General features: G+C 73.3%; 67 protein-coding genes, 1 pseudogene and 1 riboswitch (1 of these 69 running past the window's edge). Of the genes and pseudogenes, 28 read left to right on the forward strand and 40 right to left on the reverse strand.

Annotated elements, in window-relative coordinates; all coding sequences use genetic code 11:
- Positions 1 to 263 precede the first annotated feature (263 nt).
- The 3 genes from GCL84_RS30730 (at position 264) to GCL84_RS23395 (ending at position 1,556) form a co-directional block, all read left to right on the forward strand.
- Positions 264 to 638 carry an antibiotic biosynthesis monooxygenase family protein gene (locus GCL84_RS30730; RefSeq protein WP_156757696.1) on the forward strand — a complete coding sequence of 125 codons (375 nt, stop codon included), beginning with the start codon at positions 264 to 266 and terminating at the stop codon, positions 636 to 638.
- Positions 639 to 738: 100 nt separating this feature from the next.
- Entirely contained in the window at positions 739 to 1,149 is a 411-nt protein-coding gene (locus GCL84_RS23390) for an ArsR/SmtB family transcription factor (protein WP_156757697.1), read from the forward strand.
- Positions 1,146 to 1,556, forward strand: coding sequence for a Fur family transcriptional regulator (locus GCL84_RS23395; RefSeq protein ID WP_156757698.1), 411 nt, complete (start codon positions 1,146 to 1,148; stop codon positions 1,554 to 1,556). Before GCL84_RS23390 ends, GCL84_RS23395 begins: the two co-directional genes overlap by 4 nt.
- Positions 1,557 to 1,569: 13 nt before the next feature.
- On the opposite strand, the gene GCL84_RS23400 is transcribed toward GCL84_RS23395, so the two are convergent.
- The 18 genes from GCL84_RS23400 to hrcA all read right to left on the reverse strand — a co-directional run bounded on the left by GCL84_RS23400 (position 1,570) and on the right by hrcA (position 15,563).
- Complete coding sequence (locus tag GCL84_RS23400) at positions 1,570 to 2,298, reverse strand: TIGR03943 family putative permease subunit (RefSeq protein ID WP_156757699.1); 729 nt, start codon at positions 2,296 to 2,298, stop codon at positions 1,570 to 1,572.
- Positions 2,295 to 3,284: a permease gene (locus GCL84_RS23405; protein WP_156757700.1), complete on the reverse strand. Its 990-nt coding sequence runs from the start codon at positions 3,282 to 3,284 to the stop codon at positions 2,295 to 2,297. The genes GCL84_RS23400 and GCL84_RS23405 overlap by 4 nt, the downstream gene beginning before the upstream one ends.
- 78 nt (positions 3,285 to 3,362) lie before the next feature.
- The gene (locus tag GCL84_RS23410) at positions 3,363 to 3,773 is read right to left on the reverse strand and encodes a hypothetical protein (protein WP_156757701.1); all 411 of its coding nucleotides are present in this window, start codon (positions 3,771 to 3,773) and stop codon (positions 3,363 to 3,365) included.
- A 7-nt stretch (positions 3,774 to 3,780) separates the two neighbouring features.
- The gene (locus tag GCL84_RS23415; protein ID WP_407924425.1) at positions 3,781 to 4,650 is read right to left on the reverse strand and encodes an isoprenyl transferase; all 870 of its coding nucleotides are present in this window, start codon (positions 4,648 to 4,650) and stop codon (positions 3,781 to 3,783) included.
- 78 nt (positions 4,651 to 4,728) lie between these two features.
- A complete protein-coding gene (gene recO / locus GCL84_RS23420; RefSeq protein WP_156757702.1) occupies positions 4,729 to 5,466 on the reverse strand; it encodes a DNA repair protein RecO in 738 nt (245 codons plus the stop codon).
- Between the two features lie 64 nt (positions 5,467 to 5,530).
- Entirely contained in the window at positions 5,531 to 6,016 is a 486-nt protein-coding gene (locus GCL84_RS23425) for a CD225/dispanin family protein (protein ID WP_156757703.1), read from the reverse strand.
- A 72-nt stretch (positions 6,017 to 6,088) separates the two neighbouring features.
- Positions 6,089 to 6,490, reverse strand: a complete 402-nt coding sequence (locus GCL84_RS23430) for a DUF2752 domain-containing protein (protein WP_156757704.1) — start codon at positions 6,488 to 6,490, stop codon at positions 6,089 to 6,091.
- Between the two features lie 2 nt (positions 6,491 to 6,492).
- Positions 6,493 to 7,398 (reverse strand): GTPase Era, encoded by a 906-nt coding sequence (era, locus tag GCL84_RS23435; protein WP_156757705.1) that lies wholly within the window; start codon positions 7,396 to 7,398, stop codon positions 6,493 to 6,495.
- Between the two features lie 4 nt (positions 7,399 to 7,402).
- Positions 7,403 to 7,756 (reverse strand): (2Fe-2S) ferredoxin domain-containing protein, encoded by a 354-nt coding sequence (locus tag GCL84_RS23440; protein ID WP_156757706.1) that lies wholly within the window; start codon positions 7,754 to 7,756, stop codon positions 7,403 to 7,405.
- Positions 7,753 to 8,085 (reverse strand): cytidine deaminase, encoded by a 333-nt coding sequence (locus tag GCL84_RS23445; RefSeq protein WP_156757707.1) that lies wholly within the window; start codon positions 8,083 to 8,085, stop codon positions 7,753 to 7,755. Before GCL84_RS23445 ends, GCL84_RS23440 begins: the two co-directional genes overlap by 4 nt.
- On the reverse strand, positions 8,078 to 9,436 hold the full coding sequence (locus tag GCL84_RS23450) for a hemolysin family protein (RefSeq protein WP_156757708.1): 1,359 nt from the start codon (positions 9,434 to 9,436) through the stop codon (positions 8,078 to 8,080). Before GCL84_RS23450 ends, GCL84_RS23445 begins: the two co-directional genes overlap by 8 nt.
- A 14-nt stretch (positions 9,437 to 9,450) precedes the next feature.
- Entirely contained in the window at positions 9,451 to 10,005 is a 555-nt protein-coding gene (ybeY, locus tag GCL84_RS23455; protein WP_156757709.1) for an rRNA maturation RNase YbeY, read from the reverse strand.
- A 14-nt stretch (positions 10,006 to 10,019) separates the two neighbouring features.
- Positions 10,020 to 11,090, reverse strand: a complete 1,071-nt coding sequence (locus tag GCL84_RS23460) for a PhoH family protein (RefSeq protein WP_235926639.1) — start codon at positions 11,088 to 11,090, stop codon at positions 10,020 to 10,022.
- A gap of 94 nt (positions 11,091 to 11,184) precedes the next feature.
- Positions 11,185 to 11,529 carry a histidine triad nucleotide-binding protein gene (locus tag GCL84_RS23465; protein WP_156757710.1) on the reverse strand — a complete coding sequence of 115 codons (345 nt, stop codon included), beginning with the start codon at positions 11,527 to 11,529 and terminating at the stop codon, positions 11,185 to 11,187.
- Between the two features lie 66 nt (positions 11,530 to 11,595).
- Entirely contained in the window at positions 11,596 to 12,504 is a 909-nt protein-coding gene (locus GCL84_RS23470) for a hypothetical protein (RefSeq protein ID WP_156757711.1), read from the reverse strand.
- Positions 12,505 to 12,570: 66 nt separating this feature from the next.
- Positions 12,571 to 13,305 carry a 16S rRNA (uracil(1498)-N(3))-methyltransferase gene (locus GCL84_RS23475; RefSeq protein WP_156757712.1) on the reverse strand — a complete coding sequence of 245 codons (735 nt, stop codon included), beginning with the start codon at positions 13,303 to 13,305 and terminating at the stop codon, positions 12,571 to 12,573.
- Positions 13,302 to 14,462: a molecular chaperone DnaJ gene (gene dnaJ / locus GCL84_RS23480; protein WP_156757713.1), complete on the reverse strand. Its 1,161-nt coding sequence runs from the start codon at positions 14,460 to 14,462 to the stop codon at positions 13,302 to 13,304. The genes GCL84_RS23475 and dnaJ overlap by 4 nt, the downstream gene beginning before the upstream one ends.
- Before the next feature lie 78 nt (positions 14,463 to 14,540).
- A complete protein-coding gene (gene hrcA / locus GCL84_RS23485) occupies positions 14,541 to 15,563 on the reverse strand; it encodes a heat-inducible transcriptional repressor HrcA (protein WP_156757821.1) in 1,023 nt (340 codons plus the stop codon).
- A 131-nt stretch (positions 15,564 to 15,694) separates the two neighbouring features.
- Between hrcA and GCL84_RS23490 the strand changes: the two genes are divergently transcribed.
- Positions 15,695 to 16,588 (forward strand): bile acid:sodium symporter family protein, encoded by an 894-nt coding sequence (locus tag GCL84_RS23490; RefSeq protein ID WP_156757714.1) that lies wholly within the window; start codon positions 15,695 to 15,697, stop codon positions 16,586 to 16,588.
- Here the strand turns inward: GCL84_RS23490 and GCL84_RS23495 are convergent.
- On the reverse strand, positions 16,559 to 16,825 hold the full coding sequence (locus tag GCL84_RS23495) for a hypothetical protein (RefSeq protein WP_156757715.1): 267 nt from the start codon (positions 16,823 to 16,825) through the stop codon (positions 16,559 to 16,561). The genes GCL84_RS23490 and GCL84_RS23495 overlap by 30 nt on opposite strands.
- 65 nt (positions 16,826 to 16,890) lie before the next feature.
- Positions 16,891 to 18,096, reverse strand: a complete 1,206-nt coding sequence (locus tag GCL84_RS23500; protein ID WP_235926641.1) for a cytochrome P450 — start codon at positions 18,094 to 18,096, stop codon at positions 16,891 to 16,893.
- A 59-nt stretch (positions 18,097 to 18,155) separates the two neighbouring features.
- On the opposite strand from GCL84_RS23500, the gene GCL84_RS23505 reads away from it, so the two are divergent.
- Together GCL84_RS23505 and GCL84_RS23510 are read left to right on the forward strand one after the other, a co-directional pair.
- Positions 18,156 to 18,767, forward strand: a complete 612-nt coding sequence (locus GCL84_RS23505; protein ID WP_156757716.1) for a TetR/AcrR family transcriptional regulator — start codon at positions 18,156 to 18,158, stop codon at positions 18,765 to 18,767.
- A gap of 25 nt (positions 18,768 to 18,792) precedes the next feature.
- Positions 18,793 to 19,194 carry a DUF3052 domain-containing protein gene (locus tag GCL84_RS23510; protein WP_156757717.1) on the forward strand — a complete coding sequence of 134 codons (402 nt, stop codon included), beginning with the start codon at positions 18,793 to 18,795 and terminating at the stop codon, positions 19,192 to 19,194.
- 19 nt (positions 19,195 to 19,213) lie between these two features.
- On the opposite strand, the gene hemW is transcribed toward GCL84_RS23510, so the two are convergent.
- Positions 19,214 to 20,428, reverse strand: a complete 1,215-nt coding sequence (gene hemW / locus GCL84_RS23515) for a radical SAM family heme chaperone HemW (RefSeq protein ID WP_235926643.1) — start codon at positions 20,426 to 20,428, stop codon at positions 19,214 to 19,216.
- A gap of 75 nt (positions 20,429 to 20,503) precedes the next feature.
- On the opposite strand from hemW, the gene GCL84_RS30735 reads away from it, so the two are divergent.
- From GCL84_RS30735 to GCL84_RS23565, 11 genes are all read left to right on the forward strand, one after another.
- Entirely contained in the window at positions 20,504 to 20,635 is a 132-nt protein-coding gene (locus GCL84_RS30735) for a putative leader peptide (protein WP_268891405.1), read from the forward strand.
- Between the two features lie 114 nt (positions 20,636 to 20,749).
- The gene (locus tag GCL84_RS23520) at positions 20,750 to 22,444 is read left to right on the forward strand and encodes a nitrite/sulfite reductase (RefSeq protein WP_156757719.1); all 1,695 of its coding nucleotides are present in this window, start codon (positions 20,750 to 20,752) and stop codon (positions 22,442 to 22,444) included.
- Positions 22,441 to 22,614, forward strand: coding sequence for an Insertion element protein (locus GCL84_RS23525; RefSeq protein WP_156757720.1), 174 nt, complete (start codon positions 22,441 to 22,443; stop codon positions 22,612 to 22,614). The genes GCL84_RS23520 and GCL84_RS23525 overlap by 4 nt, the downstream gene beginning before the upstream one ends.
- Positions 22,611 to 23,309, forward strand: a complete 699-nt coding sequence (locus tag GCL84_RS23530; protein WP_156757721.1) for a phosphoadenylyl-sulfate reductase — start codon at positions 22,611 to 22,613, stop codon at positions 23,307 to 23,309. The genes GCL84_RS23525 and GCL84_RS23530 overlap by 4 nt, the downstream gene beginning before the upstream one ends.
- A gap of 49 nt (positions 23,310 to 23,358) precedes the next feature.
- Complete coding sequence (gene cysD / locus GCL84_RS23535; protein ID WP_407924428.1) at positions 23,359 to 24,279, forward strand: sulfate adenylyltransferase subunit CysD; 921 nt, start codon at positions 23,359 to 23,361, stop codon at positions 24,277 to 24,279.
- Positions 24,279 to 25,628 carry a sulfate adenylyltransferase subunit 1 gene (locus GCL84_RS23540; RefSeq protein ID WP_156757722.1) on the forward strand — a complete coding sequence of 450 codons (1,350 nt, stop codon included), beginning with the start codon at positions 24,279 to 24,281 and terminating at the stop codon, positions 25,626 to 25,628. The genes cysD and GCL84_RS23540 overlap by 1 nt, the downstream gene beginning before the upstream one ends.
- 31 nt (positions 25,629 to 25,659) lie before the next feature.
- A complete protein-coding gene (locus GCL84_RS23545) occupies positions 25,660 to 26,724 on the forward strand; it encodes an ABC transporter substrate-binding protein (RefSeq protein ID WP_156757723.1) in 1,065 nt (354 codons plus the stop codon).
- Between the two features lie 35 nt (positions 26,725 to 26,759).
- Positions 26,760 to 27,539 carry an ABC transporter ATP-binding protein gene (locus tag GCL84_RS23550; protein ID WP_156757724.1) on the forward strand — a complete coding sequence of 260 codons (780 nt, stop codon included), beginning with the start codon at positions 26,760 to 26,762 and terminating at the stop codon, positions 27,537 to 27,539.
- Positions 27,529 to 28,404 carry an ABC transporter permease gene (locus GCL84_RS23555; RefSeq protein ID WP_156757725.1) on the forward strand — a complete coding sequence of 292 codons (876 nt, stop codon included), beginning with the start codon at positions 27,529 to 27,531 and terminating at the stop codon, positions 28,402 to 28,404. Before GCL84_RS23550 ends, GCL84_RS23555 begins: the two co-directional genes overlap by 11 nt.
- Positions 28,401 to 29,126, forward strand: a complete 726-nt coding sequence (locus GCL84_RS23560; protein ID WP_156757726.1) for a sirohydrochlorin chelatase — start codon at positions 28,401 to 28,403, stop codon at positions 29,124 to 29,126. Before GCL84_RS23555 ends, GCL84_RS23560 begins: the two co-directional genes overlap by 4 nt.
- A 37-nt stretch (positions 29,127 to 29,163) precedes the next feature.
- Entirely contained in the window at positions 29,164 to 29,931 is a 768-nt protein-coding gene (locus tag GCL84_RS23565; RefSeq protein WP_156757727.1) for an enoyl-CoA hydratase-related protein, read from the forward strand.
- A gap of 6 nt (positions 29,932 to 29,937) precedes the next feature.
- Here GCL84_RS23565 and GCL84_RS23570 read toward each other — a convergent pair whose 3' ends face one another.
- The 6 genes and pseudogenes from GCL84_RS23570 to GCL84_RS23590 form a co-directional block, all read right to left on the reverse strand.
- Entirely contained in the window at positions 29,938 to 30,093 is a 156-nt protein-coding gene (locus GCL84_RS23570) for a DUF397 domain-containing protein (RefSeq protein WP_156757728.1), read from the reverse strand.
- Positions 30,094 to 30,095: 2 nt separating this feature from the next.
- On the reverse strand, positions 30,096 to 30,752 hold the full coding sequence (locus GCL84_RS23575) for a DUF5753 domain-containing protein (RefSeq protein ID WP_235926645.1): 657 nt from the start codon (positions 30,750 to 30,752) through the stop codon (positions 30,096 to 30,098).
- A gap of 6 nt (positions 30,753 to 30,758) precedes the next feature.
- A pseudogene (locus tag GCL84_RS31065) lies at positions 30,759 to 31,163 on the reverse strand (helix-turn-helix domain-containing protein); the annotation flags it as partial.
- Positions 31,126 to 31,899 (reverse strand): type III secretion system chaperone family protein, encoded by a 774-nt coding sequence (locus GCL84_RS23580; RefSeq protein ID WP_156757730.1) that lies wholly within the window; start codon positions 31,897 to 31,899, stop codon positions 31,126 to 31,128. The pseudogene GCL84_RS31065 and the gene GCL84_RS23580, both read right to left, overlap by 38 nt.
- Before the next feature lie 89 nt (positions 31,900 to 31,988).
- Complete coding sequence (locus tag GCL84_RS23585) at positions 31,989 to 33,044, reverse strand: nitronate monooxygenase (protein WP_156757731.1); 1,056 nt, start codon at positions 33,042 to 33,044, stop codon at positions 31,989 to 31,991.
- 49 nt (positions 33,045 to 33,093) lie between these two features.
- Positions 33,094 to 34,059 (reverse strand): zinc-binding dehydrogenase, encoded by a 966-nt coding sequence (locus GCL84_RS23590; protein ID WP_156757732.1) that lies wholly within the window; start codon positions 34,057 to 34,059, stop codon positions 33,094 to 33,096.
- 83 nt (positions 34,060 to 34,142) lie between these two features.
- On the opposite strand from GCL84_RS23590, the gene GCL84_RS23595 reads away from it, so the two are divergent.
- From GCL84_RS23595 to GCL84_RS23605, 3 genes are read left to right on the forward strand one after another with little or no spacing between them, the layout of a single operon-like run.
- Positions 34,143 to 34,355 (forward strand): hypothetical protein, encoded by a 213-nt coding sequence (locus GCL84_RS23595; protein WP_156757733.1) that lies wholly within the window; start codon positions 34,143 to 34,145, stop codon positions 34,353 to 34,355.
- 31 nt (positions 34,356 to 34,386) lie between these two features.
- On the forward strand, positions 34,387 to 34,869 hold the full coding sequence (locus GCL84_RS23600) for a ribonuclease domain-containing protein (RefSeq protein WP_156757734.1): 483 nt from the start codon (positions 34,387 to 34,389) through the stop codon (positions 34,867 to 34,869).
- On the forward strand, positions 34,866 to 35,162 hold the full coding sequence (locus tag GCL84_RS23605) for a barstar family protein (protein WP_156757735.1): 297 nt from the start codon (positions 34,866 to 34,868) through the stop codon (positions 35,160 to 35,162). The genes GCL84_RS23600 and GCL84_RS23605 overlap by 4 nt, the downstream gene beginning before the upstream one ends.
- A 341-nt stretch (positions 35,163 to 35,503) precedes the next feature.
- On the opposite strand, the gene GCL84_RS23610 is transcribed toward GCL84_RS23605, so the two are convergent.
- Both GCL84_RS23610 and GCL84_RS23615 read right to left on the reverse strand, forming a co-directional pair.
- A complete protein-coding gene (locus GCL84_RS23610) occupies positions 35,504 to 36,430 on the reverse strand; it encodes a TIGR04222 domain-containing membrane protein (RefSeq protein WP_156757736.1) in 927 nt (308 codons plus the stop codon).
- A gap of 57 nt (positions 36,431 to 36,487) precedes the next feature.
- Entirely contained in the window at positions 36,488 to 37,282 is a 795-nt protein-coding gene (locus GCL84_RS23615; RefSeq protein WP_197523472.1) for a TIGR04222 domain-containing membrane protein, read from the reverse strand.
- A gap of 66 nt (positions 37,283 to 37,348) precedes the next feature.
- On the opposite strand from GCL84_RS23615, the gene GCL84_RS23620 reads away from it, so the two are divergent.
- Positions 37,349 to 37,795 (forward strand): HD domain-containing protein, encoded by a 447-nt coding sequence (locus GCL84_RS23620; RefSeq protein ID WP_156757738.1) that lies wholly within the window; start codon positions 37,349 to 37,351, stop codon positions 37,793 to 37,795.
- Here GCL84_RS23620 and GCL84_RS23625 read toward each other — a convergent pair.
- On the reverse strand, positions 37,770 to 38,135 hold the full coding sequence (locus tag GCL84_RS23625; RefSeq protein ID WP_156757739.1) for an MmcQ/YjbR family DNA-binding protein: 366 nt from the start codon (positions 38,133 to 38,135) through the stop codon (positions 37,770 to 37,772). The genes GCL84_RS23620 and GCL84_RS23625 overlap by 26 nt on opposite strands.
- Positions 38,136 to 38,271: 136 nt before the next feature.
- Between GCL84_RS23625 and GCL84_RS23630 the strand changes: the two genes are divergently transcribed.
- Positions 38,272 to 38,841: a hypothetical protein gene (locus tag GCL84_RS23630; RefSeq protein WP_156757740.1), complete on the forward strand. Its 570-nt coding sequence runs from the start codon at positions 38,272 to 38,274 to the stop codon at positions 38,839 to 38,841.
- Positions 38,842 to 38,859: 18 nt separating this feature from the next.
- Here GCL84_RS23630 and lepA read toward each other — a convergent pair whose 3' ends face one another.
- Positions 38,860 to 40,704, reverse strand: coding sequence for a translation elongation factor 4 (gene lepA / locus GCL84_RS23635; RefSeq protein ID WP_156757741.1), 1,845 nt, complete (start codon positions 40,702 to 40,704; stop codon positions 38,860 to 38,862).
- A gap of 151 nt (positions 40,705 to 40,855) precedes the next feature.
- Between lepA and GCL84_RS23640 the strand changes: the two genes are divergently transcribed.
- Positions 40,856 to 41,293, forward strand: coding sequence for a type II toxin-antitoxin system PemK/MazF family toxin (locus GCL84_RS23640; protein WP_156757742.1), 438 nt, complete (start codon positions 40,856 to 40,858; stop codon positions 41,291 to 41,293).
- Positions 41,294 to 41,326: 33 nt separating this feature from the next.
- Here GCL84_RS23640 and GCL84_RS23645 read toward each other — a convergent pair whose 3' ends face one another.
- Positions 41,327 to 42,409, reverse strand: coding sequence for a hypothetical protein (locus GCL84_RS23645; RefSeq protein WP_156757743.1), 1,083 nt, complete (start codon positions 42,407 to 42,409; stop codon positions 41,327 to 41,329).
- Positions 42,410 to 42,564: 155 nt separating this feature from the next.
- Entirely contained in the window at positions 42,565 to 43,725 is a 1,161-nt protein-coding gene (locus GCL84_RS23650) for a hypothetical protein (protein WP_156757744.1), read from the reverse strand.
- Positions 43,726 to 43,867: 142 nt separating this feature from the next.
- Between GCL84_RS23650 and GCL84_RS23655 the strand changes: the two genes are divergently transcribed.
- From GCL84_RS23655 to GCL84_RS23670, 4 genes are all read left to right on the forward strand, one after another.
- Positions 43,868 to 44,794, forward strand: a complete 927-nt coding sequence (locus GCL84_RS23655; RefSeq protein ID WP_156757745.1) for an SPFH domain-containing protein — start codon at positions 43,868 to 43,870, stop codon at positions 44,792 to 44,794.
- 7 nt (positions 44,795 to 44,801) lie between these two features.
- The gene (locus GCL84_RS23660) at positions 44,802 to 45,014 is read left to right on the forward strand and encodes a hypothetical protein (protein WP_156757746.1); all 213 of its coding nucleotides are present in this window, start codon (positions 44,802 to 44,804) and stop codon (positions 45,012 to 45,014) included.
- A gap of 129 nt (positions 45,015 to 45,143) precedes the next feature.
- Positions 45,144 to 45,410 (forward strand): 30S ribosomal protein S20, encoded by a 267-nt coding sequence (gene rpsT, locus GCL84_RS23665; RefSeq protein WP_156757747.1) that lies wholly within the window; start codon positions 45,144 to 45,146, stop codon positions 45,408 to 45,410.
- 113 nt (positions 45,411 to 45,523) lie between these two features.
- Positions 45,524 to 46,033, forward strand: coding sequence for an acyl-CoA thioesterase (locus GCL84_RS23670; RefSeq protein ID WP_156757748.1), 510 nt, complete (start codon positions 45,524 to 45,526; stop codon positions 46,031 to 46,033).
- Positions 46,034 to 46,040: 7 nt separating this feature from the next.
- Here GCL84_RS23670 and holA read toward each other — a convergent pair whose 3' ends face one another.
- Positions 46,041 to 47,018: a DNA polymerase III subunit delta gene (gene holA, locus GCL84_RS23675; protein ID WP_156757749.1), complete on the reverse strand. Its 978-nt coding sequence runs from the start codon at positions 47,016 to 47,018 to the stop codon at positions 46,041 to 46,043.
- A gap of 153 nt (positions 47,019 to 47,171) precedes the next feature.
- Positions 47,172 to 47,298, forward strand: a riboswitch (SAM riboswitch).
- On the opposite strand from holA, the gene thrC reads away from it, so the two are divergent.
- The gene (gene thrC, locus GCL84_RS23680; RefSeq protein ID WP_197523475.1) at positions 47,292 to 48,569 is read left to right on the forward strand and encodes a threonine synthase; all 1,278 of its coding nucleotides are present in this window, start codon (positions 47,292 to 47,294) and stop codon (positions 48,567 to 48,569) included. It overlaps the preceding riboswitch by 7 nt.
- 79 nt (positions 48,570 to 48,648) lie before the next feature.
- On the opposite strand, the gene GCL84_RS23685 is transcribed toward thrC, so the two are convergent.
- From GCL84_RS23685 to rsfS, 6 genes are all read right to left on the reverse strand, one after another.
- Positions 48,649 to 50,988: a ComEC/Rec2 family competence protein gene (locus GCL84_RS23685; RefSeq protein WP_235926649.1), complete on the reverse strand. Its 2,340-nt coding sequence runs from the start codon at positions 50,986 to 50,988 to the stop codon at positions 48,649 to 48,651.
- 7 nt (positions 50,989 to 50,995) lie between these two features.
- Positions 50,996 to 51,772 carry a ComEA family DNA-binding protein gene (locus GCL84_RS23690; RefSeq protein WP_156757751.1) on the reverse strand — a complete coding sequence of 259 codons (777 nt, stop codon included), beginning with the start codon at positions 51,770 to 51,772 and terminating at the stop codon, positions 50,996 to 50,998.
- A 143-nt stretch (positions 51,773 to 51,915) separates the two neighbouring features.
- Positions 51,916 to 52,764 (reverse strand): DegV family protein, encoded by an 849-nt coding sequence (locus GCL84_RS23695; RefSeq protein WP_156757752.1) that lies wholly within the window; start codon positions 52,762 to 52,764, stop codon positions 51,916 to 51,918.
- An 11-nt stretch (positions 52,765 to 52,775) separates the two neighbouring features.
- Positions 52,776 to 53,534: a diglucosylglycerate octanoyltransferase gene (gene octT / locus GCL84_RS23700; RefSeq protein WP_156757753.1), complete on the reverse strand. Its 759-nt coding sequence runs from the start codon at positions 53,532 to 53,534 to the stop codon at positions 52,776 to 52,778.
- Positions 53,535 to 53,541: 7 nt separating this feature from the next.
- Positions 53,542 to 54,156: a histidine phosphatase family protein gene (locus GCL84_RS23705; protein ID WP_156757754.1), complete on the reverse strand. Its 615-nt coding sequence runs from the start codon at positions 54,154 to 54,156 to the stop codon at positions 53,542 to 53,544.
- Positions 54,156 to 54,521 carry the 3' portion of a ribosome silencing factor gene (gene rsfS / locus GCL84_RS23710; RefSeq protein ID WP_156757755.1) on the reverse strand. 12 nt of this gene lie beyond the right edge of the window, so only the last 366 of its 378 coding nucleotides appear in the window; its start codon lies beyond the right edge, outside the window — the gene reads right to left on this strand; the stop codon is at positions 54,156 to 54,158. Before rsfS ends, GCL84_RS23705 begins: the two co-directional genes overlap by 1 nt.

Here is a 54,521-nt window from a genome sequence, read left to right on the forward strand (position 1 = left end):
CGGGCCGGGCCGAGCCGGGCCGGGCCGGGCCGGGCCGAGCCGGGCCGGGCCGGACCTAGCCGGGCCGGGCCTAGCCGGGGCCAGGCCGGGGGTGAGCCGAACCGGGCTGGGAGCTGGGCTGGGGCGGGGTGGGTGGGGCTTGGAGGGGGGTGGGGACTGCTGAGCCGGGCTGGTGGGGTGTGGCGGGGGCGGGTTGTGGTGGGGGGAGGGGGTGGGGGATGGGTTAGCGTCGGGGGGTCTTGTTGGGGAGTGAGGGGGCTTGGATGTTGTTGATCGCGCGGTTCACCGTGGGGGACGCGGAGGGGTTCGCGGAGCGGGCGGAGCGGGCGGTGGGGTTGTTGGCGGCGCAGCCTGGGTGTCGGCGGGGGTTGGTGGTGCGGTCGACGGAGGATTCGGGGGCTTGGGTGGTGACTGTGGAGTTCGACTCGGTGGCGGCTTATCGGCGGGCTATGTCGCCGTTTGATGTTCGGACTGAGGTGATCCCGTTTCTGGCTGAGGCGGACAGCACGGAGTCCGGGGCGTTTGAGGTGGTGGTGGAGGCGTCGGGGGGTGAGGTGCGTCGGCACGTGAGTTTGGTGGCCGCGGATGCGGGGACGGTGCGGTTGGGGGAGGCTTCGGGGCCTGCTACCGCCCGGTAGGGCGGGGGTGCGCTGGAGCTGGGGGCCCGGGGAACAGGAATTCGGCCTAGGATGTTGACAACGGTAACCAGTTACCCGTGTCGGAACGCAGGAGAGGACGATGTCGATCGTGACCTCGGAAGCCGCGTCGCGGGAGTTGTCCGTTGTGGGTGAGGTGGCTGTGGTCGAGGGGCATGAGCACTCGGCTGGACGGCCTTCGCCTCGGCATCTGCCTCGGCGGTCGGTGCGGACGTTGACGGCGGCGGGGGACTTGTTGCGGGCGTTGGCGGCTCCGGTGCGGATCGCGATCGTGTTGGAGCTGCGGGAGGCCGACCGGTGCGTGCACGAGCTGGTCGAGGCGTTGGGGGTGGCGCAGCCGTTGATCAGCCAACACCTGCGGGTGTTGAAGGCGGCGGGGGTGGTGCACGGGGAGCGGCACGGGCGCGAGGTGGTGTACCGGCTGGTGGACGAACACCTGTCGCATATCGTGGTGGACGCTGTGGAGCACTCGGAGGAGGACAGGGCGCGGTGACGACAGACCGGAACTCGGCGACGGTGCCGGGCAAGCGCTCGACCCGACAGCGCACCGCCGTCGCCGGGCTGCTCGATCAGCTCGCGGACTTCCGGTCGGCGCAGGACCTGCACGAGGAGTTGCGCAAGCGGGGCGAGGGCATTGGGCTGACCACGGTCTACCGGACGTTGCAGTCGCTGGCGGACGCGGGCGAGATCGACGTGCTGCGGACCGACAGCGGTGAGGCGATCTACCGGCGGTGCTCGAGCCACCACCATCACCACCTGGTGTGCCGGGAGTGCGGGCACACCGTGGAGGTCGAGGGTCCGGCTGTGGAGCGGTGGGCGGACAAGGTGGCGGCGGAGAACAAGTTCTCCCAGGTCAGCCACACGGTGGAGATCTTCGGGACGTGCTCGGACTGCGGCTGACCCAGGACGCGCCCTAGCCCTCGTATGGGTTCTCCGGCTCGGTGATCCGGGTGAGGGCGGCCGGGTCGAGGGCGGGGACGTACTCGTTCTCCTTGGTCGCCGAGCCCGCGACGAGGGTGCCGGTGACCCGGACCCAGGTGTCGTTGGACAGGCCCGCGGCGGCGTTGCCGGTGAGCAGGACCCGGACCGGGAAGGCGTCGGCGGCGCAGCAGGCGATGGACAGGCGGGCCAGGTAGACGCGGTCGGCGTCCTGGACGATGAAGCCGGTGAGCAGGACCCGGCGGCCGTTGAGGGAGTTGGCGCGGTCGAAGGCCGCCCGGCTGGAGAAGTCGGCCATGGTGATGGCCAGCAGGTCGTCGGGGGGCAGGGCCGGGTAGAGGGCCGACTCGGCGGTGGTGGTCGAGGCGGTGGGGGCGCGGCGCACGGAGTCCGCGCCCAGGGCCGGGGGCAGGACGAGGAAGATCGACAGGACCGGGAGCAGCAGGAGCCAGGAGCTGCGGGCGGAGTGGTTGTGCTCGTGGTCGGGGTCGTGCAGGTCGTGGGGTGGTTCGGCGCCGGGGCGGGCGGCGCGGACGTCGTGGACGATGGCGATGGCCGCGAGGACGACCATCACGACCGCGGCGCCGATGAGCCAGGGCTGGTGGGCCGGTTTGACGTAGCGCAGGTAGGTGCCGGTCAGGGCGATCTTGAGCAGGGCGCCGCCGATGAGCAGCAGCAGGATGTTCTGCGTCTCGCGCCTCACGCTGACACCCCCAGGAACACCAGGCCAGACACGACGGCGCAGGCGGTCGCCACGACGAACGTCGCCGGGGCGAAGCGCAGCGCGAAGGCGCGGCCGAAGGTGCCCGCCTGCAGGGCGAACAGCTTGACGTCGACGGCCGGGCCCACGACCAGGAAGACCAGCTTGGGCAGCAGCGGCAGGCCGGCGATGGACGCGGCCACGAACGCGTCGGCCTCGCTGCACAGGGCCAGCAGGACCGCGAGCACGGCCATCACGATGACGCCCACGACGATCTGCCCGCCGAGCGCCTCGATCCAGTCGCGGGGGATGACCACGGCCAGCACCGCCGAGGTGAGGCCGCCGATGACCAGGAAGCCTGCCGCGTCGACCAGGTCGGCGCGCGCGGTCTCGGCGAAGGTGCGCCAGCGGGGCCGGTCGGTGGCCGGGGCGCGGCTCAGCGCCCGGTCGAGGATCCAGGAGGCCTTGCCGAAGCGGGCCCACAGCCAGCCCATGCCCACCGCCGTGGCCAGCGAGCCCGCCAGGCGGGCGGCGACCATCTCCGGGTTGTCCGGGAACGCCACGCTGGTGGCGACCAGGACCACCGGGTTGACCGCGGGCGCGGCCAGCAGGAAGGCCAGGGCGACCGACGTGGGCACGCCGTGGCGCATCAGCCTGCGGGCGACGGGGACGGCCGCGCACTCGCAGGTCGGCAGGGCGACCCCGGCCAGGCCCGCGACCGGCACGGCGAGCGCCTGCTTCCTGGGCAGCAGCCGCTCCAGCGCCGAGGCGGGCACGAACGCGGCGATGCCGCCGCTGACCAGCACCCCCAGCACCAGGAACGGCAGCGCCTGGGCGCACACGGCGACGAAGACCGTCGCGCCCGTGCGCACGGCGGGGGCGTCGAGCCAGGAGGCGATCCAGTCCTGACCGAGCACGGCGAGGACGAGGATCGCGCACAGGACCTCGAGCGAGGTCACCTTGCGGCGGCTCGGGGCGGTGGTGGCCATTGTCTGCGCTCCCCCGGTCTGGCGGCTGTCGGTCCTCTGAGGGGTGAACGCGCCCCGTGGGGGACGCGGTTCACCCGATCAGAGCTTGAGCAGGTCCGTCCGCAACTGGCCCGCCGTGGAGACGACGAGCATGAGCAGCGTGCCCAGGGCCTGGGCCTCCAGGCCGTCGGCGGGGAAGGCGTAGCGGAGGGTGACGTCCATGCCGCGCTCGGTGTGGACGACCCCCAGGGTGCCGAACAGGCCCTGGCCCGCGCGCTCGGCGGCGGAGCCCGCCAGGGCGGGGTCCTCGGGCAGGTCCCAGGCGACCACGCAGGTGAGGCTGAGGACGGTGAGGCCCTCGGAGAGCTGCATGGCCTGCACGGCGCACGGGATGTCGCCGTGGCGGAAGGTCAGCGCGCCGTCGTCGTCGACGTTGACCTCGTGGAAGGCCTCCAGCGACTGGCGGGCCTTGGTGAGGGCGGCGGAGGTGTTGGCGGCTTCGGTGGTCACGGGTTCCTCATGGGTTCGGGGGACGGCTCTCGCGGAGCAGCTTCTCGGCGACCTCCGCCGAGTCGGCGGCGGCGCCGAACCGGCGGTCGCGGCGGGCGTAGTTCTCCACGGCCGACCACAGGTGCAGGCGGTCGAAGTCGGGCCACAGGATGTCCTGGAACACCAGCTCGGCGTAGGCGGACTGCCAGAGCATGAAGTTCGAGGTGCGCTGCTCGCCGGACGGGCGGATGAACAGGTCCACGTCGGGCATGTCGGGCTGGTAGAGGTGCTTGGCGATGGTGCGCTCGTCGACCTTGTCCGGGTTGATCTCCCCGGCGGCGGCGAGGCGGGCGATCTCGCGGGCGGCGTCGCCGAGCTCGGCCCGGCCGCCGTAGTTGATGCACATCGCCAGGTTGAGCACGGTGTTGTGCTTGGTGCGCTCCTCGGCGACCTCCAGCTCGGAGATGACGCTGCGCCACAGCTTGGGCCTGCGGCCCGCCCAGCGCACGTGCACGCCCATCTCGTCGAGCTCGTCGGTGCGGTGGCGGATGACGTCGCGGGAGAAGCCCATGATGAAGCGAACCTCCTCCGGGCTGCGCCGCCAGTTCTCCGTGGAGAACGCGTAGAGCGACAGCCACTGCACACCCAGGTCGATGCAGCCGCGCGCGGCCTCGACGACCTGGGCCTCACCGCGCTTGTGCCCCTCGACGCGGGTCAGGCCGCGCTGGTTGGCCCAGCGGCCGTTGCCGTCCATGACGATGGCGACGTGCTTGGGCACGAACTCCAGCGGGATGCTCGGCGGGGTCGCGCCGGAGGGGTGCGGTTCGGGCGGGCGCACCGGTCGTCCCTCGTCGTGCCTGCTCACCCGGCGCTTGCGCAGAACCACCGTGCTCCTCACCCAGATCACGTCCCAGGGAACGGCTCCTGGGAAGACTGCGCCAACCCTACGAGCCGGGCGCGGCGGGCGAGCAGGGGGTCAGGTGCGGCGGCGCTCGACGAGGGGCAGGGAGCGCAACTGCCGTTCGAGGTGCCACTGCAGCAGCGCGGCGACCAGGCCGCTGGCCTCGCGGCGGGTGCCGTCGGGGGCGCGCTCGGCGACGTCCCAGGTGCCCTCGGCCAGGGCGGCCATGAACCGGAGGACCTCCGGTGGCGGGCTGGCCGACCCCGGGGGCTTGCAGGTGGGGCAGACCGAGCCGCCCGCGTGGACGCTGAACGCCCGGTGCGGGCCGGGGTCGCCGCAGCGCGCGCACTCGGACAGGGCGGGCGACCAGCCCGCGAAGGCCAGCGCGCGCAGCAGGAAGGCGTCGAGGACCAGCGACGGGTCGCGGACGCCGTCGGCCAGCGCCCGCAGGGCGCCGGTGACCAGCAGGTACAGGCGCAGGACCGGCTCGCCCTCCTCGGCGGACATCCGGTCGGCGGTCTCCAGGACGGCGCAGGCGGAGGTGTAGCGGCCGTAGTCGCCGACGATGCCCGCGCCGAAGGCGTCGATGGTCTGCACCTGGGTGATCACGTCGAGGGTGCGGCCGGTGTAGAACTGCACGTCGACGTGGGCGAAGGGCTCCACGCGCGCGCCGAGGCGCGAGGTGGTGCGGCGCACGCCCTTGGCCACGGCGCGGACCTTGCCGTGCTGGCGGGTGACGAGGGTGATGATGCGGTCGGCCTCGCCGAGCTTCTGCACGCGCAGGACCACGCCGGTGTCGCGGTACAGGCTCACCCGCCCATCCTCCCATCTCCGGCGGGGAGGCCCGTACGAGCCGTGCGGACCTCCTTGCCGGGGGTCAGAGGGCGGCGAACGAGATGATCGTGAACAGGTAGGCGAACACGCTCAGGACGTTGCCGATGACGCACAGCGTGCGCGTGGTGTTGGACGCGGCCTGGGCACCCTGGAAGTCGCCGTGCATCTTGCACTTGCCCACGTCGGAGGACTTGAACAGCGCGATGATGCCGAAGACGCCGCCGAAGAAGATGGAGACGATCGCCCAGCCCTTGTGGTCGGGGATGGCGTTGATGTCGCCGTAGCCGTGGGGCTGGCCGTAACCGGGCTGGGCGTAGGGCTGCTGCCCGTACGGCTGCTGGGCGTAGGCCTGCGGCGGGTAGGGCTGCTGGGCGTACGGGGCGGGCTGGGGGGCGGGCTGCGCGTATCCCGGCTGTGCGACACCCGGCTGGGGGTAGGGCACGGCCTGCGGGTAGGGCTGCTGCGCGTACTGCTGCGGCTGACCGTAACCCTGCTGACCGGGCCCCTGCTGGCCGTACGGATTGCTCACCGGGTTTCTCCCCCTGAAGATCGTTAGATGCGCGGTGAGGTTATCCCGCACCGCCGACAGTTCCGGTGGCGGTCAGACGTAGAGGCCCCACGCGGGGACATTGCGCACCGCGAACCAGGCAAGAAGCACGAAACCGGCCACCCACGGCGTCCACCGCCAATCCAGCCACGTCCGCACCGCCCGACCCCGCACGCGGCTCACCGCCCACGCGACGAGGCTCCACGCGAACAGCCCCGAGAAGACCAGCAGCACCGCGTTGTAGTGCACCGCGTCGCCGATCCGCCCGTGCAGCACGCTGTAGACCATCCGCAGCGCCCCGCACCCCGGGCAGCACACCCCCGTCAACGCCTTCACCGGGCACTCCGGCAGCCACCCGCCGGGGGTAGTGGGGTCGCCGAGGGCGATGAGCGCGCACCCCGCCGCCGCGGCTCCCACCACAAGCAGCGGCGGAGCGAGGGCGCGGGCGGTGGACACCGCTAGAAGCCGAGCTTGCGCAACTGCTTGGGGTCGCGCTGCCAGTCCTTGGCGATCTTGACGTGCAGGTCCAGGTAGACCCGGCTGCCGAGCAGGCTCTCGATCTGCTTGCGGGCGGTGGTGCCGACCTGCTTGAGCCGCTCGCCGCGGTGGCCGAGCACGATGCCCTTCTGGCTGGAGCGCTCGACGTAGAGCAGGGCGTACACGTCGATCATGTCGTCGCGGCCCTCGCGCGGCGCCATCTCCTCGATGGTCACCGCGATCGAGTGCGGCAGCTCGTCGCGCACCCCCTCCAGGGCCGCCTCGCGGATCAGCTCGGCGACCAGGGTGGCCTCGGGCTCGTCGGTCAGCTCGCCGCCCGGGTAGAGCTGCGGTCCCTCGGGCAGCCGCCGCACGAGCAGGTCGGTGAGGGTCGCCACCTGGAAGCCGTCGACGGCCGAGACCGGGACCAGCTCGGCGAACTCCATGACCTCCTGCAGGGCGAGCAACTGCTCGCCCACCTGGTCCGGGGAGACCAGGTCGGTCTTGGTGACCACGCCGATGACCGGGGTGCGCTTGGCGACCTTGGCCAGCTCGGCGGCGATGAACCGGTCGCCGGGGCCGACCTTCTGGTCGGCGGGCACGCACAGGCCGACGACGTCGACCTCCGACCAGGTCTCGCGGACGATGTCGTTGAGGCGCTGGCCGAGCAGGGTGCGCGGTCGGTGCAGGCCGGGGGTGTCGACGATGACGAGTTGGGCGTCGTCGCGGTGCACGATGCCGCGGATGGCGTGGCGGGTCGTCTGCGGTTTGTTCGACGTGATGGCGACCTTGGTGCCCACGAGCGCGTTGGTGAGGGTCGACTTGCCCGCGTTGGGCCGTCCGACGAAACAGGCGAATCCGGAACGGTGCTCGGTGCTGCTGGTCACCGGCTCATTCTGCCCTCTCCACCTCGGACCGCAGTCCGGGTGGGGTGATGCGGTGCAACTCGAGGGTGTCCGGCACCGGCGCGGCGCCGGGCCCGCCCGCGGCCAGCCAGGCCTCCAGGTCGGCGATCGCCGCGTCCCGCAGGACCCAGCCGAACCAGACCGGCTTGTGCCCCTTGGCCTGCACCACGACGACGTTCGAGGTCTCGCAGGTGTCCAGGCACTGCGACACGCGGACGCTGCCGCCCGCCCGCGCGGCGGCGGCGCGCAGCCGGCGCAGGTGGTCGAAGTGGTTGGTGGTGGGGTGCTTCTTGACCGTGCCGCAGCAGCAGTCCTGGCACACCGTGACGCGCAGGCTCACACGGTTTCCACGACCGCGCCGGAGGCGTCGGCGCGCAGCACGGGGACACCGGCGGTGAGGTCGCGGGCGGCGGCGAGCGAGTCGGCGTCGACCGAGCCGGACTCGGTGACCACCGCCGCGGCCTCCAGTCCGGGGGCCCCGCTGGACACCGCGGCGGCCACGGCGGCCTGCAACGCGGTCAGCCGCAACGAGGGCAGGGCGACGGTGGAGGCGGCGTAGGTGCGGCCGTCGGTGTCGCGCACGGCGGCGCCCTCGGCCGCGCCGGTCCTGGCGCGGCTGGACCGGGCCAGCGTGACGATCTTGGCGTCCTCCGGGTCGAGCTCAGCCACGCTCGCCGCTCCTCTCCCACTGCTGGTCGTCGGCGCCCGCGCGGTCGTCGGCGCGGGGCTCGGCGGTCTCGGTGGGGCGGACCACGACGGAGGTGATGCGCACCCGGCCGCGGCTGTCCTTGCCGCCCTCGGCCCGGAACCGTAGCCCGGCGATCTCCGCCTCCGCCCCGGGAAGTGGCACACGTCCCAGCCGCTGGGCGAGCAGGCCGCCGACGGTCTCCACGTCCTGGTCCTCCAGGTCCAGGCCGAACAGCTCGCCGAGGTCCTCGACCGGCAGCCGGGAGGACACCCGCACCGCGCCGTCGTCGAGGTGCTCGACCGGGGGGCGCTCGTCGGTGTCGGACTCGTCGGTGATCTCGCCGACGATCTCCTCGAGGATGTCCTCGATGGTCAGCAGGCCCGCGGTGCCGCCGTACTCGTCGACGGCGATGGCCATGTGGTACTTCGAGACCTGCATCTCGCGCAGCAGGTCGTCCAGGCGCTTGGAGTCGGGCACGAACACCGCCTCGGTCATCACCTCGCCGACCTCGCGGGACTGCGCGGAGGACTCCGACGACGACGGGCTCCCCAGCGCCGCGCGCACCAGGTCCTTGAGGTTGACCAGGCCGACGATGTCGTCGACCGACTCGCCGATGACCGGCACCCGGGTGTAGCCGGTGCGCAGCGACAGCGCCAGCGCCTGGCGCACCGACTTGCCGCGCTCGATCCACACCATCTCGGTGCGCGGGACCATGACCTCGCGGGCGATGGTGCCGCGCAGCTCGAACACCGAGTGGATCATCTCGCGCTCGCCCGCGTCGACCACACCGCGCTCCTGGGCCATGTCGACCAGCTCGCGCAGCTCGACCTCGGAGGAGAACGGCCCCTCGCGGAAGCCCTTGCCCGGGGTGATGGCGTTGCCGACCAGGATCAGCAGCCGCGACAGCGGGCCGAGCACCGTGCCCAGCACCCGCACCGGGCCCGCGGCGACGAGGCCGACGCCGTAGGGGTGCTGGCGGCCGATGGTGCGCGGGCCGACGCCGACGAGCACGTAGGACACCACGACCATCGACACCGCGGCGACCAGCCCGGCCAGCCAGCCCGTCTCGATCGTGCGCTGGCAGACCACGGCGACGAGCACCGTGGCCACCAGCTCGCAGCCCAGCCGCAGCAGCAGGAGCAGGTTGATGTGCCGGGGCCGCTCTGAGACGACCGCCAGCAACTGCCGGGCCCCGGCGCGGTCCGCGCGCAGCAGGCCCTCGACCCGTGCCTTGGACACCGCCGAGAGCGAGGCGTCCGCGGCGGCGAAGCTCCCGGCGGCGAGCACCAGCACCACCGCGATGACGAGCAGGCCGACCGAGTCCGATGTCAACGCGTCCCCCGTGGTCAGGCGTTCGGTGTGGGCGGCTCGGCCTCGCCGAGGCCCACCGCCCCGAGCAGTTTGTCGTCCTCGAGCCGCTGCGCGGCCCGGCGCTCGGCCTCGGCCGCGGCGGAGCGGAAGTCGGCGAGGATGCGCTTCTGCAGCGTGAACATCTCCCGCTCCTCGGCGGGCTCGGCGTGGTCGTAGCCGAGCAGGTGCAGCACCCCGTGCACGGTGAGCAGGTGCAGCTCGTCGAGCAGCGAGTGCCCGGCCGTGCGCGCCTGGTCCTTGGCGAAGGCCGGGCACAGCACGATGTCGCCGAGCAGCGCCGGGCCCATGTCGGAGGCGTCCGGGCGGCGGGCGTGGTCGAGCTCGTCCATCGGGAACGCCATGACGTCGGTGGGACCGGGCAGGTCCATCCACCGCTCGTGCAGGTCGGACATGACGTCGAGCTCGACCAGCAGCACCGACAGCTCGGCGAGCTTGCTGACGTTCATGCGGTCCAGGGCGAATCGGGCGGCGGCCACGATCGACGCCTCGTCGACCGCCACCCCCGACTCGTTGGCGATCTCAATGCTCACCGCGCCATTGTCCCCTAGTGGCCCGCGTCCCGGACCCGGGACCCACCGCCCGCGCGCACGGCGGCCCTGGGGCCGCCCGGCGCGTCGTCGACGTTCTGCCAGCGCTCGTAGGCGTCGACGATGTCGCCGACGAGGCTGTGCCGGACCACGTCGCTGCTGGTCAGCTCGGCGAAGTGGATGTCGTCGACGCCCTTGAGGATGTCGCGCACCACGCGCAGGCCGGAGCGCTGCCCACCGGGCAGGTCGACCTGGGTGATGTCGCCGGTGACGACCATCTGGGAGCCGAACCCGAGCCGGGTCAGGAACATCTTCATCTGCTCCGGCGTGGTGTTCTGCGCCTCGTCGAGCACCACGAACGCGTCGTTGAGGGTGCGCCCGCGCATGTAGGCCAGCGGGGCGACCTCGATCGTGCCCGCCTGCATCAGCCGCGGGATCGACTCCGGCTCGACCATGTCGTGCAGCGCGTCGTAGAGCGGGCGCAGGTACGGGTCGATCTTGTCGAACAGGGTGCCGGGCAGGAAGCCCAGCCGCTCCCCCGCCTCGACCGCGGGCCGGGTGAGGATGATCCGGCTGACCTGCTTGGCCTGCAGCGCCTGCACGGCCTTGGCCATGGCCAGGTAGGTCTTGCCGGTGCCCGCCGGGCCGAGGCCGAAGACGATGGTGTGCTCGTCGATGGCGTCGACGTAGTGCTTCTGGTTGAGCGTCTTGGGGCGGATGGTGCGACCGCGCCGGGACAGGATGTCGAAGCTGAGCACCTCGGCCGGGCTCTCCGCCGTGCCCGCCGAGAGCATCGCCACGGTGCGCTTGACCGTCGCGACCTCGACCTGCTGCCCGCGGGCGGCCAGCGTGGTCAGCTCGGTGAAGACCCGTTCGGCGAACGTCACGTCGGCGGGCTCCCCGGTGAGGGTGACCTCGTTGCCGCGCACGTGCACGTCGGCGTCGAGCAGGTCCTCCAGCAGGCGGAGGTTCTCGTCGCGGCGACCGAGCAGGGGCAGCATGGCGCCCTCGGGGATGGGGAAGCGAGACTGCGCGTCGTCCTCGGCGGTGTGCGTGCCGGTGGGGCGCTGCTCGGGAGTTCCCGTCACGTGGTCTCTTTCCTGGTCACGGCCGGTTGGGTCACCGGCCCCGCTGGGGCGATGTTAGACCTCGGGGATGACACCCCGCACCGGAGTAAACCGGCTACCGGCCGAACCCGGCGAGTTGTTCACCGCCGAGGACGTGCAGGTGGGCGTGGAAGACCGTGCGGCACGCGTCGTCGCCGGTGTTGAACACGAACCGGAAGCCCGATTCGCGCACGCCCTCGACCCGCGCGACCTCCGCGCCCGCCTTGAGGACGGACGAGAGCAGCCCCGGGTCGCCCGCGAGCGCCTCGGCGTCCTCGTGGTGCTCGCGCGGCACCACCAGCACGTGCACCCTGGCCTGCGGGTTGATGTCGCGGAAAGCGTAGACGGCGTCGTCCGAGTAGACCTCCGTCGACGGGACCTCCCCGGCGATGATCTTGCAGAACAGGCAGTCGGCGCTCATGCGCGAAACCCTATCGGTCGGCCGCGTCCACCGAAGCACCTCCCGGACCGCGCCCGCGGACCGCTGTCAGCCCGCCAGCCTCGCCGCGGCGGCGCGGGCGATGCTGCCCGAGAGGGGGCACTTGTCGGCCCCGTTGGGGGCCAGGGCCGTGACCGAGACGACCTCCTGGCCGTCCTGGGCCGGGCGCACGGGCACGACGGCGACGCAGCCGACGGGCGACTGGTCGACCGCCAGCGGCTTGCCGTCGAGGGTGATCTCCTGGCGACCCTCCCCCGCCGCGGCCGTCTCGTGGGTCAGGGTCACCGTGACCGTCAGACCGCCCCGCCCGCCGTAGGCGGGGCGCCAGCGGCAGGTGTGCGACAGCGGCAGGCGCAGCGGCTCGGCGCTGGCGAGGGCCTTGGTCGACCGGACCACCTCGGCCGGGGCGGCGGCGCACGGGTCGGCCGTGCGCACCGTCGGCCCGGCGACCTCGACGTGGCGCGGACCGCCCGCGGCCACGGCCGCGCGGACCGCCCCGACCTGGGCGTTGACGGCGGCGCAGAGCGGCGTGCCCTGCGCGGACCGCGCGGTGACCTCGACGACCCCGCCGCCGGGGAAGGACACCTGCTTGACGCACTCGCCGTCGCCGCCGTCGACGGTGGTGACCGCGGAGCCGTCCGGCTCCCGGTCGACAAGGGCCCCCGGGTAGTCGTCGGCGGTCGACTCCGGCGCCCCCACCCGCACCCACGCCCCGTCACCCGTGGCGGAGAGGCAGTGCTCGAACCCGACCGCGGCCGGCGCCTGGAAGGCGCCGAGCGACCGCAGGGGCTCCGGGTCGAGCAGCGAGCACCAGTCGATGGTGTCCTGGACGCCGAAGTCGACGGCCCGCGGCGCCGGGGCGGTGCTGGACGCGTCGGCGGGCGGCCGCGCGTCCGACGCGGACGAGCAGCCCGTCAGGGCGAGGGCGAGCAGGGCAGGGACGAGCGCGGAACGCATGGCGGTGGACCCCCAGGTTGATCATCGGCGAGTGCTGTATCGCCCGAGGGGTCCGGGATGTTGCGGTCAGTCCCAGCGGGACGTTCGGACACCGAGGGCGCCCAGCGCCACCGCGGCGGCGGTGGAGGTGCGCAGGACCGACGGGCCCATGCGGACCGGGCGCGCTCCCGCGTCCGCGAGGGCGTCGAGCTCCTCCGGGGTGATGCCGCCCTCCGGGCCGATGACCAGGACGATGTCGCCCGCCAAGGGCAGGTCGACCTCCGCCAGGCGGGCGGACAGGCCCGCCTCGAGGACGAGGGCGAGCGCGCTGTCGGCGACCAGGCCCAGCAGGGCGCGCAGGGACACCGGGTCGGCGACGTGGGGCACGCGGGCGCGGCGGGACTGCTTGGCGGCCTCGCGCGCGGTCTTGCGCCAGCGGTCCAGGGCCTTGGCCCCGCGCGGGCCGTCGTCCCACTTGGTCACGCAGCGGGTGGCCCGCCACGGGACCACCGCGTCGGCGCCCGCCTCGGTGGCCAGCTCGACCGCCAGCTCACCCCGGTCGCCCTTGGGCAGGGCCTGCACGACGATGACCCTCGGGGCGGGTTCGGGCTCGGTCCAGCGCTCCTCGACGGACAGGTCCAGCGTGTCGCGGCCCGCGGCGGTCACCGCGCAGCGGGCCACGCCACCCGCGCCGTCGGTCACCAGCAGGCGCTCGCCGACCCGCAGCCTGCGCACGGCCGCCGCGTGCCTGCCCTCCGGGCCGTCGAGGGTGAACGCGTCGGCCGGGGGCAGGGCGGCCACCAGGAACTGCGCGAGGGTCACCGGCGGCCGCGGAACTTGCTGAACAGGCCCCCGCCCCTGCCGTTGGCCGAGGCGAGGGTGTGCTCGTCCTCGCCGCGCAACTGGGCCAGCTCGCGCAGCAGCTCGGTCTGCCTGGCGTCGAGCCGGGTGGGCACCTCGACCTCGATGTGCACGTGCAGGTCGCCGCGGCCGTCGACGCGGCCGGTGGAGCGCAGCCGGGGCAGGCCGCGGCCGGACATGACCAGCTCGGTGTCGGACTGGGTGCCCGCGGTCAGGTCGACGTCCACGGTGCCGTCGAGGGTCTCCAGCGGCAGCACCGCGCCCAGGGCGGCGGTGGTCATCGGGACCCGGATGGTGCAGTGCAGGTGCGCGCCCTCGCGCTCGAACGAGCTGTGCGCGAGCTCCTCGACCTCGACGTAGAGGTCGCCCGCCGGGCCGCCGCCCGGGCCGACCTCGCCCTGGCCGGACAGCCGCACGCGCATGCCGTCGGCGACGCCCGCGGGGATCTTGACGGTGATGGTGCGCCGCGAGCGGACCCGGCCCTCGCCCGAGCAGCGGGTGCACGGGTCGGGGATGGTCTCGCCCAGGCCCCGGCAGGTCGGGCAGGGGCGGGCGGTGACGACCTGGCCGAGGAACGACCGCTGCACCGACTGCACCTCGCCGCGGCCGCCGCAGGTGTCGCAGGTGACCGGGGAGGTGCCCGCCACGCAGCCCGAGCCGCGGCACAGGTCGCAGAGCACCGCGGTGTCGACGGTGATCTCGCGGCTGATGCCCGCGAAGCACTCCTCCAGGGTCATCTGGATGCGCAGCAGGGCGTCGGAGCCGGGCTGCACGCGGCTGCGCGGCCCGCGCCCGCCGCCGGTCCCCCCGGCCGCGCCGAAGAACGCGTCCATGATGTCGCCGAGGCCGAAACCGCCCGCGCCGCCCGCGAACGGGTCGCGGCCGCCCGCCCCGCCGGGGGCGCCCATCGGGTCGCCGCCCATGTCGACGATCTTGCGCTTCTGCGGGTCGGAGAGGACCTCGTAAGCGGTCGTGACCTCGCGGAAGCGGACCTGCGCCGCCTCGTCGGGGTTGACGTCCGGGTGCAGCTCGCGCGCGAGCTTGCGGTAGGCGCGCTTGATCTCGGCGGCATCCGCGTCCTGGCGGATGCCGAGCGTGCCGTAGTAGTCCCTCGCCACCGTGTCCAGTCCTCCTGGCCCCAGCCGTTGGCGGGGCTCGTTCGCTCGTGTCGATCCCTGTTCCGGGTCGACGCTGTCCTACTGGCCGAGTATGTCCCCGACGTAGTTGGCCACGGCGCGCACCGCCGCGATGTTCGTGGGGTAGTCCATCCTGGTGGGCCCCACCACCCCCATGCCGCCGAGCAGGGTGGCCCTGGTGCCGTACCCGATGGACACCACCGAGGTGCTGCGCATCTCCTCGGCCTCGTTCTCCTCGCCGATGCGCACGGTCACCGCGCCCGGGTCGGCGGTCGCGGCCAGCAGCTTGAGCACGACGACCTGCTCCTCCAGCGCCTCCAGCACCGTGCGCAGCGAGTGCGGGAAGTCGGCGACGTTGTTGGTCAGGTTCGCGGTGCCGCCGAGCACCAGCCGCTCCTCGGGGTGCTCGACGAGCGACTCGACCAGCACCGTGGAGACCCGCAGCACCGCGTCGCGCAGGTCCGAGGGCGCTGTCTCGGGCAGCTCGGCGACCTTGACCGCGGCGTCGGCGAGCTTGCGCCCGGCCAGGGCGGCGTTGACCTGGGCGCGCAGCCGGGCGACGGCCTCGTCGGTGATCACGTCGCCGAGGTCGACCATGCGCTGGTCGACCCGGCCGGAGTCGGTGATCAGCACCAGCATCAGCCGGGCCGGGGTGATCGTCACCAGCTCGACGTGGCGCACCGTGGAGGTGGTCAGCGTCGGGTACTGGATCACCGCGACCTGGCGGGTGAGCTGGGCCAGCAGCCGCACGCTGCGCCGCATGACGTCGTCGAGGTCGATCGCGCCGTCGAGGAAGCTCTGGATGGCGCGCCGCTCGGCCGTCGACAGCGGCTTGACCTCGCTGAGCCGGTCGACGAAGAGCCGGTAGCCCTTGTCGGTGGGGATGCGGCCCGCGCTGGTGTGCGGCTGGGTGATGTACCCGTCCTCCTCCAGCGAGGCCATGTCGTTGCGGACGGTGGCGCTGGAGACCCCGAGGTTGTGCCGGTCGACGATGGCCTTGGAGGCCACCGGCTCCTGGTGCTGGACGAAGTCGGCGACGATGGCGCGCAGCACCTCGAAGCGCCGTTCCTCGGCGTTGACCACCCCGTCACCTCCCTCGCGCACCGGACGGGCGTGCCTTGAGTTTACGGAGACGGGCGACCCGGTGGTCGAGTCGGCACAGGTTGTCCGTTTTGCCGCTTGTCCCGGGGCGGTCGGGGCGCGATCATGTGCCGATGGCCTCGTCCACGCTGACCACGGTCTTCCTGCCGCTCGCGCTCGCGGTGGTGATGTTCGGGCTCGGTCTCTCGCTGACCGTGGCCGACTTCGCCAGGGTCGCGCGGGTGCCGAAGGCCGCCCTGCTGGCGCTGGCGGTGCAGCTGCTGGTGCTGCCCGCGATCGCGCTCGGCCTGGTGCTGCTGTTCGAGCTGCCGCCGGAGCTGGCGGTGGGCACGATGCTGCTCGCCGCGTCGCCGGGCGGGGCCACCGCCAACGTGTTCAGCCACCTCGCGGGCGGCGACGTGGCGCTCAACGTGAGCCTGACGGCGGTGAACTCGGTGCTGGCGGTGGTGACGCTGCCGATCGTGGTGAACCTCTCGATCGCCGGGTTCATGGCCTCGGACGGCGCGTTGGGCCTGCAGCCGACCAAGGCGTTGCAGGTGTTCGCGCTGGTGCTGGTGCCGGTGGCGATCGGGATGGCGGTCAACCACCGGTTCCCCGGCTTCAGCGACGCGGCGCGCAAGCCGGTGAAGGTGCTGTCGCTGGTCGTGCTGGCGGCGCTGGTGCTGGGGGCGGTGTTCGCCGACCGGGACAACGTCGGGACCTACCTGCGCCAGATCGGGGTCGTGGTGGTCCTGCTGTGCCTGCTGAGCCTGGCGCTGGGGTACCTGGTGCCGCGGCTGGCCGGGGTGCCCGAGCCGCAGGCGATCGCGTCGTCGTTCGAGATCGGCATCCACAACAGCACGCTGGCGATCACCATCGCGCTGAGCCCGACGCTGCTCAACAGCACGGCCATGGCGATCCCGGCCGCGGTCTACGGCGCGTCGATGTTCATCCCGGCCGCCCTGCTGGCGGTGTGGTTCAACCGGCGGACGGCCAGGTCAGCGGCCAGCCATGCGCCGAGCGGCTGACGCGGCGATCCTGATGATCGGGTCGGCGTGCCCGCTGGCGGACTCGAGCAGTCTGCGCGAGGCGGGGCCGCCGATGACCCCTGCCGCGTAGACCGCCTTGGCGGCCAGGACGGCGTCGTTCCCGTCGACCAGCTCAGCGAGGTGGGGCACCGCCCGCGGGCCCAGGGCCGCCACGGCCCGGTAGTCGACCTTCGACTGGGCCAAGCGCTGTCTGACCTCTCTCTGGGAAACAGGCATACCGGGAGGGTTCCCGCCGCCGCGCCGGGCACACCCGGCGGCGGGAACACGGCTGGTCGGTTGGGTCACACGGTGACGGGCACCCGGGAGGCGCCGCGCAGGTTGATGCGGCCGTTCCAGGCGACCTCGCCCGCCAGGGCCAGGTCCGGGAGGCGGCGCACGATCCGCTCGAAGGCGACCCGGCCCTCCAGCCTGGCCAGCGCCGCGCCGAGGCAGTGGTGCGGCCCGGCGCCGAAGGACACGTGGTGGCGGGCGTTGGGCCGGTCGATCCGGAACTCGTCGGCGTCCGGGCCCCAGAACCGCGGGTCGCGGTTGGCCGAGGCCAGGTTGCAGATGACGAAGGTGCCCGCCGGGACCTCGCGGTCGCCGACCCGCACCGGGGCGGTGGTGACCCGGCGGCTGTTCTGCACCGGGCTGTCGTAGCGCAGCACCTCCTCGACCGCGCCCGCGGCGAGACCGGGGTCGGCGCGCAGCGCCGCGTGCTGCTCGGGGTGGCGCAGCAGGGCGACGGCGCCGTTGGAGATCAGGTTGACCGTGGTCTCGTGGCCCGCGACGTAGAGCAGCACGACCTGGGCGACCAACTCGTCCTCGGTCAGCGCGGACCCCTCGTGCTCGGCCTGGATCAGGGCGGTGAGCAGGTCGTCCGCCGGGTTGGCCCGCTTCCAGGCGATCGCCGCGGCGGTCAGCTCCCACAGGTCGCGGTCGGCGGCGGCGACGCGCTTGGCCAGCTCCACGTCGGCCACCGGCTCCAGGCCGCGGACCAGCGTGCCGGTCAGCTCGCGCAGCCGGTCGGAGTCGGTGGGCGGCATGCCGAGCATGTCGCTGATGACGGCGAAGGGCAGCGGGAAGGCCAGCTTCTCGACCAGGTCTCCCCCGCCGTCGGCGACCAGGTCGTCGAGCGCGGCGTCGACCAGCGCGGTGATCGAGGGCTCCAGGGCGGAGATGGCGCGCACGGTGAAGACCTTCTGCACCAGCCCGCGCAGCCGCGTGTGGTCGGGGGCGTCGCGGTCGAGCATCGACAGGCCGCGGCCGGGGGCGAGCGTGCCACCGCCGGCCTCGCGCACGGCGTCGCGCACCGGGTGCGGCAGGACGTGGCGCAGCTCCACCGACAGGTCGGAGCGGAGCAGGGCGGTGACGTCGGCGTGCCGGGACACCATCCAGAACCCCATCGGGTGGTCTTGGACCGGGTCGTCGTCGCGCAACTGGGCGTAGTGCGGGTACGGGTCGGCGTCGAAACCGGGGGCGAACGGGTTGAACAGCGCTGTCGTCACCAGGTCCACCTACTCAGCGTTGGTCACATACACCGTGTATGTGAGTACGCTCCGACCCTATGCCGGGTGTCAAGAGCCGTCGGGAGCAGTACTCCGACGCCACGCGCGCCGCGCTGCTCGCCGCGGCCGCCAAGCGCTTCCTCGCCGAGGGCTACACCGCGACCGCGCTGGAGGACGTCGCCGCCGACATCCAGGCCACCCGCGGCGCGGTCTACCACCACTTCAGCAACAAGAGAGCCCTGTTCGAGGCGGTGCTGGAGGTCATGGCGGTGTCCGCCGCCGACGAGATCGCCGCGGCGCGGGCGGGCGCCGACACGCCGTGGGAGGGGGCGCTGGCCGCGCTCGCGGCCTTCCTCGACCGCTGCCTCGACCCGGACTACAGCAAGATCGTGTGGCAGGAGGGGCCGATCGCGCTGGGCTGGCTGGACTGGCAGCGGCACGAGGAGCGCCACGCCTGCGGGCAGATCGAGGTCATCCTGCGCGACCTGGTCGAGTGCGGGGAGATCGCGCCGCTGCCGCTGGAGGCGGCCACCCGGGTGCTGTTCTGGGCGCTGGGCGCCGCCGGTCAGGCGCTGGCCGAGGCCGAGCCCGCGCGGCGGCCCGCGGTGCGGGCCGAATACGCCGAAGTGGCGCTGCGAATCCTGCAGGGCCTGCGTGGGGGCCGCGCGTGACGGGCGTGCCCGATAGGCTTCGCCCATGACGGACACCGCTGCCGCCCCCTTGGGCATCACCGCCGGTCAGGTCGTGCGCGAGGTCGGGTGGGACGACGACGCCGACGACGCGCTGCGCGACGCGGTCCGCGAACTGGCCGCCGAGCAGGAACTGATCGACGACGACACCGACGACGAGGCCGACGTGGTGCTGCTGTGGTGGCGCGACGGCGACGGGGACCTGTTCGACACCCTCACCGACGCCATGGTCGGCCTCGGCGACGACGGGGTCATCTGGCTGCTGACCCCCAAGGTCGGCCGGGACGGGCACGTCGAGCCCAGCGACATCGGCGAGGACGCCACGACCGCGGGCCTGCGCCAGGTCAGCTCCTCGCACGTCGCGCCGGACTGGACCGGGACCAAGCTGGCCAAGCCCCGATCGCGTTAGCCCCTGACCCGGGCCTTCCCTAGGTCAGCCTGCGGACCACCGCGTCGGCGAGCAGCCTGCCGCGGTCGGTCAGCACGCACCGCCCACCCGCCAGCGCGGCGGGCTCCAAGAGCCCGTCGCGCGCGGCCGTCTCCGCCTCCGGCGCCGCGCCGGGGGCCAGCGCCGACACCGGCAGGCCCTCGGCCAGCCGCAACTCCAACAGCACCCGCTCCACCCGCTGGTCCTCGTCGGTGAGGACCTCGCGGCCCTGCGCGGGCGAGTTCCCCTCGCCGAGCAGGGCCGCGTAGCGGGCCGGGTGCTTGACGTTCCACCAGCGGACACCGCCGACGTGGCTGTGCGCGCCGGGGCCGGCGCCCCACCAGTCGGCGCCCTTCCAGTACAGCAGGTTGTGCCTGCACCGGGCCTGCGCCGACGCGGCCCAGTTGGACACCTCGTACCAGTGCAGCCCGGCCGCCGCCAGGGTCGAGTCGAGCTGCTCGTAGCGGTCGGCGAGCACGTCGTCGTCGGGCATGGGCAGTTCGCCGCGCTTGATCCGGCGGGCCAGCGCGGTGCCGTCCTCGACGATGAGCGCGTAGGCGGAGACGTGGTCCACACCCGACTCCAGGACCGCGTCCAGCGACGCGGCGAGGTCCTGCGGCCGCTCCCCCGGGGTCCCGTAGATCAGGTCCAGGTTCACGTGCTGGATGCCCGCCGCGCGCGCCTCCAGCGCCGCGGCGACCGCGCGGCCGGGGGTGTGCGTGCGGTCGAGGACGGCGAGGACGTGCCGGGCCGCGGACTGCATCCCCAGGGACACGCGCGTGTATCCCGCGTCACGCAAGCCGCGGAAGAACTCGGGCGAGGTCGACTCGGGGTTGGACTCGGTGGTGACCTCCGCCCCCTCCTTGAGCCCGACTGTGGCGCGGATCGCATCCAAGACCTGGGACAACCCGTCGGCGCCGAGCAGCGACGGAGTGCCGCCGCCGACGAACACGGTGTCGGCTCCGGGAGCCTGCCCCAAGATCGACACCGCCAGCTCCAGCTCGCGCCGCAGCCCCGCCATCCAGGACTGCGGGGAGGCGGAAGTGCCCAGCTCACCGGGGGTGTAGGTGTTGAAGTCGCAGTACCCGCAGCGGGTCGCGCAGAAGGGCACGTGCACGTAGACGCCGAAGGGTCGGGAGCCCACCCCGGACAGGGCCGAGGGGGGCAGGGAGCCATCGGACGGGACGGGGTCGCCATCGGGCAGCGCAGCGGGCACGACGAGCATCATCCCAGGCGGCTGACATGCGGGTTCGCCGGTGTCCACGGGCCATGGCGGCCGCGGCGTCCCAGAATGCGGATGCTGGTGGACCACACCGTGGACGCGTGGCACGCTGAGCGCATGTCAGCGACCGAGGTCTTCCTGGTGGTTCGCCGCCACGTCGACCTCCGTCGCGTGTCCAGCGCCCTGTGCCGGGACACCTGAGACCTGTCGTCGCCCATTTCGCGTACAGCAGGCGTCGGCGCGCAGGCTGTGTGATCCAGGGTGCATCCGGGGTCCCAGCGGGCGCGCGCGCCCCGATCCCGGAGGACGTGCCCGGTGTCTCCCACCACACCACCGGCCAGCGCTGGCAAGCGCGCCCCATCCCGCAAGGGCGAGGGTCAATGGGCCCTCGGTTACCGCGAGCCGCTCAACCCGAACGAGCGGTCCAAGAAGGACGACAACCCGCTCAACGCGCGCGCCCGCATCGAGAACATCTACGCCCACGGCGGCTTCGACAGCATCGACCCCGGTGACCTGCGCGGCCGGTTCCGCTGGTTCGGCCTCTACACCCAGCGCAAGCCGGGCATCGACGGCGGCCGCACGGCCACGCTGGAGCCCGAGGAGCTCGACGACAGCTACTTCATGCTCCGGGTCCGCCTCGACGGCGGCGCGGTCACCACCGACCAACTGCGCGTGCTGGGCGAGATCTCCCGCGACAACGCGCGCGACACCGCCGACATCACCGACCGGCAGAACATCCAGTACCACTGGATCCAGGTCGAGGACATGCCCGCCATCTGGCGCAAGCTCGAGGACGCGGGCATGACCACGATGGAGGCCTGCGGCGACAGCCCCCGGGTCATCCTCGGCTCCCCGGTCGCGGGCATCGCCGAGGAGGAGGTCATCGACGGCACCCCGGCCATCGACGAGATCAAGCGCCGCTTCGTCGGCGACCCGGCGTACGCCAACCTGCCGCGCAAGTTCAAGTCCGCGGTGTCCGGCCTGCCCGACGTCGCCCACGAGATCCACGACGTCGCCTTCGTCGGCGTCGTGCACCCCGAGCACGGCCCCGGCTTCGACGTGTGGGTCGGCGGCGGCCTGTCCACCAACCCGATGATCGGCCAGCGCCTGGGCGCGTGGGTGCCGCTGGCCGAGGTCGCCGACGTCTACGGCGCGGTGATCGGCGTCTTCCGCGACTACGGCTACCGCCGCCTGCGCAACCGCGCGCGCATCAAGTTCCTGGTCAAGGACTGGGGCGCGGCCGAGTTCCGCCGGGTCATGGAGGAGAAGTACCTCCAGCGGCCGATGCTCGACGGCCCCGCCCCCGAGATCCCCGCCACCCCGTTCGACCACGTGGGTGTGCACAGGCAGAAGGACGGCCTGTTCTACGTCGGCGCCGCCCCGGTCGCGGGCCGGGTGTCCGGGCAGATCCTGCTCGATGTCGCCGACGCCGCCGAGCGCGCCGGGTCGCGGCGGGTGCGGTTCACCCCGCTGCAGAAGCTCGTCGTGCTCGACGTGCCCGAGGCCGAGGTGCCCGCGCTGCGGGCCGCGCTCAAGGACCTGGGCCTGGACACGGACCCGTCGCCGTGGCGGCGCGGGGTGATGGCCTGCACCGGCATCGAGTTCTGCAAGCTGGCCATCGTCGAGACCAAGGCCCGCGCGCTGGACCTGGTGACCAAGCTGGAGACCAGGCTCAAGGACATCACCGACACCCACGACCTGGCCCCGCTGGCGGTGCACATCAACGGCTGCCCGAACTCCTGCGCGCGCATCCAGACCGCCGACATCGGCCTCAAGGGCCAGATCGTCACCGACGGGGACGGCAACCAGGTCGAGGGCTTCCAGGTGCACCTCGGCGGCGGCCTCGGCCTCGACGCCGGGTTCGGCCGCAAGCTGCGCGGGCACAAGGTGACCGGCGAGGAGCTGCCCGACTACGTCGAGCGCGTCGTGCGGGCGTTCGTCGCCGAGCGCGGGCCCGGCGAGCGCTTCGCGCAGTGGGTCGCCCGCGCCGACGAGCCGGCGCTGCGGTGAGCGAGCGGGCGACGCCGTTCCACTGCCCCTACTGCGGGGAGGAAGACCTGCGACCGCAGGAGGAGCCGCAGTCGGCCTGGCTGTGCACGGCCTGCCGCCGGGTCTTCACCGTGAAGTTCGTCGGGCTCAACCTGACCACACAGCAAGCCGGGAGAGGGGCGCACTCGTGACTGTCACCGACGTCAAAGACTTGCGCGCGCTGGCCGAGCGCGCCGAGCACGACCTCGCCGAGGCCACCGCGGCCGAGGCGATCGCCTGGACAGTGGAGCACTTCGGCGGCCGGTTCATCGTGGCCTCGAACATGCAGGACGCCGCGCTGATCGAGCTGGCGCACCGGCAGCGCACCGACTTCGACGTGCTGTTCCTCGAAACCGGCTACCACTTCGCCGAGACCATCGGGGTGCGCGACGCGGTCGCGCTGACCTACCCGGGCATCCGGATCGTCAACGCCGAGGCCGAGCAGTCGGTGGCCGACCAGGAGCGCGAGTTCGGCCTGCTGCACCAGACCGACCCCGGCCGCTGCTGCGCGCTGCGCAAGGTGGTCCCGCTGCGGGCCACGCTCGCCCGCTACGACGCGTGGGTGACCGGGGTGCGCCGGGTGGACGCCCCGACGCGCGCCAACACGCCCGTCGTGCAGTGGGACGAGCGCAACGGGCTGGTGAAGGTCAACCCGATCGCGGCCTGGTCCGACGACGAGTTCACCGCCTTCATCGCCGACAACCACGTCCTGGAGAACCCGCTGGTGGCCGAGGGCTACCCGTCGATCGGGTGCGCCCCGTGCACGGCCAAGCCGCTGCCGGGCCAGGACGCGCGCAGCGGCCGGTGGGCGGGTCAGGGCAAGACCGAGTGCGGATTGCACGGGTGAGGCGGAGATGACGAGCACAGAGGCGACGACAGAGCCAGCGACGACAGGGCTGACGACGACGGAGCCGGCCGCGCCGACGGCCATGGACGCCCTGGACCGGTTGGAGTCCGAGGCGGTCCACATCTTCCGGGAGGTGGCGGGCGAGTTCGACCGGCCGGTCATCCTGTTCTCGGGGGGCAAGGACTCCACGGTCCTGCTGCACCTGGCGGTGAAGGCCTTCTGGCCCGCGCCGGTGCCGTTCCCGCTGCTGCACGTGGACACCGGGCACAACCTCGACGAGGTCATCGAGTTCCGCGACCGCACCGTCGAGCGCCACGGCCTGCGGCTGGTGGTGGCGAGCGTGCAGGACTACATCGACGACGGCAGGTTGCAGGAGCGCCCCGACGGGACGCGCAACCCGTTGCAGACCACGCCGCTGCTCGACGGCATCACCGACAACAAGTTCGACGCGGTGTTCGGCGGCGGGCGCCGCGACGAGGAGCGCGCCCGGGCGAAGGAGCGGATCTTCAGCCTGCGCAACTCCTTCGGCCAGTGGGACCCGCGGCGGCAGCGCCCCGAGCTGTGGAACCTCTACAACGGCAGGCACCGCCCCGGCGAGCACGTCCGCGTGTTCCCGCTGTCGAACTGGACCGAACTCGACGTCTGGCGCTACATCAAGCGCGAGGCGATCGAGCTGCCGTCCATCTACTACGCCCACCGGCGCGAGGTGTTCCAGCGGGACGGCATGTGGCTCACCTCGGGGCCGTGGTTCGGCCCCCGCGACGACGAGCAGGTGCGCGAGCTGACGGTCCGGTACCGGACCGTCGGCGACGGCTCGTGCACCGGCGCGGTGCTGTCCGAGGCCTCGGACATCGACTCGGTCATCGCCGAGGTCTCGGCCAGCAGGCTCACCGAGCGCGGGGCCACCCGCGCCGACGACCGGCTGTCCGAGGCCGCGATGGAGGACCGCAAGCGGGAGGGCTACTTCTGATGACCAGCACGGAGATCCCCGGGACCCACACCCCCGACCTGCTGCGCCTGGCCACGGCCGGGTCGGTCGACGACGGCAAGTCCACCCTGGTGGGCAGGCTGCTCTACGACACCAAGTCGGTGCTGGCCGACACGCTGGACGCGGTGCACCGCGCCAGCGTCGACAAAGGACTGACCACCCCCGACCTGTCGCTGCTGGTCGACGGGCTGCGCTCGGAGCGCGAGCAGGGCATCACCATCGACGTGGCCTACCGCTACTTCGCCACCCCGCGCCGCTCCTTCGTCCTGGCCGACACCCCCGGGCACGTGCAGTACACCCGCAACACCGTCACCGGCGCGTCCACCGCGCAGCTCGCGGTGCTGCTGGTCGACGCGCGCAAGGGCGTGCTGGAGCAGACCCGCCGCCACGCCGCGGTGCTGGCCCTGCTCGGCGTGCCGCGGCTGGTGCTGGCGGTGAACAAGATCGACCTGGTCGGCTACGACGAGGGCGTGTTCGAGGCCATCGCCACCGAGTTCGCCGCGCACGCCACCGCCCTGGGCTACCCGGTCGGGTCCGTGCTGTCGATCCCGGTGTCGGCGCTGGTCGGCGACAACGTCGTGGACCGCTCGACGAACACCGCCTGGTACACCGGACCGACCCTGCTCGAGCACCTGGAGACGGTGCCGGTGGAGCCGGACCCGCACCACGTGCCGTTCCGCTTCCCGGTGCAGCACGTCATCCGCACCAACACCGCGGAGTTCACCGACTACCGCGGCTACGCGGGACAGGTGGCCGCGGGCACGGTGCGGGTCGGCGACGAGGTCGTGGCGCTGCCCGCGGGCGTGCGCACCACCGTCTCGCGCATCGACACGCCCGGCGGCCCGCTGGCCGAGGCCGAGGCGGGCCGGTCGGTGACCCTGGTGCTGGCCGACGAGATCGACATCAGCCGGGGCGACCTGATCGCCCCGGCCCACGACGCCCCGGTGGCCGCCGACGAGTTCGGCGCGACCCTGGCCTGGCTGTCGGACAAGCCGCTGCGCCCCGGCTCCCGGGTGCTGGTCAAGCACGGCGCCCGCACCGTCCCCGCGATCGTCAGCGAGCTCAGCGCCCGCTTCGACGAGCAGCGGCTGGTGAGCGTGCCCGACCCGCTGTCCCTGGAGCTCAACGAGATCGGCCGCGTCACCGTGCGCACCGCGGAGCCGCTGCCGGTCGACGACTACGCGGTCAACCGGCGCTCCGGCGCTTTTCTGGTCATCGACCCCGCCGACGGGTCGACACTCGCAGCGGGTCTTGTCGGGGCAGGCTTGCCCGCGCTGCGCGACCAGGACAGCTCGACCCCCGAGGGCGACCTGGTCTCCCCCGGTCCCTGACCTCCCTGCCACCCGGAAAGGCCCGAGTCACGTGAGAAGCCCCCACCGCGCCTTAGCAGCAGGCCTCGCCGTCGCGGCCCTCCTGTCCGCCCTCGCCGGGTGCTCCCGGGCCGAGGGCGACTCCGCCGCGGCGACCGCGTCGGACAAGGGGCCCGCCGCGCAACTGCGCTTGGGCTACTTCCCCAACGTGACGCACGCGTCGGCGTTGATCGGGTTGGAGCAGGGCTTCTTCGCCAAAGAGCTGGGCAGCACCGAGCTCGTGCCGACGAAGTTCAACGACGGGCCCACCGAGGTCAGCGCGCTGCTGGGCGGGTCGCTCGACGCCGGGTTCATCGGTTCCGGCCCGGCCATCAACGCCTTCGCCAAGTCCGACGGCGATGCGGTGCGGCTGGTCGCGGGGGCCACCTCGGGCGGGGCGCAGTTGGTGACCACCCCGGACATCACCACCCCCGAGCAGCTCGAGGGCACGACGGTCGCCACCCCGCAACTGGGCAACACCCAGGACGTGGCGCTCAAGAAGTGGCTCGCCGACAAGGGGCTCACCGGCAAGGTCGAGATCCAGAACCTGGAGGGCGCCAAGACCCTCGACCAGTTCAGGAAGGGCGACCTGCGGGCGGCGTGGCTGCCGGAGCCGTGGTCCTCGCGGCTGGTGCTCGACGCGGGCGCGAAGGTCCTGCTGGACGAGAAGGACCTGTGGCCGGGCGGCGAGTTCCCGACCACCACGCTGTTGGTGCGCACGCGGTTCCTCCAGGAGCACCGGCAGACGGTCGAGGCGCTGCTGCGCGGCCTGCTGGCGGCCAACGCCTTCGCCGAGTCCAACCCCGCCGAGGCGAAGAAGGCGGTCAACTCCCAGCTCGAGGCGCTGATCGGCAAGGGGCTCAGCGCGGCGGTCATCGACCGCTCGTTCACCTCGATCACCCTCGACCCGGACCCGCTGGCCTCGACCTACCCGCAACTGGCCAAGGACGCGGTGACCGCGGGGATCACCGAGTCCGAGACCGAGCTCAACGGCCTCATCGACCTCGGTCCGCTGAACAGCGTCCTGGCGGCCGCGGGCAGGCCCGGGCTCGACGCCGCGGGCCTGGACACCAAGTAGCGACCGCGACGACCGAGGAAGGCAGGCGAACCCCGATGACCGCCACGCTCCCCACCACCCGAGGCACCGACACCGCGGTGCGGCTCAGCGACGTCCGCAAGACGTTCGGGCACGGCCCCGGCGCGGTGACCGCCCTCGACGGGATCGACCTCAACGTCGCCCCCGGCGAGTTCGTCTGCCTGCTCGGCGCGTCCGGCTGCGGCAAGACGACCGTGCTCAACCTGATCGCCGGGCTCGACGAGGCCAGCTCCGGCCGGATCGAGCTGAGCACCGGGCGGCCCGCGGTGATGTTCCAGGAGGCCGCGCTCATGCCGTGGCTGACCGCGGCCCGCAACGTGGAGCTGCCGCTGCGCCTGGCCGGGGTCAAGCGGGCCGAGCGGGTGGCCCGCGCGGGCGAACTGCTCGACCTGGTCCGGCTCTCCGGGGCCGGGGACAAGCGCCCGCACGAGCTGTCCGGCGGCATGCGCCAGCGCGTGGCCCTGGCCCGCGCGCTGGCCTCGGCGCTGCACAACGGCGGCACCGGTTCGCTGCTGCTGATGGACGAGCCGTTCTCGGCGCTGGACGCCATCACCCGCGACTTCCTGCAGGGGGAGCTGCTGCGGGTGTGGAAGGCCACCGGCACCGCGGTCGTGTTCGTCACCCACGACGTGCGCGAGGCGGTGCGACTGGGCCAGCGGGTCGTGCTGCTGTCGTCCAAGCCGGGCCGCGTCGTGCAGGAGTGGGCGGTCGACGGCCTGGACCCCGCCGCGGAGGGCGTGCTGATCGATGAGGTCAACGAGCGCCTGCGCGAGGTGATCAGCCACCATGCCGCCTGAACCGACGGCGCAGCTCGACCGGGACGGGGCCGTCGAGGGCCTCGACGCCCTCGACGCCCCGCCATCGCAGCCCCGGCGCGGCACGGGCCTGGCCAAGGCCGTGGTCGCCCCGGTCATCGCGCTGGCGGTGTTCATCGCCATCTGGCAGGGGCTGTGGGCCTCGGCGGTCTGGCCGGAGTACCAGTTGCCCGCGCCCGCGGCGGTGGCCGGGCAGTTGTGGGACATCACCGCGGACGGCCGGGTCTGGGGCTACCTGTGGGTCTCGGTGCACCGGGCGGTCATCGGGTTCCTGATCGCCCTGGCCATCGCGACGCCGCTGGGCCTGCTGCTGGCCAAGGTGCAGATCGTGCGGCTGGCGATCGGGCCGATCATCTCCGGGTTGCAGAGCCTGCCGTCGGTGGCGTGGGTGCCCGCGGCGGTGCTGTGGTTCGGCATCGAGGACACGGCGATCTACACCGTCGTGCTGCTGGGCGCGGTCCCCTCGATCGCCAACGGCCTGGTGTCGGGCATCGACCAGATCCCGCCGATCCTGCCGCGCGCGGGCAAGGCCATGGGCGCGGGCCGGGTCGACGCCGCCCGCTACATCCTGCTGCCCGCCGCCCTGCCCGGGTACCTGGCCGGGCTCAAGCAGGGGTGGGCGTTCTCCTGGCGGTCGCTGATGGCCGCCGAGCTGATCGCGAACTCCCCGCAGCTCGGTTTCGGCCTCGGCCAGTACCTGCAGAACGGGTCGGCGCTGTCGGACATGTCGATGGTGATGGCGGGCATCTTCCTGATCTTCCTGGTGGGCGTGGGCATCGAGCTGGCGCTGTTCCGGCCGCTGGAGCGGGCCGTGCTGCGCTCGCGCGGGCTGACGGGCGCGCTGTGAGCGCGGTCCCCCTCGTCGCCGTCGCGCACGGCAGCCGCGACCCGCGCTCGGCCGAGACCGTGCGCGCGCTGCTGGCCGTCGTGCGCGACCGGAACCCGGGCCTGGACGTGCGCGAGGCGTTCCTGGACCTGTCCGAGCCGCTGCTCTCGGACGTGCTCGCGACGCTGCACGGGCCGGTCGTGGTCGCCCCGCTGCTGCTGGGCCGGGCCTTTCACGCCCGGGTCGACCTGCCCGGCCTGGTGGAGCAGGCGCAGCGGCGGCACCCGAGGCTGTCGGTGTCGGTCGCCGACGTGCTGGGCCCCGACGCCCGGTTGGAGGCGGCCGCGCTGCGCCGACTCGGCGAGGCCGGGGTGGCGCCGGGCGACCCGTCGGTCGGCGTCGTGCTGGCGGGCACCGGGTCGTCGCACGCACCAGCCAACGCCCGGGTCGCCGAGGTCGCGCGGCGGTGGTCGGCGGCGCACGGGTGGGCCGGGGTGCGGCCCGCGTTCGCCTCGGCCGAGCCGGGCGTGCCCGCCGCCGTGGCCGCGCTGCGCGCGCGGGGCGCCGAGCGGATCGCCGTGGCGTCGTGGTTCCTGGCGCCGGGCCTGCTCCCGGACCGGGTGCGCGACCTGGCCGGTCCGGACGCGGTGGTCGCCGAGCCACTTGGCGCGGCCGAGGAGGTCGCCGACCTGGTCGTCGACCGGTACCTGTCCGTTGTGGACGAAGTGGTCCAGACGGCCTGAGCAGCCGAACCGCGCGTCATCCGTTTAGGGTGGGCTCATGGCTGATGAGCTGGTGCACTACGACGTCTCCGCGGGCGTGGCGCGGGTGACCCTGGACTCCCCGCACAACCGCAACGCGCTGTCCGCGCAACTGCGCCGGGAGCTGCGCGACCACCTGGCGACCGCCACCGAGGACCCCGCCGTGCGGGTCATCGTGCTCGACCACACCGGCCCGGTGTTCTGCTCCGGCATGGACCTCAAGGAGGCGGGCGGCGCCTCGTCGTCCGCTCAGGGCGTCAACGAGTTCCCCGCGATCCTCGAGAGCCTGTGGACCAGCCCCAAGCCGATCGTCGCCCGACTCGCCGGACCCGCCCGCGCGGGCGGCGTCGGCATCGTGGCCGCCGCGGACATCGCCGTGGCCGCCGACACCGCCACCTTCGCCTTCACCGAGGTCCGCATCGGCGTCGTCCCCGCCGTCATCTCGGTGACCGTGCTGCCCCGCCTGCTGCCCAGGGCCGCCCACGAGCTCTTCCTCACCGGCGAGACCTTCGACGCCCACCGGGCCAAGGAGATCGGTCTGATCAACTCCGCGGTCCCGCCCACCGCCCTCGACGACGAGGTCGACCGCTACACGGGGATGCTGACCCTGGGCGGCCCCCAGGCGCTGGCGGCGACGAAGCAGATGCTGCGCCGCGCGCCCGCGCCGTCGATGGGCGAGGACTTCGCCCGGATGCTGGCCCTCTCGGCCGAGTTCTTCGCCTCCGCGGAGGGCCAGGAGGGCATCACCGCGTTCGCCCAGAAGCGCAGGCCGAACTGGGTCCCCTGACCACGATCAGCGGCTGACCCTGACCACCAACTCGCGCACGGCGTCGCGGGACACCGGCAGCACCACACCGGGCCGCTTGGTGTCCCGCACGGCGGCCAGATCCTGCCGCAGCTCGACACAGTTGCTGGTACTGCCCGACCGGGACGACTTCCGCCACTCCATGATCACAACCTTTCCAGTAGTCGCCCAATCATACTGCGGCTTTCCACGCTGGAAAGAGCCTGACGATCAAGCATCTCGCGCATTTTCGCATAGCCATCGACCTCGGAATCATGCAGATAGAGGCTGCTCCCCCACAGCTCGACGTGGAGCACGTCTGCCACTTCGGGGAAGTGCAGCAACATCCACGAGTGCAACAAGAGGTTGTGCGGCAGGTGTTCTCGTACGATTCGGACGCCGAGACCGCGGTCGGGGGCCGCCACCAAGTGCTGGAGTTGTTCCTTGAGCGCCTCGGCCCCGCCGAAGGGCCTGCGCAGTGCGCTCTCGTGGATGAAGGCCATGTACTCGACATTGGGCAGCACTCGCTGCCTGCGCTGGCGGGCGATCCACCGCATCTCGACATCCTGGGCGGTGATCCCGTCGCCGGTCATGATGCCCGCCGCGTAGCTCTTGGTCTGCAACAAACCCGGCACCACCGCGAGGGACCAATCGGTGATCCGACTGGCCGAGGCCTCGTAGCTGGCCAGTGTTCCCACGTCCGGCAGCACCCCGGGCAGCGGCCGCGACCACCACCCGGCCTGCGTGCCGCTCTCCCGGGCACTGCCGATCAACTCCTCCCGCTGCACCGCTGGCACGTCGTAGTACGCCAGCACGGTGGCCACATCCTCACTCGTGATGTGCCGCTTCCCGTTCTCCGTCCTGCTCAAAGTCGCCGCCGACCACCCGATCCGCTTCGCCGCCTGCTCCAGGCTCAACGACGTCTGCTGCAACCGCACCGCCTTCAACTGCGCGCCGATGGTCCTGTCACGCGCCTGCGGGTTCTTCCTCTGACCGCTCACGGCTTCCTTTCCACCCCAGCAAGGAGCACGCGCCCTCAACGCGGGGAATCTACGATGTGGTCCCGACACGGGCACCGCAGATTTCAGGTAGCGATAAGAATAGGAGACCAGAAAACCCACACAACAACGGGTCCAGCAAAACCGAAACTCCACTGAGGACAGCGGCGAGATTGTCCGAAGCCGGCGATGAACGATCTCACCAGTGCGCTGGACCGGCAGGCCGGTGCCCCTCACCGCTGCCCGCCCAGACCTGCTGGGGGTGGGGCTGGAACCGCGGCTGGGGCGGGATCTGCTGGGATGGTGCCCCCTGCACGGGCAGTGCCCGCATCAGGGCGACCAGGAGGCGGGCCACCTCCAGCAGCTCCGGCACCGTCGTGCGGGTCAGGACGTTGTCGCGCGCGACCACCAGTTCATCGCCGACGATCGCGAACCCGGACCGACTCACCTGCGGGAGCAGGGCGGTGACCCGCGGCGTCAGCAGCCGGGCCGCCAGGTCCGGGTCCCCGCCGACCACCGCGTGCTGCCGGTTGAACTCCGGGTCGGCGGTGCGCAGGCCGGTGTCCTGGCCGAAGGACAGCCGGCGCTGGACCTCGACCACGCCGAGTGGCGCCGGCAGCCGGACCGTCCACACGGTCTCCACCGAGTTGGTGTCGGTGAACATGATCGACCCGTACGAGGTGCGCTTGGTGCGCCGCTGGAAGTCGAACGCGGTCACCCAGGCGCCGTCGACCCAGCCCGCGAGGTGCCCGAACGCCACCCGGCGGTCGCCGTGCTCGGTGAAGGGCGCGCACGGGTAGCGGGTCAGCAGCTCCGGTGCGAACGGCTGGAACCGCCAGCCGTGCGCGGCGGCGAAGGCCTGCCGCTCGGCGTTCTTCGAGTTCTGCCGCTTGAGCAGGAATTGCCTGGGCAGAACGAGCGTGAACAGGTTGAGCGAGGCCAACAACGCAACAATGAAAACGATGAACAGCACGATCTGCACGTGGATCCCCCGGTGCGATTCCCCCCGGCGCGGTGATCCGCGCCCCCGCGCCGATCATCCCACAGCCCTCTGGCGCCGGGTCAGCGAATCAGACGACCCGTGAGCCGCTGGACGGCCTCGGTGTACTGCTCGGCCAGGGTGGCCACCACCTCGGCGGCCGAGCGGTCGCTGGCCAGCGGGTAGGCCTGGCCCGCCCACAGCGACATGGCCTCCGGGTCGGCCGCGGCGGCCGAGGCGGCGCGCAGGGGCTTGGTGAGGTTGTTGACGTTCGGGTACGCCGCCGGGGCGTTCGCGTCGTGGTCGGTGATGAACTGGTTCACCAGGCCGCGGGCGGGACGGCCGGAGAACGCCCGGGTCACCGTGGTCTCCCGGTCGGCCTCGGCCAGCGCCGTGCGGTGGGCGGCGGACGTGCCCGCCTCGGGGCAGCGCAGGAAGGCCGTGCCCAGTTGCGCGGCCACCGCGCCCGCGGCGACCACCGCGGCGACGTCGGCGCCGTGGGTCAGCCCGCCCGCGGCGATCAGCGGCAGCCCGGTCTGCGCCGAGACCAGGCGCAGCAGGGGCAGCAGGTCGTAGGCGGGGGCGCCGCTGGGGTAGGCGGGGTCGTCGAGGAACACGCCGCGGTGGCCGCCCGCCGCGCTGCCCTGCACGCACAGCGCGTCGGCGCCCGCGGCGGCCGCGGCGCGGGCGTCGGCCGGGGTGCTCACGGTGATGACCACAAGGGACCCCGCGGCCTTGAGGCGCTCCACATCGGAGGGTCGGGGCAGGCCGAAGGTGAACGACACCACCGGGACCGCCGCGGCGACGAGCAGGTCCACCTTGGCCTGGTAGTCGTCGTCGTCCCAGACCGGGTCGCCGAGCGGGACGCCGTAGCGCTCGGCGTCGGCGAGCACGCGCTCGCGGTAGGCCTCGACGTCGGCGGCGGACTCCGCGCTGGGGGTGAACAGGTTGACCCCGAAGGGTTCGCCGGTCAACTCCCTGGTGCGGTCGATCTGCGCGCGCAGCGCGGCCGGGGTCGCCACGGCGCCCGCCAGGAAGGCGAACGCCCCGGCCCCCACCGCCGCGGCGACCAACTCCGGGGTGCTCGGGCCGCCAGCCATCGGAGCGACGACGACCGGCACGCGCGTCTGGTCGATCATGTCCTCGACGGTAGTGCACCCGGGGCCGTCGCGTGCGCCGGACAGCGGATCAGCGGGTGAACACGATCTTCCCGGCCGTCTCGCCCGCGAGCATGCTCTCGAAGCCCTCGCGCGCCCGGTCCAGCGGCAGCTCCGCGCCGATGGTCGGCTTGATGCCCGCGATGTCGCAGAAGCGCAGCAGGTCGGCCAGCTCGTCGCGGGTGCCCATGGTGGAGCCGACGACGCGCAACTGCAGGAAGAACAGCCGTTGCAGGTCCGCGCTGGGGTCCGGGCCGGAGGTGGACCCGGACACCACGATGACCCCGCCCGGCTTGAGCGCGCGCATCGAGTGCGACCAGGTGGCCTTGCCGACGGTCTCGAACACGCCGTCGACCTTCTCCGGCAGCCGGGCGCCGGACTCGAACACCGCGTGCGCGCCCAGCTCGGTGGCCAGCGCGCGCTTGTCCTCGCTGCGGCCGGTGACCCACACCCGCAGGCCCGCCGCCTTGCCCAGCACGATCAGCGCGGTGGACACCCCGCCGGAGGCGCCCTGGACCAGCATGGTCTGCCCGGGGACCAGCCCGGACTTGACGAAGATCATCCGGTAGGCGGTCAGCCAGGCGGTGCCCATGCACGCGGCCTCGGCGAAGCTGAGCCCGTCGGGCTTGGGCAGGGCGTTGCGCGCGGGCACCACGACCGAGTCGGCGAAGGCGCCCTGGTGCTTCTCGGTGAGCAGGGTCCTGGTCGGGTCGAGGGTCTCGTCGCCGCCCCACGCCGGGTCGCCGATGACCGAGTGCAGCACCACCTCGGTGCCGTCCTCGAGCACCCCGGCGCCGTCGCAGCCCAGGATCATCGGGAAGCGGTCGGCCTTGATGCCCACCCCGCGCAGGGTCCACAGGTCGTGCATGTTCAGGCTCGCCGCCTTGACCCGGACCTTCACCCAGCCCTCCTGGGCCTCGGGCTCGGGGCGCTCGCCGGTGGTCAGCGAGGCCAGCGGGTCGTCCGGGTTCGGCTCGGAGGCGTAGACAGCGAACATGCCTGGAACATAGCGGCGCGCGCCTGCCCCCGCCCCATGGAAGTGGCCCAGGTCTACCCGGGTCGTGGTCTACCCTCGACCGCGTGCAGGGACTCGCGGACTGGTGGAGCGACATCGAGCTGTGGTTGATCAGCTCGCCGTTCGTGCTGCAGTTCGCGCTGGTCATGGCCGTGCTGCTGCCGCTGTGCGTGGTGGCGGCCTTCCTCATCGACCGGGTGATCGACTACGCCTCGGCCCGGTTCGGGCACGCCCCGCAGGAGAAGCCGCTGTCGCGGCGCGCGACCGACCCGGAATAACGCCGCCCGGCCGGGTTCGTAGGCTGGCAGGGTGGGTTCTCGCAAACGGATCACCGGGGCGCTCGTCGGCTTGGTCCTGCTGGTCCTGCTGGGCTGGCTGACCACCATCACGGGCGACGACAGCCCGCCCCCACCCGACGCCACGGCCACGGCCACCGCGCCGTCGGCGTCGGGGGCGCCGTCGAACCCGGAGAGCCGGGCCAGGGCCACCCCCAGGGCGGCCAACGGGATGGCCGTCCTCGGGCTCACCACCCTGCCCGAGCAGGCCAGGGACACCTGGGCGCTGATCGAGCAGGGCGGCCCGTTCCCCTACCCGCGCAACGACGGGACGACGTTCCGCAACCGCGAGGGCAGGCTGCCCAAGCAGCCCGGCGACTACTACAAGGAGTACACCGTCCCCACCCCCGGCAGCCGCGACCGCGGCGCGCGCAGGCTGGTGACCGGCGAGGGCGACGAGGTCTACTACACCGAGGACCACTACGAGTCGTTCTCCGTCGTGGACGTGACCAGGTGAGCGCGCACGAGCACTGGGTCGACGGGTCGGCGCTGCGGTCCAAGCGCGCGACCCTCGACGCGATCGCCGAGGCCCTGGACTTCCCGGAGTACTCGGGTCGCAACCTCGACGCCCTCTTCGACTGCCTGGTCGACCTGTCGTGGCTGCCCGAGGGCGAGCACGTGCTGGTCTGGTCCGGCGCCGACGCGCTGGCCGAGGCCGACCCGCGCGCCCACCGCGGCATCCGGTCCGTGCTGGCCGACGCCACCGAGCGCACGGCGGGCACCGAGCGGCCCTTCCGCTTCACCACCTGATCCAGCAGCCCCCGCCGCACCCGCCACCGCTGCGGCCGCCGTGGTCCGCCGGGCGCCGCACCTCCGGCCGGGTGGGCCGCGAGCCCGTCCAACGCGACCAGGACCCCAGCGGCATCGGGATCCGTGCCCCCAGTCTGCCCCTCTGCCCTCGGGGCCACCCGCGGATCGAAACGACCAGCGACAGGATCAGCGCCAGTTCCACGGGCGTCGGCTCCCCGAGGCGGCCGAGCCGCACCGTCCCGCTTCCCTCAGCGCGCAAGCACGCGAGCTGGTAGGCGGTGAATGGGCCTCTCGGCCCCCACCCGAGCACCGCGTCCCACAGCCGGGCCACCCCGCGGGTGTCAGCCGCCGCAGCCACCCCCGCCGCCACCGCACGAGCTGCCTCCGCCGCAGGAGCTACTGCTGCTGCCACTGCACGAACTGGTCGTCCCGCTGGAACACGCCGACGTGCTGCCGCTGGACGCGGCGTGGTTGCGGGCGTTGGCGAGGAACACCTCGCTCAGGCCCTCGTCCGGGTAGGCGCTGAGCCCGTACAGCGCGACCGGCGCCATCACGGCCCCGGCCACCATCGCCCCGGACGCCGCCGGGGAGAACGTTCCGCGCGGCGAGATCCGCACGTGCTGGGTGCGGGCCAGGCGCAGCGAGGCCGCCCCCTGGGCGGTCGGCTTGACGCGCACCCGCAGCGCGGTGCGGCCCAGCACGAGCCACAGCAGGCCGGTGCCCGCCAGCGACGCGATCAGGTACCCGACCGGGCGGTCCTCGACGATGCCGACGAACAGCCGCACGAAGCCCAGGGCGAGGACGGCGGCGAAGGCCAGGTTGCCCCACTTGGCCTTGGCGACGTTGTCCGCCGAGCGCAGGAGTCCCCGGCGGACCAGGTCGTCGGCCAACTGCCGGTACGGCGCGCTGTCCTCGGTCCGCAGCGGCTCGTGCAGCCTGCGGCCGCTCCCGATCAGCCGCAGGACCTCGGCCTGGATGGCGTCGGCGGGGCGCTTCCCGCTCCTGGTGGGGCGCAGGAACCCCGAGCGGTTCACCCGCACCTGGTCCTGGGCGACGAGCCCGGCGATCGCGGTCTGCTGCACGCGCAGCGGCCCACCGGCCAGCAGCGCCAACTGGTAGCCGTCGAGGCCACCGGTGACCGGCGCCCCCGGGTTGCCCGACCGCCGGGCCGCCGTCGCCGCGACGGCGGCGGCGATCACGGCGCAAGCGACGAGCGCCCAGTACACGCCGAGGAACTGCGGGCCGCTCAGGCCCCAAGGCTCGTCCATGGCCTTCCCCTTCCCACTGTCCCCGTGAGACGTTCGAGACCACGCCCGGGTTTCGTCTCAGATGTGCCGGGTGTTGACCACCAGCACCTCGGCCACGGCCAGGTCCGGGTAGGCCGGGAACCCGTCGACGGCGATCGCGGCGGGCAGCCAGGCCGACTCGGCCCACAGGTCCGGCACCCGCCGCACCCGGTCGCGCACGGCGGCCACCCCGCGCTCGCCGCGCTCGGTCGGCCGCGGCGCGCGGGTGCGCAGCATGGCCACCAGCGCGCCCCACGCCGCCGCGGCCACCGTCAGCGCCATCAGCGTCAGCTCGACCCGCCACTGCCAGTCCAGCTCGGTGATCAGCCGGGCCGTGCCGACGACGACCAGCGCGCCGACGAGCCAGTGCGCGTTGTAGCCCGGCGTCTCCCGCCCGCCGAGCAGCAGGTGGCCGCGGCGGGCCAGGTCGGCGGCGAGGTCGCGGCGCAGCGACGTGGTCGCGAAGCCCAGCGAGCCCGACCCGTCGGCCTTGCGCCCGTGCAGCCGGTGCCCGTGGCCGATCGCCCACAGCGCCCACTGCTCCACCGGGTCGGCGGCCTGCGCCCCCGGCTGCTGGCGCAGCACCCCGTGGTGGTCGACGCGCACGCGCCCGGTCGCCACGAGGACGCCGATCGCGACCTCCTCGACCCGGGACGGGCCGCCCGCGAGCAGGGCCAACTCCCAGTGCCCCAACCGCTGGACGTCCGCCGGGAGCTTGTCCACCGACCGCTGCTTGCCGACGACGACGAGGATCACCAGCGCGACGGCCAGCGACAGCGCGATCGAGTACAAACCGAGGAACTGCCAGCCCCCGATCCCCCAAGGTGCGTCCACCGATACCCCCTCCTGATCAACGCGGAACCGTACCCGTCCCGACCCGCCGGGATTTAGGGTTCGGACATGTTCACCGTGGAGGACGCCGTGCGCATCGCCCACCGGGCCCACCGCGGCCAGGTCGACAAGGCGGGCCGGGCCTACATCGCCCACCCGCTGCGGGTCATGGCCGCCGTGGACGGTGCGCACGAGAAGATGGCGGCCGTCCTGCACGACGTCGTCGAGGACACCGGGGTGACCCTCGACGACCTGCGCGCCGCGGGGTGCCCCGAGCCGGTCCTGGCCGCGGTGGACGCGATCAGCAAGCGCCCCGGCGAGGAGCACCCCGACTACCTCGCCCGCGTCGCCGCCGACCCCCTGGCCCTGGTGGTGAAGCGCGCCGACATCGCCGACAACTCCTCCCCCGCCCGCCTCGCGGCCCTGGCCCCGCACGTCCGCGACCGCCTGCGCGCCAAGTACTCCCGCGCCGTGGCCACCCTCGACCGGCTCAGCGCTGGTCGAGCTCCGCGATGAGCCGCTTCGCCGCCACCTGCCGGTAGGCCTGCTCCACGATCTGCGCCACCTCCCCCCAGTCCAGCCCCGGGTCGTCGAGGTAGACCCCCAACCAGCCCCGGTGCCCGACGTAGGGCGGCCGGTAGAACCGCTCCGGCTCCTGCCCGACGACTTCCTCCTGCGCCCCCTCCGGCGCGGCACACCACAACGACTCCCGCTCGCCGCCGTGGACCTTGTCGTCGGTGAACGTGCGCGTGACGAACATCCGCCCCGCGAACCACGCGGGCGCCCCGTGGCTCACCTTCTCCGTGACCCCCGGCAGCGCCAGGCAGATCTTCCGCAACCGCTCCAGCGCGTCCATGCACCCCCCTTTCCACGGCCCAAGGATCTCGTCGATCGCCGGTGCTGTCCAACTTCTGTCCACAGGGTCGCTGTGACACCGGGCGGCCGAGATCCGATACAACGGGAGGTGAACGCCGGTCGTCCGAGGAGTGGTCGTGGAGTTGCAGAACGTGCTGGGCCAGACGCAGGCCGACTGGGCGGCCGAGGTGGTGCGCCGGACCGCGGTGGCGCGCTGCCGGTGGGAATCGCTGCTCGCCGAGCTCTCGGCGCGGCTGCACGCCGCCGGTGTCCCCGCGCTCCCGCTGTTCGAGGCGGGCTCGTCCTGGCTGGGCGGCGCGCCGCGGCTGCGCGTGGCCGGGGCGGGCTGGCTGTTCGACGGCTGGCTGCTGCACGAGACCGCGCGGCTGTTCCACGCCCCCGAGGGTCCTTTCACGATCCCCGCGAGCTCCCCGGGCCGCTACCGCGCCCACAGCCTCACCCGCGCGGAGTACCGGAGCATCCGCGGCGCGGGCGGCGCGACGGGCGACGCCGTCCTGATCGACGGCCGCTCCCGCCCGCGCATGGCCGAGGCCGCCCCCGGCCACCGCGCGCACGCCGACCCCGCCACCGGCTGGGTCCACTGGGCCGACTCCGCGTTCGCCCTCGACCGCGACGACACGGTCCTGATCGCCACCGGCGCGGGCCACGTACCGTTCGGCGACCACGTCCTGCGCGTGCTGGGCTGAGGCCCAGCCCGCGTCAGCTCACTTCTTGCCGGTCTTGCCCGCGGACTCGTCGGTGGACAGCGCGGCGACGAAGGCCTCCTGGGGGACCTCCACGCGGCCGACCATCTTCATCCGCTTCTTGCCCTCCTTCTGCTTCTCCAGCAGCTTGCGCTTGCGGCTGATGTCGCCGCCGTAGCACTTGGCGAGGACGTCCTTGCGGATGGCGCGGATGGTCTCGCGGGCGATCACCCGGGCGCCGATGGCGGCCTGGATGGGCACCTCGAACTGCTGGCGCGGGATCAGTTCGCGCAGCTTGGTGGTCATCTTGGTGCCGTAGCCGTACGCGGAGTCGCGGTGCACGATCGCGCTGAACGCGTCCACCGCCTCGCCCTGCAGCAGGATGTCGACCTTGACCAGCTCGGCGACCTGCTCCCCGGCCTCCTCGTAGTCGAGCGAGGCGTAGCCGCGGGTGCGGGACTTGAGCGAGTCGAAGAAGTCGAAGATGATCTCGCCGAGCGGGATGGTGTAGCGCAGCTCCACCCGCTCCTCGGACAGGTAGTCCATGCCGCCGAGCTGGCCGCGCTTGCCCTGGCACAGCTCCATGATCGTGCCGATGTAGTCGCTCGGGGCGATCACGGTGCACTTGGCGACCGGCTCGTGGACCTCGCCGATCTTGCCGACCGGCCAGTCCGACGGGTTGGTGACGACCAGCTCCTTGCCGTCGTCGAGGACCACGCGGTAGACGACGTTGGGGGCGGTGGAGATCAGGTCGAGGCCGAACTCGCGCTCGAGCCGGTCGCGGGTGATCTCCAGGTGCAGCAGGCCGAGGAAGCCGCAGCGGAAGCCGAAGCCCAGCGCCGCGGAGGTCTCCGGCTCGTAGGTCAGGGCGGCGTCGTTGAGCTGCAGCTTGTCCAGCGCCTCGCGCAGGTCCGGGTAGTCCGAGCCGTCGACGGGGTAGAGGCCGGAGTAGACCATCGGCCGCGGCTCGCGGTAGCCGGCGAGGGCCTCGGTCGCGCCCTTGCGCTCGGAGGTGACCGTGTCGCCGACGCGGGACTGGCGGACGTCCTTCACACCGGTGATCAGGTAGCCCACCTCGCCGACGCCCAGGCCGCTGCTGGGCTTGGGCTCGGGGGAGATGATCCCGACCTCGAGCAGCTCGTGCGTGGCGTTGGTGGACATCATCCGGATCCGCTCGCGCGGGGTGATCCTGCCGTCGACCACGCGGATGTAGGTGACCACGCCGCGGTAGGTGTCGTAGACCGAGTCGAAGATCATCGCGCGGGCCGGGGCGTCCGCGTCGCCCACCGGGGCGGGGATCTGCTTGACGACCTCGTCGAGCACGTCCGACACGCCGACGCCGGTCTTGGCCGACACGCGCAGCACGTCGCCGGGGTCGCAGCCGATGATGTGCGCGATCTCCGCGGCGTACTTGTCCGGGTCCGCGGCGGGCAGGTCGATCTTGTTCAGCACCGGGATGATGTGCAGGTTGCGCTCGAGGGCCATGTACAGGTTGGCCAGCGTCTGCGCCTCGATCCCCTGCGCGGCGTCGACCAGCAGCAGCGCGCCCTCGCAGGCGTCCAGGGCGCGGGAGACCTCGTAGGTGAAGTCGACGTGCCCGGGGGTGTCGATCATGTGCAGGACGTGCTCGGCCCCGTCGAGGGTCCACGGCAGGCGCACGTTCTGCGCCTTGATGGTGATGCCGCGCTCGCGCTCGATGTCCATCCGGTCGAGGTACTGCGCGCGCATGGCCCGCTCCTCGACGACACCGGTGATCTGCAGCATCCGGTCGGCCAGGGTCGACTTGCCGTGGTCGATGTGGGCGATGATGCAGAAGTTCCGGATGCGCTCCGGGGTGGTGAAGGTCGTGTCCGCGAACGTAGCCAACTCAGGTCCTCGCATGGTCGGGGTCGTCTCATCGTCCCATGCCGGGGGCCGGGGCCCGCACGCCAGCCGGGTCACCCGCGCCGCGCGGGGCGCGCGGACTCCCGCCGGTTCCGGGCGCGGGGCTCGCGGACATGCCCTAGGGTCACCGGCCGTGACCCCGCCTTCCGAGGACCCCCGCCCCGCCCGCGGCGCGGTGTGGCAGGTGCCGACCAGCGACCGCCCGGAAACCCTCGCGTACTCCCCCGTCCTCGACGGCAACGCCGATCCCGGCGAGATCGTCTGGGCCTGGGTGCCCTACGAGGACGACCCGGCGCGCGGCAAGGACCGCCCGCTGCTCGTCGTCGGCCGGGGCGGCGGCACCCTGCGCGCGCTCATGCTGTCGAGCAAGGCGCCCGGCCGCCACGAGGTCGAGGACTGGCTGGCGCTGGGCGCGGGCGCCTGGGACCGCGACGGCCGCGAGTCGCACCTGCGCCTGGACCGGCTGTTCGAGCTGGGCGAGGACGACATCCGCCGTGAGGGCTCGATCCTGGAGCGCTCCCGCTTCGAGGCCGTCGCCGCCGCCCTGCGCGAGCGCTACGGCTGGCGCTGAGCCGCGACCGGGACGCGCCCTCGCCGCCGCTCGCTACCTCGGGTCCCAGTAGGTGGCGCGCTCGGAGTAGTAGGTGAAGCCCGGGATGCTGCCGATCCGCAACCGGCTGCCGCCCGCGACGCGCCCGGTCTCGCTCAGGCCGACGACTGTGCCGCCCGTGCGCAGGGGCAGCAGGGAGAACTGGGAGAGCTGCCCGCCGCGCCAGAACAGCACGCGCTCGGCCCTGCTGGTGCCGTCGCTGCCGATCGCCGCGATGTCGCCGTTGTCGTTGATGGCGCGCAGTTCCGAGGTGGTGTGCGTGGTCGACCGGGGCAGCGCGACCGGGGCGCCGCCCGCGGGCCACAGCACGGGGTGCTCGAGGTCGTAGCCCGGCCCGGAGTAGCCGATGACGTCCCCGCGGGCGTTGAGCGCCTGGCGCCCGTCGGCGGGCCTGGCGTAGGTGGAGCCCGCCGCGGGCGGGAGCGGGGTCGGCGGGCCCGCCGAGTCCCAGAGCAGGCCCTTGCCGTCGTTGCTGCCGAGCACGCGGCCGCTGTCGTTGATGGCGGCCACGTGGACGTCCGCCCCGGGCGAGGGCAGGGGGAGCTGCACGCAGTCGCCGTTGGCCTGGCACCGGACCGGCGTCCACTGCCAGGAGCCGGGAACGGTGGCCAGGCCCACGACCTCGCCGTTGTTGTTGATGTCGGCGGGCTGCACGCGGGCGTCCGGGCGGCCGAGCACGCGCAGCGGCGTGACCGCGCCGCCCGACCACAGCCCCGAGTCGTTGGTGGCGTCCGGGCCGGAGACGATGGCGGCCGTGCCGCCCTCGGTCAGGTCGACGACGCGGGCGCCCACGCGCGTGGCGACCGTGGAGCCGTTGGTGCGCCAGATCGTGGCGGTGCCGCCCGACGAGCCGCCCACGAGGCCACTGGCGGTGATGGTGCGGACCTCGCTGCCTGCGGGCAGCCGGACCGTGCGCCCCGCGGCGGTCCAGATGACCGAAGCGGAACCCTCCGTCCCGGCCATCGTGCCGTCGGGCCCGATGGCGGTGATGACGCTGTTCTGGGTCAGCCCGGCGGCACCCGGCGCGACCGGGGACGCGGTGGCGGCCACAGCGGTGCCCGCGGGGAGCACGGCCATGGTGGCGATGGTGGTTGCGCCGACTAACGCGGCGCGGGTGACTCTTCGGTGCGACATGACTAGATAATGTCATTACTCAGATTTCAACGCTACCTCCGGTGGCTCCACAAGGGACCCTGTCCCGCCGCGCTCCCCCACGCGGCGGGACAAGGGGCTCAGCGCACCGACCAGACCGTGGGCCGCTCGAAGTTGAGCCCCGGCAGCCAGGGCACCGGCCGGAAGCTGCTCGTGCTCGAGCCCGCGGCGCGTCCGGCGTCGTTCACCGAGTGGACCGCCGACCAGGTCTGCCCGAACACCGCGGGCAGCACCGCCGCGGTCCCGGCGCGCCACGCGAAGCCCACGTCCGCCCCCACGCCGCTGGGGCCGTAGCGGGTGCCGACCACGACCCCGTTCTCGTTGACGTCTGCCAGCCGCACCGGCCGCTGGTCGGGGACGGCGATCGGCGTGACCGACCCGTCCGCGCCCCAGAGGACGGGGTGCTGGCCGCCGAAGCCGTACTCGACCTCGGGGGTGCTGAACCCGATCACGTCACCGCGGTTGTTGAGCGCGCCGCGGGTCGTCGCGACCCGGGTCTGGGTGGTGCCGGGAGCCGGGGGGAGCAGCGACACCGAGCCGCCGTCCCAGACGGCCGCGGTCCTGGCCCGGGTCTGGGTGTTGATGTCGATGTTGCCCACGATGCGGCCGGAGTCGTTGATCGCGGCCACCTCGACGAAGCCGACGCTCCCGGACGGGAGGGGCAGGGTGACGCAGGAGCCGTCAGCCTCGCAGCGGACCACGGCCCTGGCGTTGGTCAGACCGCCGTTGACGCCCGCGACCTGGCCTCGGTTGTTCATGTCCGCGGCGGTGAACGAGACACTCGCCAGCAGCGGGGTCAGCGCCCCGTCGCGCCAGAGCGAGTACCCGTACCCCACCCGCAGCAGCACGGTCCGGTCGTCGGCGACGTCGACCGGCACCCCGGGCAATTCCGCGGCCACCGTGCCGTCGGCGTTCCACAGCCTGCCCGCGCCCTCCGGCGTCGTGCCGACGAGCACGCCGTCCCGGGTGAACGCGACCCCGGTCGTGCCCTCGGGGAACTCGATCGTCCGCCCGCCGGTCCACAGCAGCGACCCGCGTTCGTTGCGCCCGAACAGCGCCCCGTTCTCCGCCTGCAAGCTGGTGGTGCCGTTGACCGAGAACAGCCCCGATCCCGGGTCGCTGGTGCTGACGGCCACCGGGGCCGCCGATGCCGGCGACGCCGTGACCAGCGTCCCCGCCACCGCGACGAACGCCACTGCCCACGCCGCGGTGCGCCCGCGGCGGACTCTTCCATGTCCCATGAGCGCAGATAATGCCATTACTTAAGTAGTAATGAAACCTGAAATTTCCCACCCCTCGCTCGACGACGCCCCGACCTGGCGTCTCGGACAAAAAAGTGATATCACTTTGATAGGACAGTGCCTTGGATGAAGGGGGAGACACATGAGCGGGGGGTTCAACGTCCCGACTCCGCACGTGCGGGAGCGGGTGGCGTTCGGGGTGGCCGGGCTGCCGATGGCGGGCGCGGGGGCGGTCGCCGGGCTCGGCGGGGTGGCGCTGGTCGTCATCGGCCTCGCCGGGCTCGGCGGGGGCGTGGCGCTGTCGACGGCGACGACCGTGGCCGTGCTGGCCGCCGGGGTGCTGGTGCTGCTGACCGCGGCCATCGTGGCCGCCGGGCTGACGATGGTGGCCCCCGGCGAGGCGCGGGTGCTGCAGTTCCTCGGCCGCTACACCGGCACGGTGCGCCTGGACGGGCTGCGCTGGGTCAACCCGCTCACCACCCGGCGCAAGGTCTCCACCCGCATCCGCAACCACGAGACCGCCGTCATGAAGGTCAACGACGCCGACGGCAACCCAATCGAGATCGCCGCGGTGGTGGTCTGGCAGGTGCAGGACACCGCCCGCGCCGTGTTCGAGGTCGACGACTTCCTCGCCTTCGTCGTCACCCAGGCCGAGACCGCCGTCCGGCACATCGCCACCACCTACCCGTACGACTCCCACGAGCAGGGTTTCTCGTTGCGCGACAACGCAGAGGAGATCACCCAGAAGCTCTCCGCCGAGATCTCCGCCCGCGTGCAGGCCGCGGGCGTCGGCGTGATCGAGTCCCGGATCACCCACCTCGCCTACGCCGCCGAGATCGCGGGCGCCATGCTGCGCCGCCAGCAGGCGGGCGCGGTGGTGGCCGCCCGGCAGCGCATCGTCGAGGGCGCGGTGGGCATGGTGGAATTGGCGCTCGACCGCCTCGCCGCGCACGAGGTGGTCGACCTGGACGAGGAGCGCAAGGCGGCGATGGTGAGCAACCTGCTCGTGGTGCTGTGCAGCGACCGGGACGCGAGCCCCGTGGTGAACGCCGGCTCGCTCTACCACTGACCCGCCGGTGGCCGAGCGCAAGAAGGTCCTGCTCCGCCTCGACCCGGCGGTGCACGACGCCATCGCCCGGTGGGCGGCCGACGAGCTGCGCAGCACCAACGCCCAGATCGAGTTCCTCCTGCGCCGCGCCCTGGCCGAGGCGGGCAGGCTCCCCGGGTCGGCGGGCGCGCCCGCCCGGCGCGGCCGCCCGCCCAAGGAGCCGCCGCCGGACCCGGGGTGACCGGCTGTTAGCCTCGCTGGTCGACGCGCTCGTGCGGCACTCCGCCACGGAGGAGACCCACCGGTTCCGGTGGGGCCGCGCACCACACAGCACGGCGCGCCACCCCGACGAACACTGAGGAGAGCCGCGATGGCCAACATCAAGTCCCAGATGAAGCGCATCAAGACCAACGAGAAGGCCCGGCTGCGCAACAAGTCGGTCAAGTCCTCGGTGAAGACCGCGGTCCGCAAGTTCCGCGAGGCCGCTGACGCCGGGGACACCGCCAAGGTGCAGGAGCTGCTCAAGTCGGCCAGTCGCGCGCTGGACAAGGCCGCGAGCAAGGGCGTCATCCACGCCAACCAGGCCGCGAACAAGAAGTCCGCGCTCGCCCGTCGGGCCAACAAGCTCGAGGGCTGATCGCCCCGGCAACACCCGCTCGGCCCCGTCCACCGCTCGGTGGGCGGGGCCGAGCGCTTGTCCGCCCCGGGCTCCCCGCGCGACGGCCGCGGCGGTGTCGCAGACTCGGCGGCATGGACCCGCTCGCCCCGAAGCCGCCCTCGGCCGCCCGGACCTCGCTGTCGCACATCATGACCGCCATTGACACGAACCTGCTCGGCACCGTGCACGGCGGCGTGGTCATGAAGCTGGTCGACGACGTCGCGGGCGCGGTGGCCCAGCGCCACTCCGGTGGCCCCGCCGTCACCGCGGCCATGGACGGCATGACCTTCCTCGAACCGGTCCGCGTCGGCGACCTCGTGCACGCCCACGCCCAGGTCAACTGGGCGGGCCGGTCCTCGATGGAGGTCGGCGTGCGGGTCGTGGCCGAGCCGTGGGACACCGCGGGCGTGCCACCGGTCCAGGTCGCCTCCGCCTACCTGGTCTTCGTCGCCGTTGACGCCCACGGCAAGCCGCGGCCCATCCCGGGCCTGCTGCCCGAGACCGACGAGGACCACCGCCGCCTGCGCGAGGCCGAGATCCGCCGCCGCCACCGCCTCACCCGCCGCGACGAGATCCAGGCCAGCCGCTCCCCCGGCCCCTGACCCCGGCTCAGTCGGCGCGCTGCGCGCGGGCGATGCGCAGGACCGCCCGTTCCAGGGCGTAGTCGGCGTCGGCGGCCACGCCCTTGACCTCGGCGTTGACCTGGGCGACGACCTGCATCGCCACGCCGAGCCCCCGCGGCTTCCAGCCGCGCGCCTGCCCCAGCGCCTTCTTGACCTTCCACGCGGGCATGCCCAGCTCTCCCGCCAGCCGGAACGGGTCGCCCCGCCCCGCCCCCGCGACCCGCGCCACCGTGCGCACCGCGTCGGCCAAGGCGTCAGCGACAAGCACGTGCGGCACCCCGAGCTGCATCGCCCACCGCAGCGCCTCCAGCGCCCCCGGCACGTCCCCGGTGACCGCCTTCTCCGCCACCGCGAACCCGGTCACGTCGGCCCGGCCCCGGTGGTAGCGGCGCACCGCCTCCTCGGTGACCTCGCCGCCGGTGTCGGAGACGAGCTGCTGGGCGGCCGAGGCCAGCTCCCGCAGGTCGGACCCGACCGACTCGATCAGCGCGGCCACCGCCGCGGGGTCGGTCTTTCCGCCCGCCCGCCGGATCTCGTTGCGGACGAACGACTCCCGCTCCGCGGGCTTGGTGATCTTCGGGCAGTCGGTGACCACCGCCCCCGCCTTGCGCAGCGCGGCAACGATGTCCTTGCCCGGTTTGCGCCCGCCGCCGTTGTGCACGACGACCAGGACGATCCCTTCCGCTGGCGCCTTCGCGTAGGAGGTGACCAGCGGCGCGATGTCCTGGGTGGCCTCGTGCACGGCGTCGAGGACGATCACCCGCCCCTCGGCGAACAGCGACGGGCTCACCAGCTCGGCCAGCTCGGGGGCTGTGAGATCAGCCACCCGCAGCCGCGTCAGGTCGGCCGAGGCGTCGGCCAGCCGGGCGGTGTCCAGCGCCGCGCGAACCGCGCGCTCGACCAGCAGTTCCTCCTCGCCGAGCACCAGTTGCAGCGGGGCGGGCGTGACCGAGGGTGAGCTCACCCCGGCAATCCTGCCACGGCGCGGGCACCGCTCCCCGCACCCGCCACCTCTCGGATGCTGGAAAGGGGATTGGCAGCAGGCACGTCGGTTGCCGTAGCGTTGCCAGCGTGCCCGGCCACGCCCGGCACCTGTGCGAACACCACAACTGAACACCGCTCATCCAGAGGGGCAGAGGGATCGGCCCGTTGAAGCCCCGGCAACCGGCACCCGCCACTCCTCGTCACGAGGGGGGTCGGGCCACGGTGCCAATTCCGACCCGCGCACGCGGGAGAGATGAGGAGACACCTCGTGACTTCGACCGTCGACGCCCAGCAGAGCACCGCCTTCGACCTGGGCCCCGCCCGCGCCCTGTCCTGCCGGGAGTGCGGCCACCAGATCCCCCTCGCCGCCGAGTTCGCCTGCGCGGAGTGCTTCGGCCCCCTTGAGGTCTCCTACGACTTCGGCGACGTGACCCGCGAGTCCATCGAGGCGGGCCCCCAGTCCATCTGGCGCTACCGCGGCCTGCTGCCCGTCCCCTCCGACGTCCAGGCCCAGCCCAACACCGACCCCGGGATGACCCGCCTGGTCAAGGCCGACCGCCTGGCCGCCGCCCTGGGCGTGAAGTCCCTGTGGGTCAAGGACGACACCGGCAACCCCACGCACTCCTTCAAGGACCGGGTGGTCGCCGTCGCCCTCGCCGCGGCCCGCCAGCTCGGTTTCACGGTGCTGGCGTGCCCGTCGACCGGCAACCTGGCCAACGCCGTCGCCGCAGCCGCGGCGCGCGCGGGCTGGGAGTCCGTCGTGCTCATCCCCTCCTCCCTGGAGAAGGCCAAGATCCTCACCACCGCCGTCTACGACGGCGCCCTCATCGCCGTCGACGGCAACTACGACGACGTCAACCGCCTGGCCACCGAACTGGCCGCCGAGCACGAGGACTGGGCGTTCGTCAACGTCAACGTCCGCCCGTACTACGCCGAGGGCTCGAAGACCCTGGGCTACGAGGTCGCCGAGCAGCTCGGCTGGCGCCTGCCGGAGCAGATCGTCATTCCCATCGCGTCGGGCTCGCAGCTCACCAAGGTGGACAAGGCCTTCCGCGAGTTCGGCGAGCTGGGCCTGGTCGAGGCCACCCCGTACAAGGTCTTCGGCGCGCAGGCCAACGGCTGCTCCCCGGTCTCGGCCGCGTTCAAGGCGGGCCACGACGTGGTCCAGCCGGTCAAGCCGAACACCATCGCCCGCTCACTGGCGATCGGCGCCCCCGCCGACGGCCCGTACGTGCTCGACGCCGTCCGCCGCACCGGCGGCGCCGTCGAGGACGTCACCGACGAGGAGGTCGTCGAGGGCATCCGCCTGCTGGCCCGCACCGAGGGCATCTTCGCCGAGACCGCGGGCGGCGTCACCGTCGCCACGGCCAAGAAGCTCATCGAGAGCGGCAAGATCGACCCCGACGCCGAGACCGTCCTGCTGATCACCGGCGACGGCCTCAAGACCCTCGACGCGGTCGAGGACCGCATCGGCCCCCGCGCCACCATCGCCCCGTCGGCCGCCGCGGTCCGCGAGGTCCTCGGCCACTGACCGGTCCCAGACCGTCCACACCGGACCCACGGCACGCGCCGCCCCTCGGGGCGGCGCGTGCCGCCGTTCCCGGCCCCGGTCACGGCGGTGAACGCGCACCACCCCGAACCACCACGGCGGGCCCACCGCCCTCACTGACGACGGCCGTGTCCCCGCCCTGGTCGGTGCGGGCCACCAGCACCCGCGACCGGGTGAGCACCCCCAGCGTGCGGGGGCTGGGGTGCCCGTACCGGTTGTCCGCCCCCACGCTGACCAGGGCGACCCTGGCCCCGACCGCGTCGAGGAACTCCGGCGAGGTGTAGGCCGAGCCGTGGTGCGGCACCTTGACCACCTCGGCCCGCAGGTCCGCACCAGAGGTGAGCAACCCGGCCTGCGCACCGAGTTCGACGTCACCGGTCAGCAGCACCCGTCCCGCGCGGGTCGCCGCGCGCAGCACGACCGAGCGGTTGTTGATCTCCGTCCCATCCGGACTCCTCCCTGTCTCCTGTCGTCGTGGGGCGAGGACTTCGATGTCCAACCCCGGCCACCGCAGCACCTGCCCCGGCGCCAGCCGCACGAGCGGCACCCCGGCCGCGCGCGCCTCGGCGCGGACCTGGTCCCACGCCCACGCGGGCGCCCGCCCAGCCCCCACGGCGATCCCGCCGACGGCCCGCCCGGCGAGGACCCCGGCCAGCCCGCCCACGTGGTCGGCGTGCAGGTGGCTCAGGACCACCAGCGGCACCCGGTCCACGCCGAGCCGGTCGAGGCACCCGTCGACCGGCGCCGCCTCCGGCCCGGCGTCGACCACCACCGCCCGCCCCTGCCCCGCGGTGGCCAGGACGAGCGCGTCCCCCTGCCCGACGTCGCAGGCGACGACCGCCCACCCGGCAGGCGGCCACCCCGGCGCCAGCACCCGCACCGGCACGGCCACCAGCACCACGGCCACGAACCCGACCGCGACCGCGCTCCCCCGCCGCCGGAGCGCGAAGACGAGCACGCCCAGCACAACCAGCGCCAGCGCCCCGCCCCACCAGCCACCAGGCCAGTCGACGGCCGCGCCGGGGACATCGGCCGCCCAGCGCGCGACGGCGATGAGCCAGTCGACCTCCGGCCCCGCCGCCCGCGCCAGCCACCCGGCCGCCCACGGCGACACCGGGGCCGCCACCGTCGCCAGCACGCCCAGCACCGTCGCCGGGGCGACGACCGGGGCCGCCACCAGGTTGGCCGCCACCGCGACCAGGCTCACCTGCCCGCTGAGCCCGGCCACCACCGGCGCGGTGGCCAGGTGTGCCGCCGCCGGGACGGCCAGCGCCTCGGCCACGACCCGCGGCACCCGCCGAGCCCGCATCGCCTCGACCCACCGGGGCGCCAGCAGCACCAGCGCGGCCGTCGCCAGCACCGACAGGGCGAACCCCGGCGCCACCGCCAACCCCGGGTCCAGGGCCACCAGCAGCAGGATCGTCGCGGCCAGCGCCGGGATGGCCGAGCGCTCCCGCCCCAGCGCCAGGGCGAGCAGGCCGACCGCGCCCATCACCCCGGCCCGCAGCACGCTGGGCTCCGGCCCCACCAGCACGACGAACCCGACCAGCGCCGCCAGCGCCCCCGCGGCCGCCGCCTTGGGCCCACACCCCAGGGCGCGCAGCAGGAACAGCACGGCCACGCAGATGATCGCCAGGTTCGACCCGCTGACGGCCAGCAGGTGCGTCATGCCCGCCACCCGGAACTCGTCGTCGACCACCGCCGACAGCCCGTCGGTGTCGCCGACCACCAGCGCCGGGAGCAGCCCGGCGGGTTCGGGGTCGAGCACCCCGGCGGCCTCGCGCAGCCCGACCCGCAGGTCGCCCGCCACCCGCTGCCAGACCGGCGCCGCACCGACCGCGCTCGGCGGGCCCCGCACCCGCAGCACCGCCACCGTCAGCCCACCGCTCTCAGCGGGAGCGAGGACGCCGCGCGCGGTGACGCGCTGGCCGGGCAGGACCTGCTGCCACTCCCGCACCGGGGCGAGCACCAGCACCCTGGCCCGGGCCAGGCCCGGGTCGTCGGACACGGTGTCGGCGGGGACGACCACCGATCGCGCCCCGGTCGGGGTGGCGCCGAAACCGGCTGACCGCACCGGTCTCGGCCGTTCGGCGACGACCAGGTCGAGCCGGTGCGCCACCTGCCGGGCGGCGAGTTCCCGCAGGGGGTGCGTCGCGGCGTCGTGCACGGCGGTCGCGACGGGCCAGCCCGCGAGGACACCGGCGACCACCAGCGCCCACGCGCGCCGACCGGTCCGGACCAGCCACCCGCCCACCAGGACGGCCACGGCGCCGAGGGCGAGCGCGAGGGACCAGTGGACGAGCAGGCCGAGCAGGCCCGCCGCCCAGACCAGCAGCGCGCCGGGCAGCAGCCGCCAGTCGTGCCGGACGGGGACCCGCTGGGAGTCGGACGCGGTGATCACGGCGGGCTCACCGGGCCACCACCAGTTCGCGCAGCGACTCGTACCGGGCGGGGCCGATGCCGTCGACGTCCTGCAACTGCTCGACGTCGCGGAAGCGGCCGTGCTTGTCCCGCCAGGCGATGATGCGCTGGGCGGTGACCGCGCCGACGCCGGGCAGGGCGTCGAGCTGGTGCGTGGTGGCGGTGTTGAGGTCCACCGGCCCGGTCGGCGCCGCGCCCGCCGGTCCGGGTGCGGCGGCGTCGGGCGGCGCGGGCAGGCCGACGCGCACCTGCTCGCCGTCGACGAGCGGGCGGGCGAGGTTGAGGATGGTCAGGTCGGCGTCGGGCAGGGCCCCGCCCGCCGCGGTGAGGGCGTCGCGGACGCGGGAGCCGCCGGGCAGGGTGCGCACGCCGGGCGCCGCGACCTTGCCCACGACGTCGACGATGAGCACGGTCGACGTCGCGCTCGGGGACGGCGGGTGGGTGGACTGCTCGATCGTGGCCGCGGCGAGGTCTGGTGGGGACTCGGGAACCGGTTCACCGGACAGCGCGAAGTGGGCCACGAGGGCGACCGCCCCGAGTCCCGCGACACCCAAGACGACGGGCGCGCGTCTGCGGGGCAGCGCGCGGCGCAGCGCGGAGCCCGCCGGATGGTCCTGCCACCAGCGGACAGGGCGTTCGGGCTCGGTGTCCTCGTCGTCGACGACGTAGTCCTGGTCCGGCCGGTCCCACGGCCTGCCCACCACCGCGGCCAGGCGGGCGAGGGCGGAGTCGACGCGGGAGGTGCGGGTTGTCGTGTCGGTCATGGGCTCGACGCTAGGGCCGGGCAGGGCGGAGGTCGAGGGGTTCTCGTCCGCTGTGGATGGATTCGGCGCCTGTGGACAACCCGGCCGAAAACCGTTCTCGGAAAAGGGAAATGTCGGTGGGTCGTGCGATGGTGGAAGGTTGGTCAGAGACGGCCGGGGCACACGACGACCCCAAGGACGCCCGGACCGGTGTGCGCGCCGATCACCGCGCCGAGCTCGGAGACCACGCACCCCGATGACCGCGGGAGGCGCTCGTCCAGCCGGTTCGCCAGCTCCGCGGCCCGGTCCGGGGCGGCCAAGTGGTGCACGGCCAACTGCACCGGCCTCGTGCCCGCCGCCGCCACCGCCAGGTCCACCAGCCGCGTCACCGCCCGGCTGTGCGTGCGGACCTTCTCCAGCGGCACGATCCGCCCGTCGTCCACGTGCAGCACCGGTTTGACCGCCAGCGCGGTGCCCAGCAGCGCGGCCGCCGCGCCGATCCGACCGCCCCTGCGCAGGTGCTCCAGCGTCTCGACGACGAAGAAGCTGCGCGTGTTCGCCGCCGCCTCGACGGCCACTGCCTCGATCTCGGCCCCGCTCGCGCCCTCGGCGGCAGCGGCGGCGGCGCGCAGCGCGGCGAAGCCCAGCCCCATCACGGTGGTGCGCGAGTCGACCACCCGCACCAGACCCGACCCGACCTCCTCGGCCGCCAGGCGCGCGGACTCCCAGGTTCCCGACAGCTCACGGGACAGGTGCACCGACAGCACCCCCTCGGCGCCCGCGTCGAGCAGCGACCGGTAGACGGCGATGAACTCCTCGGGGCTGGGCCGGGACGTGGTGACCCGCTTGTGCTGCCCGAGCGCCGCCGCCAGTTCGGCGGGTCCCAGGTCGATCCCGTCGCGGCGCTGCTCGCCCGCCACGTCCACGGTCAGCGGCACGACCCGCACGGCGTGGCGGTCCGCGAAGCCCTCCGGCAGGTACGCGGTCGAGTCGGTGACAACGGCGAACGGCACAAGCGGGAAGCCTAGTTGCCAGGCCCCGGGAGCACCTGCGCAGCGCGATCCGTGCGCGGGTCGAGCAGAGGTCCGACGACTTCCGCGAGTGCTTTCGCCGCCAGCTCGTGCCCCTCCCACCCCCAGTGCAGCCCGTCGACGTTGCCGTGCCCGTCGAGGACGTGCGCGCCCACCGCCGAGGCGACGTCCATCACCGCCACGCCGCGCGACTGCGCCCACTCGTCGATCATCGTGACAGCGCGCTCCCGCAACCTGTGCACGTACCCGTAAGAGGGAGCTCTGTGCACGCCCGGCAAGGTCACCACGACGGGTAGCCGGGGACGCAGTGTGCGCAGTGCGACCACGGTGTCGTCCAGATACCGCACTGTCTGCGTCACCGGCAGCGCTGTCGGCCATCCCCGCGTCAGGCGGGACAGGTGTGGCTGGGCGATCTGATAGGCCTGTCGCACCGTCCTGCGCAACCCGTCAGGGCGCAGATAGCGGATACCCACCCTCAGATAGGTCGGCAGCGGCGAGGGCAGCGTGTCCATCCCACCCACGGCCAACACCACGACGTCCGCTTCAGGCAACTGCGACCACACCCGCGGGTCGCCGGTCAGCGACCAGTAAGCGTCTCGCGCGGTCCACCCGAATCCCGCGAACAGCTCCGCCCGGCCGCCCACGGCCGCGGCGGTCAGGTTCTGCCAGAGCCTCGGGTCGTCCGAGGGGACGGGCCCGTCCGGCCCGAAGAAGCACAGCGAGTCGCCGAACAGGAGCAGGGTCTTGGCCACGGCGTGCTCAGCTTGTGGTGCCCGCGTTGTAGGCCACCAGCCGCCAGGTCGGGCCCGTGGTGTCGCGGCGGGCCAGCACGGTCCAGTGGCAGTTGCTGATGCCGCCGAGCTGCCACCAGTGCTCGACCGGGAGGCCGAGCATCCGGCCGGTCAGCGCGGTGATCAGCCCGCCGTGCGCGCACAGCAGCGCGGTCTCGTCGGTGCCGGAGTCCAGGTCGGAGACGACCTCGATCGCGCGGGCGGCGACCTCGACCCTGGTCTCGCCGCCCGGCGGCGCCCAGGTCGCGTCGATCTGCCACCGCGCCCGGCCGTCGGGCCACTCGGCGTCGATCTCGACGCCCGTGCGCCCCTGCCACTGGCCGAGGTTGGTCTCGCGCAAGCGCTTGTCCAGTCGCAACGGGACGCCGATGGCCTCGGAGAACACGGTCGCGGTGTCAGTGGCGCGGCGCAGGTCGGAGGCGACGATGACGTCCGGGGAGAAGCGCGCGAGCGAGGGGACGGCGAACCTGGCCTGGTTCCAGCCGATCTCGGTCAGGTGCGAGTCGATGTGTCCCTGCATGCGCCCGGAGGCGTTGTAGTCGGTCTCCCCGTGCCGCCACAACACCACCTTGCGCAGGGTCATCAGTCGTCCTCTGACGGGGGCGCGGCGTCGAACTCGATCCGCGGGCAGTCCTTCCACAGTCGCTCGAGGCTGTAGAAGGAGCGCTCCTCGGAGTGCTGGACGTGCACGACGACGTCGACGAAGTCCAGCAGGACCCACCGGCCCTCGCGGGTGCCCTCGCGGCGGACCGGCTTGCTACCGGCCTGGCGCATCTTCTCCTCGACCTCGTCCACGATGGCGCCGACCTGGCGCTCATTGCCCGCCGAGGCGATGACGAAGCAGTCGGTGATGACCAACTGGTCGGAGACGTCCAGCACGATCACGTCGCTGGCCTTCTTGTCTGCAGCCGCGGTGGCTGCGACCAGGGCCAGCTCACGGGCGTCGGG

Source organism: Actinokineospora pegani, from assembly GCF_009745975.1.
Classification (GTDB): domain Bacteria; phylum Actinomycetota; class Actinomycetes; order Mycobacteriales; family Pseudonocardiaceae; genus Actinokineospora; species Actinokineospora pegani.

Coding starts and splice junctions, on each gene's coding strand:
- GCL84_RS23490 (WP_156757714.1), top strand. CDS start 15,695: ATGGCCTCGTCCACGCTGACCACGGTCTTCCTGCCGCTCGCGCTCGCG.
- GCL84_RS23465 (WP_156757710.1), bottom strand. CDS start 11,529: ATGAGCGCCGACTGCCTGTTCTGCAAGATCATCGCCGGGGAGGTCCCG.
- GCL84_RS23565 (WP_156757727.1), top strand. CDS start 29,164: ATGGCTGATGAGCTGGTGCACTACGACGTCTCCGCGGGCGTGGCGCGG.
- GCL84_RS23540 (WP_156757722.1), top strand. CDS start 24,279: ATGACCAGCACGGAGATCCCCGGGACCCACACCCCCGACCTGCTGCGC.
- GCL84_RS23690 (WP_156757751.1), bottom strand. CDS start 51,772: ATGACCGACACGACAACCCGCACCTCCCGCGTCGACTCCGCCCTCGCC.
- GCL84_RS23620 (WP_156757738.1), top strand. CDS start 37,349: ATGTTCACCGTGGAGGACGCCGTGCGCATCGCCCACCGGGCCCACCGC.
- GCL84_RS23645 (WP_156757743.1), bottom strand. CDS start 42,409: ATGGCCGTGCTCCCCGCGGGCACCGCTGTGGCCGCCACCGCGTCCCCG.
- GCL84_RS23405 (WP_156757700.1), bottom strand. CDS start 3,284: ATGGCCACCACCGCCCCGAGCCGCCGCAAGGTGACCTCGCTCGAGGTC.
- thrC (WP_197523475.1), top strand. CDS start 47,292: ATGAGGAGACACCTCGTGACTTCGACCGTCGACGCCCAGCAGAGCACC.
- GCL84_RS23585 (WP_156757731.1), bottom strand. CDS start 33,044: ATGATCGACCAGACGCGCGTGCCGGTCGTCGTCGCTCCGATGGCTGGC.
- GCL84_RS23555 (WP_156757725.1), top strand. CDS start 27,529: ATGCCGCCTGAACCGACGGCGCAGCTCGACCGGGACGGGGCCGTCGAG.
- GCL84_RS23655 (WP_156757745.1), top strand. CDS start 43,868: ATGAGCGGGGGGTTCAACGTCCCGACTCCGCACGTGCGGGAGCGGGTG.
- GCL84_RS30735 (WP_268891405.1), top strand. CDS start 20,504: ATGCGGATGCTGGTGGACCACACCGTGGACGCGTGGCACGCTGAGCGC.
- GCL84_RS23650 (WP_156757744.1), bottom strand. CDS start 43,725: ATGGGACATGGAAGAGTCCGCCGCGGGCGCACCGCGGCGTGGGCAGTG.
- GCL84_RS23625 (WP_156757739.1), bottom strand. CDS start 38,135: ATGGACGCGCTGGAGCGGTTGCGGAAGATCTGCCTGGCGCTGCCGGGG.
- GCL84_RS23590 (WP_156757732.1), bottom strand. CDS start 34,059: ATGTTCGCTGTCTACGCCTCCGAGCCGAACCCGGACGACCCGCTGGCC.
- GCL84_RS23670 (WP_156757748.1), top strand. CDS start 45,524: ATGGACCCGCTCGCCCCGAAGCCGCCCTCGGCCGCCCGGACCTCGCTG.
- GCL84_RS23510 (WP_156757717.1), top strand. CDS start 18,793: ATGACGGACACCGCTGCCGCCCCCTTGGGCATCACCGCCGGTCAGGTC.
- GCL84_RS23390 (WP_156757697.1), top strand. CDS start 739: ATGTCGATCGTGACCTCGGAAGCCGCGTCGCGGGAGTTGTCCGTTGTG.
- GCL84_RS23470 (WP_156757711.1), bottom strand. CDS start 12,504: ATGCGTTCCGCGCTCGTCCCTGCCCTGCTCGCCCTCGCCCTGACGGGC.
- GCL84_RS23705 (WP_156757754.1), bottom strand. CDS start 54,156: ATGACCCTGCGCAAGGTGGTGTTGTGGCGGCACGGGGAGACCGACTAC.
- GCL84_RS23505 (WP_156757716.1), top strand. CDS start 18,156: ATGCCGGGTGTCAAGAGCCGTCGGGAGCAGTACTCCGACGCCACGCGC.
- rpsT (WP_156757747.1), top strand. CDS start 45,144: ATGGCCAACATCAAGTCCCAGATGAAGCGCATCAAGACCAACGAGAAG.
- GCL84_RS23610 (WP_156757736.1), bottom strand. CDS start 36,430: ATGGACGAGCCTTGGGGCCTGAGCGGCCCGCAGTTCCTCGGCGTGTAC.
- GCL84_RS23570 (WP_156757728.1), bottom strand. CDS start 30,093: ATGGAGTGGCGGAAGTCGTCCCGGTCGGGCAGTACCAGCAACTGTGTC.
- GCL84_RS23550 (WP_156757724.1), top strand. CDS start 26,760: ATGACCGCCACGCTCCCCACCACCCGAGGCACCGACACCGCGGTGCGG.
- GCL84_RS30730 (WP_156757696.1), top strand. CDS start 264: ATGTTGTTGATCGCGCGGTTCACCGTGGGGGACGCGGAGGGGTTCGCG.
- GCL84_RS23495 (WP_156757715.1), bottom strand. CDS start 16,825: ATGCCTGTTTCCCAGAGAGAGGTCAGACAGCGCTTGGCCCAGTCGAAG.